The organism is Ferrovibrio sp. (assembly GCF_046297895.1).
In the GTDB taxonomy this organism is placed as follows: Bacteria; Pseudomonadota; Alphaproteobacteria; order Ferrovibrionales; family Ferrovibrionaceae; genus Ferrovibrio.
In genome coordinates, this window is sequence record NZ_JBKBHC010000013.1 from 1 (window position 1) to 49,132 (window position 49,132).

The window sequence follows — 49,132 nt, forward strand, 5'->3', positions numbered from 1 at the left end:
CCAGCGCAATGCCGCGCTGGTGGAGGAGACCACGGCGGCGGCGCAGTCGCTCAACCAGCAGGCCCAGCAGCTCGCCGAGCTGGTCGGCTTCTTCAAGCTCGGCAGCGAGGCCCGCATGGCCCAGCCGGCCCCGCAGCCGGCGGCCGCGACCAGGCCTGGCGCAGCCGCGCCAAAACCAGCCGCGTCCAAACCCGCCGCCAGGGCCGAGCCGGCCAGGCCGGCCGCGACTCCTGCGCCGGCGCCCGCCGCGGCCGCCAGGGGCGGGGACGACGAGGAATGGCAGGAATTCTAGAGTTAAAACCCGGCTTTCCGCCGGGTTTTACGGTTGACTCCGTCCGGGGCCGCCGGTAAGGTCCGGCCACTTTTCGCCGGGCGTGCCACGCTGCGCCCGGTTTTGTTTTGCATCGCTAGACGGTTTCTGAGGTCAGGTATCATGAAGGTCGTGAATTCGCTGAAGTCGGCCAAGACCCGCCACCGGGATTGCCGCGTGATCCGCCGCAAGGGCCGGGTCTACGTGATCAACAAGACCAACCCGCGCTTCAAGGCGCGCCAGGGTTAATATCATCGGGCTGCGGCTCGATCCGGTTCAAAAGCCGGATCGCCTGGCCCTTTGACGGGTTTGACGGCCCGGCTGCCACAGCAGCCGGGCCGTTTCCTATTCCGGGGTTTTCGACAGGCTTGACTCCGGGGCGGTTTCCGGCAATTTGTCAGACAACCTGACAAATCACCTATGCCCAACGCCACACAACGCTCCGATTATGATTCCGTCCTGCCGCGCGCGACGGGTCTGAGCGACATGCTGGCCGGCCGACTGGCAGCCGCGATTCGGGCCGGCGAGTTCCGCCCGGGCGCCCGCTTGCCGACCGAGAAACGGCTGGTCGAGCAATATGGCGTCAGCCGCGCAGTCGTGCGCGAAGCCTTCGCGCGCTTGAAGGCCGATGGCTTCATCGATACCCGCCAGGGGGCGGGAGCCTTCGTGGCGGCAAAGCCGGGCCTGGCCAACTTCCGCATCGCGCGGCCGGAAAGCGATGGCCGCATTGCGCCTGCCGATCTGGCCCACATCTTCGAGCTTCGTGCCGTGATCGAGGCCGGCATGGCCGAACTGGCGGCCAGACGCCGCAACCCGGCCGACCTGACCGCCTTGAAAACCGCCTTCGCCGAGATGCAGCAGGCGCTGCAGGCGGGCCGCGACGGACATGGTGCCGCCGCCGACGACACCTTTCACGCCGCCATCGCCACGGCGGCGCATAATCCCTATCTGGCGCAGTTCGCCGCTTTCCTGGCGCAGCATTTCTCCGCCACCCGCGCGCTCACCTGGGCCGCCCGCGATGACGGCAGCGCGGCCGCCGCGCAGGCCGAACATGCCCGTCTGCTGGCCGCCATCGAGGCCGGCGATGCAGCCGGGGCAGCGCGCGCCGCGCGCGATCACATCTTTGCCGCCGCCGCCCGCCATGGCGCCGCGGCGCAAGAGACTACAGTGAAGGACTGAGCCATGCTGATGCCCGCGCCCGAACCCGAGATCATCGCCCAGCGGCTGGAGCTGATCGCCGAGTTGCGGCGCATCGTGCCGGGCGAGGGCGTGATCGCTGACGAAACATCCCTGCGTGCCTTCGAATGTGACGGGCTCACCGCCTATCGCCAACTTCCCCTCGTGGCCGTGCTGCCCGGCAACACGCAGCAGGTCTCCGAAGTGCTGAAACTGTGCAACGCGCGCAACGTGAAGGTGGTGCCGCGCGGCGCCGGCACCTCGCTGTCGGGCGGCGCGCTGCCCCTGGCCGATGGCGTGCTGCTTGGCCTTGGCAAGTTCAATCGGGTGCTCGATATCGATTGGGACAACCGCTGCGCCGTGGTGCAACCCGGTGTCACCAATCTGGGCATTACCCGCGCGGTGGAGCATCGCGGCTTCTACTATGCGCCGGATCCCTCCAGTCAGATCGCCTGCACCATCGGCGGCAACGTGGCGGAGAATTCCGGCGGCGTGCATTGCCTGAAATACGGCCTCACCACCAACAACATCCTGGGCGTCGAGATGGTGCTGATGAACGGCGACATCGTGCGCCTGGGCGGCAAGCATCTGGATGCGGAAGGCTACGATCTGATGGGCATCGTCTGCGGCTCGGAGGGCCTGCTTGGCGTGATCACCGAGGTCACCGTGCGCATCCTGCCCAAGCCCGCCACGCAACGTGCGCTGCTGGCCGGTTTCCCGTCATCGGAATCCGCCGGCGACTGCGTGGCCAAGGTGATCGCCAGCGGCATCATTCCCGGTGGCATGGAGATGATGGACCGGCCCGCCATCCACGCAGCCGAGGATTTCGTGCAGGCCGGCTATCCGCGCGACGTGGAGGCCCTGCTGATCATCGAGCTCGACGGCCCGCCGGCCGAGGTTGACGACCTGCTGGCCCGCGTGAAGGCCATCGCGGAAAGCTGCGGCTCGGTCTATCTCCGGGTGTCGCAGAACGAGGACGAACGGCTGAATTTCTGGGCCGGCCGCAAGGCGGCCTTCCCGGCTGTGGGCCGCATCTCGCCCGATTACCTCTGCATGGACGGCACCATCCCGCGCAAGAAGCTGCCCGAGGTGCTCACCCGCATGCAGGGGCTGTCGGAGAAGCACAGGCTGCGCGTCGCCAACGTGTTCCATGCCGGCGACGGCAATCTGCATCCGCTGATCCTCTACGATGCCAACAATCCGGGCGAACTGGAACGCGCCGAGGAATTCGGCGCCGATATCCTGCGACTCTGCGTCGAGGTCGGCGGCGTCCTGACCGGCGAGCATGGCGTCGGCATCGAGAAGCGCGACCTGATGCCGGCGATGTTCTCCGAGGACGACCTTGCCCAGCAGATGCGGGTGAAATGCGCCTTCGACCCTAATCATCGCCTCAATCCGGGCAAGGTGTTCCCCGTGCTGCATCGCTGCGCCGAACTGGGCCGCATGCATGTGCACAAGGGCCAGCTTGCCTTCCCCGACCTGCCGCGGTTCTGAACGCCATGCCCGAGACCTTCATCCCCGCCGGCATCACCGATGTGGCCGATGCCATCCGCTGGGCCGCCGCCGAGGGCAGGCCGCTGATCCTGCATGGCCATCGCAGCAAGGCCGGCCTCGGCCGTGCGGCCCATCTCGATAACAGGCAGGCCGAATATGCGCTGGATCTCAGCCGCCTCAGCGGCGTGCTGGATTACGAGCCAGCCGAACTGGTGCTCACCCTGCGCCCTGGTTCACTGGTGAGCGATGTCGAAAAGCTGCTGGCCGCCTCGAACCAGATGCTGGCCTTCGAGCCGCCCGATTATGGCCCGCTCTGGGGCCATCCTGCCGGACGCGGCACCATCGGCGGTGCCATCGGCTGCAATCTGGCCGGCCCGCGCCGCTTCAAGGCCGGCGCCATCCGCGACCACCTGCTCGGATTCACGGCGGTATCGGGCCGCGGCGAAATCTTCAAGGCCGGCGCGAAAGTCGTGAAGAACGTCACCGGCTACGACCTGCCGAAGCTGCTCTGCGGGTCCTACGGCACGCTGGCCGCGCTCGCGGAAGTCACGCTGAAGGTGCTGCCCGCACCCGAAAAGACCCGTACAGTGCTGGTTTTCGGCCTCGACGACGCGAAGGCCGCGCAGGCGATGGCCGCCGCCGCCTGTTCGCCGCACGAGGTGGCCGGCCTGGCCCATTTGCCGCCAGACATCGCCGCATTGTCCGGCGTCGCCTATGTGGCGAAAGCCGGCATGGCGGTGACGGCCATCCGCGTCGAGGGGACCGACATCTCGGTGAAGGCGCGCTGCGAGGCTCTGCGCGCGCTGCTGCAATCCTTCGGCCCGCTGGAAGAATTGCATTCGATGAATTCGGCCTGGCTGTGGCGCGAGATCCGCGATGCCGCCGCCTTCATCCTGCCGCAGGAGCGCGTGCTGTGGCGGCTCTCGGTGGCGCCGATGGATGGCGCAAAGGTGACGGCGGCAATCCGTGCGGCCCAGCCCGATGCGGCCTTCTTCTACGACTGGGCCGGTGGGCTGGTCTGGCTCAGCCTGCCGCCGGCGCCGGATGCCCATGTGAAACTGGTGCGCGCGGCGGTCGCTGCCCATGGCGGCGGCCATGCCACGCTGATCCGCGCCGAGCAGAGTGTGCGCGCGTCCGTCGACGTGTTCCAGCCGCAGCCTGAGGCGCTGGCCGCGCTCAGCCGCCGTGTGAAGGAGAGCTTCGATCCGGCAAACATCCTCAATCCGGGCCGCATGGTGGTGGGGGCGTGAGATGATGGAAAAGCTAGGTGGATATTTCAAATGGGGTGTCGGTATTTCTCTTGGCTGGTTGATTATTGCCCTCACATTTGGGGCGTGGCGAAAATTTTGGTGCCTGCCGCCTAATGAAATGGGTGACTTCTTTGCAGGCATTTTTGCCCCATTGGCTTTTCTTTGGTTGGTCCTCGGCTATATGCAACAAGGGGATGAGTTGCGGCGAACGCAGAAGGATGTTGAACGGCAAGCGATATATATGGGGCGATCCGCGTTCATCGATTTCATGCATCTCGTGCAGGCAGATATTCAATTTTCGGTTTTAAGGTTATTGGAAAAGGCTCGCGACAACCTGCTGGATGATCAGCGAAAGAAGGTTGAAAAAAGTCGTACGGCATATCTTGAGGGAGGAGACAGAGAAGCTCCGGTAAGGAGGGCGATTAAATTACTCAGTGAAGATTCTGAGATGATGAAGTTTGCAATAGAGCGTGATGATCAAAAGTATGTCCTTGTGAATAAAATTATCGAGAGCTTTCAAAAATTACTCAAAGAGGCGAGCTTGGTTGATGATGATAACCGAGCAATGCGAATATATGTAGAGCAGTCAATCTATGGGGAGCTGTATAACGGGCTTTGCTTGATTGTTGACAAAAAGCCGGGGTTCGAGACGCGACAGAGTGTTGATAAATTTCAGGACCTAGCAGTTTAGCATCATGCAAACCTCCTTCACCCTCGCGCAGCTCGCCGATCCGGGCATCGCCGCCGCCAACGACATCCTGCGCAAATGCGTGCATTGTGGCTTCTGCACCGCCACCTGTCCGACCTATGTGCTGCTGGGCGATGAGCGCGACAGCCCGCGCGGCCGCATCTATCTGATCAAGCAGATGCTGGAAGGCGATCAGGCCGCCACGGAAGAGACCGTGCGCCATGTCGACCGCTGCCTGTCATGCCTCTCGTGCATGACCACCTGCCCGAGCAGCGTGCATTACATGCATCTGGTCGACCATGCCCGCGCCCATATCGAAAAAACCTATAAACGCCCGTTGGCGGATCGCGTTCTGCGCGGATTGCTGGCTTGGCTGCTGCCCAGTCCGAAACTGTTCCGCCTCAGTCTGCTGGGGGCAAGGCTGGCACGGCCGTTCCGCTTCCTGCTGCCCGGGCGGCTGAAGGCCATGGTGGCGCTGGCGCCGAAATCCCTGCCGGCGATGGATGCCGCCATCGAGCGGCCGCAGGTATTCCCCGCCCAGGGCGAACGCAGGATGCGGGTCGCGCTGATGACGGGCTGCGCCCAGAAGGTGCTCGACCCCGAGATCAATGCCGCCACCATACGGCTGCTGAACCGGCATGGCTGCGACGTGGTGATCGCCGATGGTGCGGGCTGCTGCGGCGCGCTGACCCATCACATGGGCAGGGAACACGACGCGCTGGAGAAGGCGAAGGCCAACATCGCCGCCTGGCATCGCGAATACCAAGGCGAAGGGCTGGATGCCGTGGTGATCAACGCCTCAGGCTGCGGCACCACGGTGAAAGATTACGGCTTCATGCTGCGCACCGACCCGGACTGGGCCGACCGCGCCGCCACCATCGCGGCATTGGCAAAGGACGTGACCGAAGTGCTGGCGAAGCTGGACCTGAAGCCGCAGGGCGAGGAGCGCGGCTTGAGCGTGGCCTATCATTCCGCCTGTTCGCTGCAGCACGGCCAGAAGATCACCGCGCTGCCGAAGCAGCTATTGGCAAAGGCCGGCTTCGATGTGCGCGACGTGCCCGAGGCGCATCTGTGCTGCGGCTCGGCCGGCACCTATAACCTGCTGCAGCCCGAACTGGCGCTGCAGCTGCGTGCGCGCAAGGCGAGAAACATCGCCGGCACCGGCGCGCAGGCCGTGGCGGCGGGCAATATCGGCTGTCTTGTGCAGATCGCCGGCGGACTGGAAGCCGAGGCCGGCCGCGCCATGCCGGTGCTGCACACCGTGCAGCTGCTCGACTGGGCCACAGGCGGACCGAAACCCTCAGCCCTTCAGGGCTAGCTGTTCTTCTGAACCGTTTCGCTTTCGGCGCGGGCGCGGCATTGCGCTTCCGCCGTCATGCGCTGCTGCGGGGTCATCTTGCGACCGGCGGTATGGCCGCGCTCCACCTGCTGCATGCAGGCTTCGATCAGCTCGCCAATGGTTTTTTGTTTTTTCGCGGCATCGCTGGCCAGCGCCGGCCCGCCGAGGGCGCAGAGCAGAAGGGCGACACCAACGGCGGCAGAAGGATTCATAACGTCGATCCTTAAATCTCGCGCATCAGGGACGCGGGACTATAGGCGACCGACCGACGGCTTGCACCAGACGTTTTCAAAGAAACTGGCCGGGCCTGCTCTCGCCCGGGTAGTGGTTCAAGCGGCAGTCCTCAGCAGGCAGATTATGTGCTTACTTCTTGGTTCCCGCGGCGCTGTGTTCGGCCGCTTCGGCGCGGGCCCGACATTGTTCTTCCGCCGTCCGCCGCTGCATCGGCGTCATGGTGTTTTTCTGGCCCGGCCTGTTGGAGGCCTGGGCCTCCTTCATGCAGGCCTCGATCACCTCGGCCCGGCTGGGCTGCTCTTTGGTCGTCTGCGCGCCGGCTATCGGTGCAGCCAGGGCAAGCATCAGGGCCAGGATGGGAATGAAAAAGCGCATCGTGATCGGGTCCGTGTCGTGACAATGACCACTCAGCGATACGCTGCGGCGGTTGAATGCGAAAGTTACTATTCAGAAACGTAACTGCCAAAACAATATTCGCCCAGTAGGTGTTTTTAATTGCTCCGTCTACGGCGGAATGTGCTGGGGCTGCTGCCGAATTGCCGCCGGAAGCGGTGGTTGAAGGTGGAGAGGTCGCCGAAACCACATTCATAGGCCACGCTGGCCACCGGATCGGCCGTGGCCGCCAGCCGGATGGCCGCCCGGCGCAGGCGCAGGCCCAGCAGATACTGATACGGCGTGCTGCCCACCACGCGGCGGAAGCTGCGCAGGAAATGATATTTGCTCATGCAGGCGATGCCGGCCAGTTCAGCCAGGTCGAGCGCGCGCTCGGCCTGCATTTCGATATGGCGCAGTGCGTTGCCGATCCGGCGCCGCTCGGACGCGGAGGGGGCGCCGCTGCGGCCCGGCCCGTCGGCAGTCGTGGCCAGCACGGTCTCCGCCAGCCGCAGGCACAGATCCTCCGCCGCCATGTTCCTGTCCGCGTCGGCCAGGGTTTCGATATCCACCAGCAGCGCGGTCAGCGCGGGCTGCGCCGGCAGCATCGGCGCCGCGAAGCGATAGCGGTACGAGCCCGCCGCGCCAGCGGCGATTTCCTCGAACAATGGGGCCGATAAATGGAAGGCCATGCAGCGGTCGCCGGTGCTGTGGTCGTGGCCGCATTCAAAGCATGTGCCGGCATTGCCGAGCAGGAATGCACCCGGATGCAGCAGCGCCTGGCCTGAACCGCAGCGATAATGGAACGAACCGGCCAGCACCGCCGAGATGGCGAAATCGGCGTGCTGTTCCTCGAAGCTTTTGTCCTGCGGTCCGAAGCGGCAGACGAATTCGCTCACCTGCCAGCCCTCGCCGCGCGCGATCTCGCGGGCAGACATCTTGTCGCTCGCCTGCGATCCGGATGGGGAGTCGATAACCGGCATGCCGGTAGAATAGCAATTTTCCCCAAGCGCCGGAATGGCCGATCACGGCAGGATCGCCGCCTGCCGCCACCACCCCGGCAACAGGCGGCAGCAACAGGAGACGAGTGATGATCAACCATGTATCAATCGGCGTGCGCAACCTGACGAAAACCAAGGCCTTCTACGACGCCGTCCTGAAACCGCTCGGTTATGCCTGCCTCAGCGAGGGCGAAACCTCGCTCGGTTATGGCAAGGGCGCCGTGGCGTTTTGGATCAGCCCCAGCGACAGCCCGGTGCCGGCCGACATGAAATCGGGCCTGCATTTCTGCTTCGATGCCCCCAGCCGCCAGAGCGTCGATGCCTTTCATGCCGCCGCACTCAAACAGGGCGGGCGCGACAACGGCAAGCCCGGCCTGCGTGTCGATTACGACCCGAACTACTACGCCGCCTTCGTGATCGACCCGGACGGCTACCGCATCGAAGCCTATTGCGGCAAGGCAGGCTGAAAACAGGGGGCTGAAACCGGGGCTGAGCGCGCTCAGCTGGCGATGCGGCGGCGGATTTCGTCCACCAGGGCGGCGCTGACCGCATCGCACATGCGCCACACGGTCTCGAAGCCGTCCTCGTTGCCGTAATAGGGGTCTGGCACCTCGCGGCCGAATTGCGGCGCGTAGTCGAGATAAAGCTTCACCTTGCCGCGATGCGGCGGCGGGCAGCGTTGCAGCAGAATGTCGTGGTGGCCCTGGTCCATGGCCAGGATCAGGTCGAAACGCCGGAAATCCGTGGCTTCCACCTGCCGGGCCCGCAACATGCCGATCTCCACGCCATAGGATCGCGCCTTGGCGGCGCTGCGCCGGTCCGGCGGTTCGCCCACGTGATAGCCATGGGTGCCGGCGGAATCCACCAGCACGCGCTCGTGCAGGCCGGCCTCACGCAGCCGGTGGCGCAGCAATCCATCGGCTGTGGGCGAACGGCAGATATTGCCGGTACAGACCATCAGGACGGAAAAGGCGGGGCCAGGGGACGGATCGGCAGCGGGCGTGGCGGGCATGGCGCAGGTAAAGCATTCCGCCGCGATAACGGCAAGAGGCTACACAGAATGCCCGGCCGGCCCTAGAGTGACGGCATGCCAAGCCTGCCGCCCGACGACGAAACCGCCCTGCTGGATGCCAACGCCGCCTTCTATCGCGCCTTCGCCAGCCGCGATATCGACGCCATGTCGGCGATCTGGGCGAAGTCGGCGCCGGTTTGCTGCATCCATCCCGGCTGGCCGCCGCTGATGGGGCGTGAGGCCGTGCTGGAAGGCTGGCGCCGCATTCTGGCCAATCCGTCGCAGCCGGCTTTGCAGATGACTGGCCCGCGCGTCACGCTATGGGGCGATGTGGCCCTGGTGATGTGTTTCGAGCGCGTCGAGGATCAGTACCTGATCGCCTCCAACATCTTCGTGCGCGAGGGCAGGGGCTGGAAACTCAGTCATCATCAGGCCGGCCCGGTCGCCACACCGCCGCAGGGGCAGGCCAGCAACGACGATCCCGAGCCCGAGGACGATCTCGAGGACGAGGACGATTTCGAGGACGATGACGACGATCTGCCGCCCTCGGGCACGATCCACTGACCCCGGTCAGGCCGCCTTCACCAGAGTCTGAATCCGCGCACCGCCGCCCGGTTCGCGCACCAGACGGCCTTTCAGGAAATCCAGCATCGGCTGCAGCGTCTGTTCGATCTGCCAGGGCGGATTGATCAGCAGCAGGCCGCTGCCATTCATCTGCCTGGCATTTTTCGCGGCGCGGATGGTCAGTTCCACGGCGATGGTTTCCGTCTGCGCCTGCCTTGCCAGCTCGGTCTTCCAGGCATCCACCGTCTTCTGCTCCTTGATCGGATACCAGATGGCGAACTGCCCGACCGGCCAGCGCTGCAGCCCGGCCAGCACGGCCTTGGTCAGGACCACGAATTCGTCCTTCGCCTCATAGGCCGGATCGATCAGTGCCAGACCGCGGCGCGGGGTGGGCGGCAGCAGGGCCTTCAGGGCGGCAAAGCCGTCGCGGTGATGGACCGCGACGCGCGGATCGCGGCCGATATTTGCCTTGAGCGTCTCGGCGTCCTGCGGATGCAGTTCGCACAGCGTCAGCCGATCCTGCTCGCGCAGGCCCTGCTTCAGCAGCCAGGGCGAGCCGGGGTAGCGCCGCAGGCCCGCGCCGCCCGGCGCCAGATCGGGATTCAGCGCCCGCAACGCCGCCACATAGCGCGCCAGCACGCGCTGGGCCGCCGGATCGGCCAGCACCGCGCCGATGCCAAAACGGTATTCCCCGCCGCGCTGCGCCTCGTCGGATGCCAGGTCATAGACGCCGATGCCGGCATGGGTATCCAGCAGATGCACCGGACTGGGCTTGCGGTGCAGCGCATGCAGCAGTTCCAGCAGCACGACATGCTTCAGCACGTCGCCGACATTGCCGGCATGGAAGGCGTGGCGGTAGTTCAAGGCGGCAGACTCAAAGCGTGACCACGATCGGGCCGCGCTTGGTCACCACCAGCGTATGCTCGTACTGCGCCGTCAAAATGCCGGGCTCGGTGATCAGCGTCCAGCCGTCGTCATGGTCGTCGGCATGCTCAGCGCCGGTGGACAGGAACGGTTCGATGGTGAAGACCATGCCTTCCTGCATCACGCGCTTGTCGCGCGGATCGTAGAAGCCGGGGATGAAGCCCGGCTCCTCGTGCAGGGAATGGCCCACGCCGTGGCTGCCCAGGTTGCGGATCACGGTATAGCCGTGATGGCTTGCCGTCTGCTCGATGGCGCGGCCGATGGCATTCAGCTTCTGCCCGGTGCGCACCGCCTGCACGGCGCGGTTCAGCGCCTTGCGCGTGGTCTGGCACAGATGCTCCTGCTCGGGCCGCACCGGCGGCACGATGAAGCTGGCGCCGGTATCGGCGAACACGCCCTCGCGCTCGGCCGAAACGTCGATATTCACCATGTCGCCGGGCTGGATGCGGGTGTCGTCGGGGATGCCATGGGCCACAGCGTGGTTGATGCTGATGCAGGTGGCGCCGGGAAAGTCGTACATGAGCTGCGGCGCCGAGCGGCAACCTTCAAGCTCCAGCGCGGCGCGGCCGATCTCGTCGAGTTCCCTGGTGGTCATGCCCGGTTCCAGCCTGCTGCCCATCAGGCGGCAGACCGCGGCCACCACGCCGCCCACGCGGATCAGGCGTTCGAGCTGCTCCTGGCTGTCAATCGTCATGGTCGACTCCTCGCATGGCGCGGGACTATATCATGGGCCATGCTCGATCCCTACCTTCGGCCGCTGATCGATCCGCCGCTGCAGGGCCTGGCGCGCCGCCTGCGCTGGCATCCCGATGCCGTCACGCTGGGCGGCTTTGGCTTGGGCCTGGCGGCGGCGCTGGCGCTGGCGCTGGATCATGCCGTGCCGGCGCTGGGCCTGTTCCTGCTCAACCGCTTGGCCGATGGCCTGGACGGCGCGTTGGCGCGGCTGAACGGCGCCACGGATCGCGGTGGCCTGCTTGATATCGTGCTGGATTTTTCCGTCTATGCTCTGCTGGCCTTCGCCTTCGCCTGGCGCGATCCGGCCAGCGCCGCGTTGCCGGCCGCCTTCCTGCTGGCCGCCTTCATGGCCACGGCGTCCAGCTTCCTCGCCTATGCCATCATCGCCGCCAAGCGCGGGCAGGTGACGGAAAAGCGCGGCCGAAAGAGTTTCTACCATCTCGGCGGGCTCACCGAGGGCAGCGAGACGATCCTGTTCTTTGCGCTGTGCCTGGCGCAGCCCGGCTGGTTTCCGGTTCTGGCCTGGATTTTCGGCGCGCTATGCTGGCTGACGGCGGCGGGCCGCGTGCTCAGCGGCTGGCGCGATTTCGCTTAAGGTCGTCCGCTAGGTGCGCGGCGCTTTCAGCGCCGTCTCGATGGCGCTCACCACCTCTGGCGCGGTCGGCCGCACCCGGGTGGGGAACACGGCAACCACCGCGCCATCCGGCCCGATCAGGATCTTGTGGAAATTCCACTTCGGCAGGGCGTCCTCGCCCTTGTGGCCGGCGATCCAGCGATACAGCGGATGGGCATCGGCACCGGTCACCTTGGCCTTGTCGGTGAGCGGGAAATCGACCTCGAAATTCACCTCGCAGAATTCCTTGATCTCCCTGGCCGAGCCGCGCTCCTGGTTGAAGTCGTTGGACGGTACGCCCAGCACCACCAGTCCGCGCTCGCGATAGCCGGCCCACAGTTTCTGCAGGTCGGCATATTGCGGGGTGTAGCCGCATTGCGAGGCGGTGTTGACCACCAGCACGGCCTTGCCCCTGAACTGGCTCATCGGCAGCGGTTGGCCGTCGATGGAGGTGAAGCTGAAATCATGCGCGGTCATGGTCTTTCCAGTCTGTCCGAAGGCGAGGCGGGGGCTCAGGGCGGCCAGCGCCAGGCCGCCGCCCAGCAGGGCCAGCAGGGCGCGGCGGGCAATAGCGCTTTGATCGGGCAGGGCTTTTATGTGGGCAGCCATGGATTCACCCTCCGTTAAGGCGGCATTTGCTTAACTATAGCGTTGCCATGCGTCCCGACCAGAGCCTAGCCGCGCGGGACGCCGATGGAGGCCGCCTGCATGCCCACCCTGCCCGGATTGCTCACCTTCGCCGCCCTGTCCCTGGTCGCGCTGGTCGCTGGCGTCAGCCTGACCCGCCTGCTGCCTCCGCTGGCCGGCCAGCATCCTGGCCTGATCGCGCTGGCGCTGCTGCTGCTGTTCTGGGCGATCCGCGAACGCTGGGCCCGCCGCCGCCTGCAGACCCGGCTGATCGCCGAGATCGACGGCCTGACCGACGAACTGATGCTGATGCGTGGCGAGATTCCGCCGCCGGCCCTGGCGATGCCGTCCGCCGCCGCCAATGAACCCATGCGCGAGCCCCGCCTGGTCCCGCGCGACGCGCCCGAGCCGGTCGACGACGGCAGTCTGCTGGAAGCGGTGCGCGACGCACTCAACAACAATCGCGTCGAACTGCATATCCAGCCCATCGTCAGCCTGCCGCAGCGCCGCATCCGCTTCTTCGAGCTGCTGGCCCGCCCGCGTGGTTCGGAAGGCCAGACCTACCAGGCCGCCGAATGCCTCGATGCGCTCGACGCGGCGGGCCTGCGTGCCGAATTCGATGCCCTGATGCTGCTGCGCAGCGTGCAACTCGTGCGCAAGCTCGAACAGCGCGCGAAGGATGCCGGCTTTTTCCTCAATCTTTCGCCCGCCATGCTGGCCAAGATCGAAACCTTCAACCCGCTCTACGATTTCCTGCAGCGCGAACGCGAGCATGCCGCCAATATCGTGCTGGAATTCGGCCATGCGGGCATCGCCAGGCTGGATCGCGCCGGCATGTACCGGCTCAGTCGCCTCGCCGCGCTGGGCTTCGCCCTTTCGGTGGATGGCATCGACCGCTTCGATGTCGATTTCGCCCTGCTGGCCCGCAGCGGCGTGCGCTTCGTGAAATTCGATGCCGCCGTGTTCTCCGATGCGGCGGCAATCGCCAAGTCGCCCATCGACCTGGCCGACCTTCCCGAAATCTGCAAGCGCCACAACCTGGTGCCGGTGCTGGGCAAGGTGGAAAGCGAGCAGGAGCTGCTCAAGCTGGCCGATCTCGATTTTCCGCTCGGCCAGGGCATGCTGTTCGGCGTGCCCAAATTGGCCAAGGCGGCCTGAGTCGCCCATGCGCTGGGTAGCGATCTTTACCGACGGGCCGGAGATGCTCGCAGTGCGGCGCGAGCGCGAGCCCGCGCATCTGGCTTACCTGCAGCAGCACCACGAGCGGATTCGCATCGGCGGCGGTCTGCGCGAACAGCCGGGCGGACCCTTCGTCGGCGGCCTGTGGGTGATCGACGCCGACACGCGCGATCAGGCCGTAGCACTGATTGAGAACGATCCGTATTACGTGCCGGCCTGCCGCAGCTATCGCCTGCTGGTCTGGGGCAAGGCGCTACCCGGCGACGTTATCCTTTAGCTTGGATCAGCGCGTCGGCCAGTTCCACGAAACCCTGTCCGCCCTCGGCCGCCGTGACGTAACTGGGCTTGGCCGCGATGCGGTCGAGGAACGGCACCACGTTGGCGACGCCGACGCTGCACGGGAAATAGCCGAACATCGGAGCATCGTTCGGACTATCGCCGGCGAACACCACCTGATCGCGGATCGTCTCCAGATCCTCGCCGAAGATGTCGCGGAAGAACACCCGCGTCATGCTCAGCTTGTCCCAGTCGCCGAACCAGCCATTCACATGGATCGAACTGACCTTGGCGGTGGCGCCGGCTTGCTCGAACAATGCCACGATCCTGTCGACGGCCTCGCGCGGCAGGGGCGGCACGTCCTCGCAGAAATCGATGGCAAGGTCGCATTCGCGGTATTGCTGGTCGGAGGCCAGCGCGCAGCCCGGCACCGCGCGCAGGATCGTCTGGGAAAGCGCGGCCAGCTTCGTCCGCGCCGCCTGGCGTTCGGCATTGGTCTGGAAGAAGCGCCGGCGCATCACTTTCGCGTCGCGGTCGTAGCGCATGTAGAGCGCGCCGTTCTCGCCCACGATGCCGTCCACCGGCCAGAAGCGCGCGATCAGGTCGCACCAGCCGGCCGGGCGCCCGGTGATCGGTATCACCCGGAAGCCCGCCGCCTGCAGGCGTTCCAGCGCGGCATAGGCATCCGCCGTCAGCCGGCCATGGCTGGTCAGGGTGTCGTCGATGTCGGTCAGCACGTAGCGGATGGCGCGGCGCTGACCTTCGTTAAAGGCGGATAACGGCTGGATGGCGGGCATAACGTCCGGACGGAAGTCGAAAGGGCGGGGTGTTGCCCGGCGATGGCAGGGCCGCGTATAGTCGCCGCGCCCGCAAACCCCGTCAACCGCTCGCCAAATCAAGGGACCCGACCAGCATGACCTATCAGGCTCTGCACGGCTATTACCTGGAAGACCTGTCGGTCGACATGTCGGAAACCTACACCAAGACGGTGAGCGAGGCCGACATCGTGGCCTTCGCCGATCTGTCGGGCGACACCAATCCGGTGCATCTGAACGAGGAATTCGCCGCCGCCACGCCGTTCAAGGGCCGCATCGCCCATGGCATGCTCGGCGCGGCTTTGCTCAGCACCGTGTTCGGCACCAAGCTGCCGGGCCCGGGCTGCATCTACATCTCGCAGGATCTGCGCTTCAAGGCGCCGGTGCGCATCGGCGATACCGTGGTCGCGAAAGTCACCATCACCGAAATCGTGCCGGAAAAGCGCCGGGTGAAATTTGCCTGCGAATGCCGCGTCGGCGACACCGTCGTGATCGAGGGCGAGGCCGCTCTGATGGTCAGCCGTCGCCCGAAGTAAGCCGGACAAGCCAATCATGCGGCTGCTGCGGTCCAGCGCCAGTTTCCCGCCCGCCCTGCGCGGCGCCGTTGCCGCCATCGGCAATTTCGATGGCGTGCATCTGGGCCATCGCGCCCTGATCGCGGCGGCACGCGCGCAGGCGGAGAATGCTGGCGGGAGGCCCGTGGCGGTGATGACCTTCGAGCCGCATCCGCGCCGCTTCTTCGTGCCATCCGCCCCGCCCTTCCGGCTGGATGCACTGGAAACCAAGGTGCGCATCCTGGAAGGCCTGGGCGTGAATGCCACACTGGCCCTGCCATTCGACGTGCAGTTGGCGGGGCAGTCGCCACAGGATTTCGTCGATCACATGCTTGCCCGCGACTTGGGGCTGAGCCATGTGGTGGTGGGCTACGATTTCACTTTCGGCAAGGCGCGGTCGGGCAATACCGATCTGCTGCGCGAGCTGGGTGCGGGGCACGGCATCGGTGTTACCGTGGTGGCGCCGCAGGGTGACTCCGAGGCCTATTCCTCCTCCCGCGTGCGCAAGCTGCTGGAGGCCGGCGACCTGGCCGAAGCCAACCGCCTGCTGGCGCGGCCATGGGAAATCATCGGCACTGTCGAGCATGGCGACAAGCGCGGCCGCGAACTGGGTTATCCCACCGCCAATGTCGCGCTGACCGATTTCCAGGTGCCGAAATTCGGCATCTATGCCGTGCGCTGCGAGGTCGATGGCCGGCGGCATGACGGCGTCGCCAGCCTCGGCATCCGGCCGACCTTCGACCAGACCGACGTGAAGCTGGAAGTCTATCTGTTCGACTTCTCGGGCGATCTCTATGGCCGTTCCATGCGGGTCGAATTCCACGCCTTCCTGCGGCCGGAGCTGAAATACGAAGGCCCCGAGGCGCTGAAGCGCCAGATCGCCCTCGATGTGGCCGAGGCCGAGCGCGCCTTGGCGCAGCCCTGAGCCATCGCCATGCTCGACCACGTTTCCATCACAGTGCCCGATATATCCGTCGTACGTGGCTTCTATGATGCAGTGATGCAGGCGCTGGGCTATCCCTGCGTCTATGCCAAAGACGATGCCCTGGGCTATGGCCTGCGTGCGGGGCCCGATGCACCCGGACGCAGCTATATCTCGATCCTGCAGTCGCCAGACATGCAGCCCGACCCGCGTCGCCACTGGTGCTTCAAGGCCGCGCGCCGCGAGCAGGTGCAGGCCTTCCATGCAGCCGCGTTGCAGGCGGGCGGGCGCGACGATGGGTTGCCCGGTCCGCGGCCGCATTACCACGAGCGGTATTATGCCGCCTTCGTGATCGACCCGGCCGGCAACCGCATTGAGGCCGTCTGCCACGTCTGACGGCCGGGTCTGTCTCGCAGGCCCCGCCTCGACAGTCTTTGGCGGGAATGCTAAATCATCGCCATGCTTGGGCAATTCGCCATATTCCGGGGCAATCCCACGGCCCGAATTAGCGGCCCGGTCCTTTTCTAAGGCCCGGGATTTCCTCGACTTTTCCTGACATGCCGCGCCGCCCGCCCTGCCAGAGCAGGTCCGGCCGCATTCCCCGAGTAGACCAATGACCAAAGACTATCGCCCGACCGTTTTCCTGCCCACCACCGACTTCCCGATGAAGGCCGGCCTGCCGGCCAAGGAGCCGGAGATCCTGGCCCGCTGGGAGAAGATCGGCCTGTATGAAAAGCTGCGTGCCGATTCAAAGGGCCGCGAGAAATTCGTGCTGCACGATGGCCCCCCCTATGCCAACGGCAACCTGCATCTGGGCCATGCGCTGAACAAGATCCTGAAGGATACCATCAACCGCTCGCGGCAGATGATGGGCTATGACGCCAATTACGTGCCGGGCTGGGACTGCCACGGCCTCCCCATCGAGTGGAAGATCGAGGAGAAGTATCGCGCCGCCGGCAAGAACAAGGACGACGTGCCAATCGACGAGTTCCGCAAGGAATGTCGCGACTTCGCCGACCACTGGATCAACGTGCAGCGCGAGGAATTCAAGCGGCTGGGCGTGATCGGCGACTGGAAGAATCCCTACACCACGATGAGCTTCGGCGCCGAAGCCCAGATCGTGCGCGAGATCCACAAGTTCCTGATGAATGGCGGCCTGTTCAAGGGCTCCAAGCCGGTAATGTGGTCCATCGTCGAGCGCACCGCCCTGGCCGAAGCGGAAGTGGAGTATCACGAACACACCTCGCATACCGTCTTCGTGAAGTTCCCGGTGGTGAAAGCATCGGTGAAGGCTCTGGACGGCGCCAGCATCGTGATCTGGACCACCACGCCCTGGACCCTGCCGGGCAACCGCGCCATCGCGCTCTCGAAAGATGCCGAATATGTGCGCCTGCGCGTGGACGCGGTGGGCGAGAAGTCGCAGGCGAAGGTGGGCGACGAGATCGTGGTGGCGAAGGACCTGGCCGAAACCGTGGCCAAGGCCTGCACGCTTGAAACCGTCGCCACAGTGGCGACGCTGAAGGGCGCCGATATCGTGGGCACCGTCTGCGCCCATCCGCTGCGCGCACAGGGCTTCGCCTTCGACGTGCCGGTGCTGCATGGTGATTTCGTCACCATGGATGCCGGCACCGGCTTTGTGCATATCGCGCCCGGCCATGGCGCCGACGACTACAATCTCGGCATGGCCAACGGCATCGAGGTGCCGCATACGGTGGATGCGGATGGGCGCTATTTCCGCCATGTGCCGGTTTTCGGCGGCGACAATCCGGCCCGCGTGCTGGACGATGCCGGCAAGGAAGGCGATGCCAATGCCCGCGTGATCGCGGCGATGACGGAGGCCGGCGCGCTGGTCGGCCGTGGCCGCCTGCGCCACCAGTATCCGCATTCCTGGCGCTCGAAAGCGCCGCTGATCTTCCGCAACACGCCGCAGTGGTTCATCTCGATGACCACCAACGACCTGCGCAAGAAGGCGCTGGCGGCCATCGACGCCACCGCCTTCTATCCGCCGCAGGGCCGCAACCGGCTGTATTCCATGATCGAGCAGCGGCCCGACTGGGTGATCAGCCGCCAGCGCGCCTGGGGCGTGCCGATCGCCGTGTTCGAGAACAAGGAAACCGGCGAACTGCTGCGCGATCCGGAAGTGAACGAACGCATCGTGCAGGCCTGCCTGAAGGGCGGCGCGGATGCCTGGTTCACGGCCAAGCCCGAGGATTTCCTGGGCGGCAAATACAAGGCTGAGGACTGGAAGATGGTGACCGACATCCTCGATGTCTGGTTCGATTCCGGCTCGACCCATGCCTTCGTGCTGGAACAGCGGCCCGACCTGAAATGGCCGGCCTCGCTGTATCTGGAAGGGTCCGACCAGCATCGCGGCTGGTTCCATTCCTCGCTGCTGGAAAGCTGCGGCACGCGCGGCCGCGCGCCCTACGATGCCGTGCTGACCCACGGCTTCCTGCTCGACGAGAAGGGCCGGAAGATGTCCAAGTCGCTCGGCAATTCGGTCGAGCCGCAGGACGTGATCAAGCAGTCGGGCGCCGATATCCTGCGCCTGTGGGTGGCCTCGGCCAACTACAACGACGATCTCAGCGTCGGCCCGAAGATCATCCAGGCCCAGGTGGATGCCTATCGCCGCCTGCGCAACACCCTGCGCTACCTGCTGGGCAATCTGGCCGGCTTCGAGGAATCCGAGCGCCTGCCGCATGCCGAGATGCCCGAACTGGAGCGCTGGGTGCTGCATCGCCTGGCCGAACTGGGCCAGGTGGTGCGCGAAAGCTGCGAGGAATACGATTTCCATCGCATGTATGTGGCGCTCTATAACTTCTGCGCCGTCGACCTGTCGGGCTTCTATTTCGATATCCGCAAGGACGCGCTCTATTGCGACGCGCCGGCCAGCATCCGCCGCCGCGCTGCCCGCACTGTGCTGGATCACCTGTTCGACTGCCTGGTGAAATGGCTGGCGCCGATCATCTGCTACACGGCGGAAGAGGCCTGGCTGACGCGCTATCCCTCTGAGGATGGCAGCGTGCACCGCGAGGTCTGGCCCACGCTGCCCCAGGAATGGCTCGATCCGGCGCTCGGCGCCAAGTGGGAGCGCGTGCGCCGCGTGCGCCGTGCCGTCACCGGCGCGCTAGAGATCGAGCGCGCCGAAAAGCGCATCGGCGCCAGCCTGCAGGCCCATCCGGTGGTGTATGTGGGCGGCGAGGATCTGTCGGCCCTGGCCGATCTGGATTTCGCCGAGATCTGCATCACCTCCGGCATCACGTTGCGCGAAGGCGAGGGCCCGGCCGAAGCCTATCGCAGCGACGATGCCAAGGGCGTTGCCGTGGTGCCGCAACTGGCCGAGGGCCGCAAATGCGAACGCTGCTGGCAGGTGCTGCCCGATGTCGGGCATGTGCATGGTCATGACGATCTCTGCCGCCGCTGCGCCACGGCGGTCGATGCCATGGGTGGCGTTGCTGCATGATGCTGCGCCTGGGTCTTGCCGTTGCCCTGCTGATCCTGATCGCCGATCAGGTCAGCAAGTATTTCCTGCTTGATCTGATGCAGCAGAATCCGCAGGGCATCGTGATCACGCCGTTTTTCAACCTGGTTCTGGTCTGGAATACCGGCGTGAGCTTCGGCCTGTTCCAGGAAGACAGCACGACGCGCAGCTGGACGCTGATCGGCTTGGCCGTTGCCGTGCTGGTCTGGCTGCTGGTCTGGCTGTGGCGCGCCCAGGGCCGGCTGGTCGCTGCGGCGCTGGGCCTGATCATTGGCGGGGCCATCGGCAACATCATCGACCGCTACCGCTTCGGCGCCGTCTTCGACTTCCTCGATTTCCATGTCTTCGGCTGGCACTGGCCGGCCTTCAATGTGGCCGACAGCGCCATCGTGGTCGGTGTCTGCCTGCTGCTGCTGGACGGCTTCCGGCCACGCTCCCAGGGCAATGGCTGAACGGCGGGAACCGCTACTTCCGGTCGTATAAATCCACGCTCATTCGTTGCATCCACCGGGGAATGATGGCAGCATCCCCGGGCAAGGGCGGACGAGAGGCGGGATGCTTCCATCGGACAAAGACCCGGGCCGGCAGGATCGGCGGGGGAGCACTGGACGGGGGATGCTGCAAGAGGGGGGCTGCGGTATGCGGCGCCCCGATGGCTTGGGCATGGCAAGGGTCTGCGCATGATGCAGACGCCGGTCCGCCGCAGGTTCTCCCGGCACCAGCTTTCGGCCAAGCAGGTCAAGGTCACGGTGATCGCCGCCCTGCTGCTCGGCTTTTTCTCCAGCCTGTTCCAGCTTGCCTTCGACATCCGTAACGAACTCAACCAGCGCCAGACCACTGTGGTGCAGGTGATGGACATGCTGAATGACGCGGCCTCGCAGGCGGCCTACGCGCTGGATGAACAGCTCGCCGCCCGCGTGGTCAGCGGCCTTCTGCTCTACCAGCCGATCTGGCGTGCCGAAATCTACGACAATTACGGCCGCCGCATGGCCATGCAGGAACGCGAGAAGCAGCGGGCCGAACCCGGCGGGCTGCTGCGTTTGTTGCCCACCGGCGACGAGATGCTGACGCGTCCCCTGTACGGCCCGCGCGACCGCGACCTGGTCGGCGAGATGCGGGTAGCGGTGGATGGCACGCTGCTGGCCCAGAGCATCCTCAACCGCACCTGGCTTGTGATCGGCACCGGCTTCGTGCGCAACCTGGTGCTCGCGCTGATCCTGGCGGTGCTGTTCTACTACACCCTGACCCGTCCGCTGCTGTCGCTGGCCTCGCAGATCGAGCGGATCGACCCGCGTCGGCCCAGCGAAACCCGCATCGAGCCGCCCCCAAGCCATGCCGACGACGAATTCGGCCTTTTGACCAACCGCATCAATGTGATCCTTACCGCCGCCGGCGACTATCTGGCCGAACGCAACAGCCAGGTGCTGCAGCGCGAGAGCTCGGAGGCGCGCTTCCGCGATTTCGCCAATGCCGCATCCGACTGGTTCTGGGAACGCGACGCCGCGCATAACCTGGTCTATTCGTCGCATCCCGAGATGCTGCTGCCTGACCAGGAATATGAAAAACGCTTCGCCGCCGCCGGCGGCGACGGTCTGTGGTCGGCCCATCGCGAGCAGGTCGGTCGCCGCGCCCCGTTCCGCGACTTCCGCTTCCGACTGGCGATGCCCGACGGCAGCCTGCGGCATTACAGCATCAGCGGCGTGCCTTTCTTCGACGAGGCCGGACAATTCCGGGGCTATCGCGGCGCCGGCACCGACATCACCGCCGCCACCGACATGGCCTTGGCTGCGGAGCAGAGCCGCGACCTGCTGCGCACCGTGATCGACGCGCTGCCGGCACCGATCAGCGTGAAGGATCCGCAGGGGCGCTACATCCTGGCCAACCGAACGGTGCTGGAGGTGCTGGGCGTGGATGCCGAAAACCTGATCGGGCATCGCCTCGAGGAACTGCCGCTCAAGGGGCTTGCGGACGGATCCCGCAACCCCTTCGTGGCCAGCATGGCCGAGCTGGAGCGCGAATTGCTGAGCGGCGGCCAGCCGGTGCTGAACCGCGAACAGGTGTACTTCCTTTCCGGTGGCCGCCTGCGCGCCGAACTGAAAAGCAAGGTGCCGCTGCGCGACTCCGCCGGCAACATCACCGGCATCCTGTCGGTGGCGCTCGACATCACCGAGCGCAAGCGCGCCGAACAGGAACTGGACGAAGCCAACGCGCGACTCCGGCGTCAGGCCGAGGACCTGGAGCGGCTGGCGTCGTCTTATGCCCGCGAGCGCGAGCATGCCATCGCCGCCAACCGCGCCAAGTCGGAATTCCTGGCCAATATGAGCCACGAGCTGCGCACGCCGCTGAATGCCATCATCGGCTTTGCTGAGGTGATCACGCTGCGCATGTGGGGCGCCAATTCCGACCGCTATTTCGACTATGCCGAGGATATCGTGATGAGCGCACGGCACCTGCTGCACGTCATCAACGACATCCTCGACATGTCGAAGATCGAGGCGGGCCGCTACGAACTCAGTCTTGACGAGCAGTCCCTGCCGACCGTGATCGGCGACTGCCTCACCATCGTGCGCGGCCGCGCCCAGGATGCCGATATCGGCCTGCATAACGATTTCCCCGAGCAGATGCCGCCGCTGCACATCGATGCCCGCGCCATCAAGCAGGTGCTGCTCAACCTGCTGTCCAACGCGATCAAGTTCACCCCGCCCGGCGGCGAGGTGACAGTGGCGGGCGGGATCGAACCGAACGGCGACATCATTGTCACCGTCAGCGACACAGGCTGCGGCATCCGGCCGGAAAACCTGGAGCGCATCTTCGAGCCTTTTTGGCAGGGTGATCCCAATATCCGCCGCCGCAGCGAGGGCACCGGCCTGGGACTGGCGATCAGCCGGAAGTTCGTCGAGCTGCATGGCGGCACGCTGGTCCTGGCCAACGGGCCCGAACGCGGCGCCATTGCCACGATTCGCCTGCCGGGCCGGCTGGTGGCCCGCAACTGAATTCGCGGTTCTTCGCGATAATGCGCCGTTCCGCCGCCCTTGTGCGCGGGGGGTGCGGGGGGCTAAAATCCGGCCGCCTTAAGCAACAGGGGAAAGTCTCGCCATGAGTCGACCGAAGATGCACGGCCGACGCCTGTGGATGGCCTGCGCCGTCCTCGCCCTGCCCGCCGCCCTCGGCGGCTGCGATTCCACGCGCGAAGCGCTCGGCCTGAACAAGAAGGCGCCCGACGAATTCGCCGTCGTCACCAAGGCGCCGCTGGTGTTGCCGCCGGAATTCGGCCTGCGCCCGCCCGAGCCCGGCGCGCCGCGTCCGCAGGAGGTGCCGGCGCGCGACCGCGCCGCCGCCGCGCTCGCCGGCCGCACCGACAGCGCCGCCGGGCAGCTCACGCCGCTCAGCCGCGATCCCAGCGCCGTCGCCGCGCAGCGCTCCGCCGGCGAGATGGCCCTGCTGCAGCAGGCGCGCGCGGCCAATGCCGATCCCGATATCCGCCGCAAGGTGAACGACGATTTCACCCAGCTAGCCGAGCGCGACCGCCGCTTCGTTGACCGCCTGATCTTCTGGCAGAAACCCGAGGATCCGGGCCTGGCCGTCGATCCGGCCCGGGAGGCCCAGCGCCTGCGCGAGAATGCCGCCACCGGCAAGCCGCCGACGGCGGGCGATGTGCCCACCATCAAGCGCCGTGAGCGCGGCCCGTTGGAAGGCATATTCTGATCCTGACGGAGGCAAGCCTGTGCAGCGTCTGATCGTCGCCGTCCTGCTCGCCGCCGCGGCATGTCTGGCAGGACCGGCCGGCGACGGCCATGCCCAGGTGTTCCGCCCGGCGCAGTTCGTGCTGGATAACGGCATGCAGGTGGTGTTGATCGAGGATCACCGCGCCCCGGTCGTGCATCACATGGTGTGGTACAAGGTGGGCGCCGCTGACGAGCAGCCCGGCGTCACCGGCGTCGCGCATTATCTCGAACACTTGATGTTCAAGGGCACGTCCAGCCTGGGGCCCGGCGAATTCTCGCGCAACGTCGCGCGCGAGGGCGGCCGCGACAACGCCTTCACCTCGTCCGACTATACCGGTTATTTCCAGACCATCGCGCGCGACCGGCTGGAACTGGTGATGCGCATGGAGGCCGAGCGCATGACCCAGTTGCGGCCCCGGCCCGAGGATGCCGCGCCCGAATTGCAGGTGGTGCTGCAGGAGCGCCTTAGCCGCGTGGAGAACAATCCCGCCGCCCTGTTCGGCGAGCAGTTCGATGCCGCGCAGTATCTGTCGCATCCCTATGGCCGGCCGGTGATCGGCTGGCCGCAGGAAGTGGCGAAGCTCACGCTGGACGATGCGATGGGGTTCTACCGCACCCATTATGCGCCGAACAATGCCATCCTGGTCGTGGCCGGCGACGTCACGCCCGCCGACCTCAGGCGTCTGGCCGAGAAGCATTACGGCATGGTGCCGATGCGTCCCGTGCCACCGCGCATCCGCCCGCAGGAACCGCCGCAACTGGCGGCCCGCCGCCTCAGCATGGCCGATCCGCGCGTCGCCCAGCCCAGCCTGCGGCGCAGCTATCTGGCGCCCAGCCGCTCTGCCGGCGAGACGCAGCATTCGGTGCCGCTGTCGGTCTTGAGCGAAATCCTCAACGCGCCGACCGGCCGGCTGCATGCAGCGCTGGTGAAGGATGACGGCCCGGCCGTTTCGGCCGGCGCGTGGTATCAGTCGCTGTCGCTCGACGCCACCACCTTCGCCTTCGGCGCCTCGCCCAAGCCGGGCCGCAGCCTGGACGAGGTGGAGGCCGGGCTCGACCGCGTGATCGCCGCCATCCTGGCCGATGGCGTGAGCGAGCAGGAACTGCGCCAGGCCAAGACGGTGATGCAGGCCGAAACCGTCTATGCCCGCGACAGCCTCTCCAATGCCGCCCGCATCTTCGGCTCGGCGCTCACCACCGGCCTGACGGTGGAGGATGTCGAGGCCTGGCCGCGGCTGGTGGATGCCGTCACCGCCGAGCAGGTCATGGCCGCCGCCCGCCATGTCTTCGACCTGCGCCGTTCGGTGACCGGCCACCTCCTGCCCAAGCAACAGAGCTGAAAGGAACCGAGCCGATGCGCCGGCGCGACGTCCTGACCTCTGCCCTTGCGCTGTTCTGCGGCGCCGTCCTGCTGCCGCTGCCGGCGCTGGCCGGTCCGAGGATCGAGCGCATCGTCACGCCGCTCGGCATCGAGGTCTGGCTGGTGCGCGAACCCGCGATCCCAATGCTGGCGCTGCAGGCCGCCTGGCGCGGCGGCACCTCCAGCGATCCGGCCGGACTGGAAGGCCGCGCCGGCCTGGCCATGGGCCTGCTCACCGAGGGGGCCGGCAGCCTGGGCCCCGATGATTTCCAGAACGCCCTGCGCGAGGCGGCGATCTCGCTCGATTTCTCGGCCGAGCGCGACTACTGCTCGGTCGGCCTGCGCACGCTCAGCCAGCATCGCGCCCGCGCGTTCGAACTGCTGAAACTGGCCATGACCGCGCCGCGCTTCGACGACGAGCCGATGGCGCGCGCCCGCGCGCAGGCCCGCGTGGCCTACGAGCGCGGCCGCACCAACCCCAACACCCTGGCCGGCGAACGCTTCGCGGAACTGGCCTATGGCGATCATCCCTATGGCCGGCGCTCGACCCCCAATATCGAAAGCCTGGAGCGCATCGGCCGTGCCGAGCTGGCGGAATTCCCCCGCGCCGTGCTGGCGCGGCGCAATCTGGCGCTGGCCGTGGTGGGCGATATCGCGCCCGACGACCTGTCTCGCCTGGTGGACCAGAGCTTCGGCGCGCTGCCCGAGGAGCCGGCGGTGACGCTGCCGCCGCCAGTGCAGGTGCGCACCGTCGCCCAGCCGGTGGTGATCCCGTTCCCCAATCCGCAAAGCGTGGTGCTGTTCGGTGGGCCCGGCATCGCCCGCGAAGACCCCGACTGGTACGCCGCCACGGTGCTGAACCAGATTCTCGGTGGCGGCGGCATGACGTCGCGCCTGTTCGAGGAGGTGCGCGAGAAGCGCGGTCTGGTCTATTCGGTCGGCACCCAGCTCTCGCCCTCCAAGGCCTCGGCCCTGTTCGCCGGTTCGCTCGCCACCTCCAATGCCCAGGTAGCCGAGGCGCTGAAGCTGGTGCGTGGCGAACTGGCCCGCGTGGCGCGCGAGGGCGTGAGCGACGACGAACTGGCGGGGGCGAAAGCCTATATGACCGGCTCCTTCCCGCTGCGGCTCACCTCCAACGCCGCCATTGCCGGCATGCTGGTGGCGATGCGCAACAGCGACCTGTCGCCCGATTACATCGATGCCTATCCCGGCCTGATCAATGCCGTGGGGCAGGCCGATATCCGCCGGGTAGCGCAGCGCCTGTTCGGGCGCGACGAGTATCTGGTGGTGGTGGCCGGCCAGCCCGTCGGCCTCGGCGGCTGAACGGGCGGACTGCATCATGGCCATCCGCCGCCTGCCCGAAACGCTGGTCAACCGCATCGCCGCCGGCGAGGTGGTGGAACGTCCGGCCTCGGCGGTCAAGGAACTGGTGGAGAATGCCATCGATGCCGGCGCGCGCCGCATCGACGTGGCGATCGCCAATGGCGGCCGCAGCCTGATCAGCGTCAGCGACGACGGCAACGGCATAGCCCGCGATGAGTTGCCGGTCGCGGTCGAACGCCACGCCACATCCAAGCTGCCCTCCGACGACCTGCTCGATATCCGCTGGCTCGGCTTCCGCGGCGAGGCCCTGCCATCCATCGGCGCGGTCAGCCGCATGACCATAGTCAGCCGGCAGGAGAATGACGAGTCCGCCTGGGCCATCGAGGTGGAAGGCGGCAGGGTGGGCAGCGTGAAGCCCGCGGCGGCGGGCAGGGGCACCCGCATCGAGGTGCGCGACCTGTTCTATGCCGTGCCGGCGCGGCTGAAATTCCTCAAGTCCGACCGCGCCGAAGACCTAGCGGTACAGGAGATCATGCGCCGCCTGGCCATGGCGCATCCCGGCATCGCCTTCACGCTGCAGCAGGATGGCCGCAGCAGTTTCCGCGCCGATGCCGTTCCGCCCAGCCTGATGGAGGATGGACAGGATCTGCAGCAACTCGGCCGGCTGGAACAGATCCTGGGCCGCGACTTCGCCGACAATGCCGTGCCGATCAGGGCCGAGCGCGAGGGCATCCGCCTCACCGGGCATGCCGGCCTGCCGACCTACAATCGCGGCAATGCCCAGCACCAGTATCTGTTCGTCAACGGCCGCCCGGTGCGCGACAAACTCTTTGTCGGTGCGCTGCGCGGCGCCTATGCCGATTTCCTTGGCCATGACCGCCATCCGGTGGTGGCTCTTTTCCTCGACCTGCCGGCCGAACAGGTGGACGTCAACGTGCATCCTGCCAAGGCCGAGGTACGCTTCCGCGATCCTGGCTTGGTGCGCGGCCTGATCGTCGGGGCCCTGCGCCATGCGCTCGCCGAGGCCGGCCATCGCGCCTCCACCACCGTAGCGCAGTCGGCGCTCGGCGCATTGAAGCCGCAGGCCGCGCCCACCATGCCCTTGCCCTTCCAGTCCACCTTCGGCGGGCCGTCGCGCTGGCGCGGCTACGACAACCTGCGGCCCAGCTCGGTGCCCGGCCTGGCCGAGGCGGCCGCTTTGTACAACGCACCCCAGGGTGATTTCTCGCGCGATGTTTTCGGCGATGGCACGGGCGAGGTGCCGATTGGCGACGGCCTTGCGCCGGCGGCGCGCAACGAGGATGTGGGCGCGGCTCCCATCCCGCTGCAGAACTATCCGCTGGGCGCGGCGCGCGGGCAGTTGCACGAAACCTACATCGTGGCCCAGACCGCCGATGGCATCGTGATCGTCGACCAGCATGCCGCCCATGAGCGCCTGGTCTACGAACGCATGAAGGTGAAACTGGAAGCCGGACGGGTGCCGCGCCAGGTGCTGCTGCTGCCCGAGGTGGTGGAACTCAGCGACGCCGAGGCCACGCGGTTATCGGCGCGCGCCGACGAACTGGCCGAACTCGGCCTGGTGCTGGAAGCCTTCGGCGCCGGCGCCGTGGTGGTGCGCGAGGTGCCGGCCCTGCTGGGCGATGTGGCGGTGCAGGCCCTGGTGCGCGATCTGGCCGACGCCATCGCCGAATACGATTCCGTGCTGCCGCTGAAGGAAAAACTGGAAGAGGTCTGTGGTACCATGGCCTGCCATGGCAGCGTGCGCGCCGGCCGCCGCCTCACGCTGGACGAGATGAACGCGCTGCTGCGCCAGATGGAGGCCACGCCGCATTCTGGCCAGTGCAACCACGGCCGCCCGACCTATGTGGAACTCAAGCTGGCCGATATCGAAAAGCTGTTCGGCCGGCGGTAATGCCTGACTTGTCATGGCCGGGGCAAGCCCGGCCATGACGCAATCGCTCGGTCCTGCTCACTCCTGCGGCGGAAAGATCACCGTCACTGTGGTGCCCTGGCCCGGCTTGCTGTTGATGCGCAGCTTGGCGCCATGCAGCTCGGCGATCCGGCGGGCGATGAACAGGCCCAGCCCGGTGCCCTTCTGCGCCACGTAGGGGTCCACCTGAACATAAGGCTTGCCCAGCCGCTTGAGCTGGTCGGCCGGAATGCCGGGGCCGGTATCGCTCACCTGCAGCAGCACGGCGCCATCGGGCCGCTTCGACCAGGCCACGCCGACGCGGCCTTGGTCGGGCGTGAATTTCACCGCGTTCGACACCAGGTTGTTCAGCAACTGCACCATGGCGCGTTCGTCCGCCGAGACCCGGTCAAGCGTTGCATCGCAGGTCACGCTCACATCCATTTCCTTGGCCGCGATGGCGGGCGCGAGACTGCGCACCACTTCCTCGGCCAGCGCGCGCGGATCCAGGTCCTGCCGGTTCAGTTCGTACTGGCCGCTTTCCAGTTTGGATAGGTCGAGGATGTCGTTCACCAGGCCCAGCAGATGCGTGCCACTGGCATGGATATTGGCGACGTAGTCGCCGTACTTGGCATGGCCCAGCGGACCGAACATCTGGCTGCGCATCATGTCGGAAAAACCGAGGATGGAATTGAGCGGCGTGCGCAGGTCGTGGCTCATCGAGGCGAGGAAATCATCCTTCGCTCTGTTGCTGGCATCCAGCGCCTGATAGGGCCGGATCAGGCTGGCCACCGCCACGGCCTGGAAGATGGCCCAGAAGGAAAACAGCTTGAGGATATGGCCCACCAGATTGGAAAAGCCGTAAACGTCGATATAGAACGTGAAGGCCAGCTCGGTGCCGATGGCAAACACGATGGCGACCAGCAGGAAAGGCAGGGCATCGGGCGCGATGGCGGCGCGCTGCTTCCATATCAGGGCCAGCGCGCCGGCCAGGATCGCCATGATGACGTATTCGCTGTAGATCTTCAGCGCCGTCAGGCCCTGGCCCTCGATGAAGGCGTCGGGGAAATGGCCGCTGGCCACCCACAGCATGGTCAGCGCGGCGATCAGGCCGAAGGCCAGGAACAGCACCATCTTGTCGGTGTTGCGGCTGGCCATCAGCGGCGCGGTGAGCAGCAGCAGCGCCTGCAGACAGCGCGTCGCCACCCAGACCTGCGTTGCGGTGTTGGCCTCGTTCACCGGCAGCAGGCCCATGCCCTTGTAGCTGAGCGTGTGGGCCAGATCGAGCGCGCCGATCCAGAACATGCCGCAGGCCAGGTACAGCAGGAAATGATCGCGCGAGAAGCGATGGGTATGCCAGGCCAGCGCGAACAGGATGAAGCACACGATGATGGAGAAAAGTTCCGCCAACGTGTGGAAGACCAGGAAATTGAACTGCGCCACCGCGACCAGAAAGACTGACAGCGCGGCCGGGAAATACCAGATGTGCAGGGCGGTGACGCGCAGGTTGGCCGGAACGCGGCGAGCTGCCGGGGCGGTCTGGACGGCTTCGGTCATGCGGCGCAGGTCCGTACCTGGCTGTACGGACGATGCTGGATTCTGCGCTCCATGCTGCGTGTCACGATCTGGCCTCCCGCATGACTCTTGATAGATTGGGAGAATGTTAGGTCACGGAATGGTTTTGACGAAAGGGGATTGTTATTTGAAGGTTAAACGATTCGGCTCTGTATAAAACAGCGAGTCGCTATTTCATGCGGTATTGACGGGCGGCAAAATGTTCCTATATTGTTCGATACAACCGTCAGGTTGTATTTTGGGTTAACGCGAACCGGAACGAACCCGAATGGACCGTCACGAACCTGAACGGACCGAAACGGACACCGATGGACCGGAACGAACCGCAACGGACCGGAACGGGCTGAAACGAGCCCGAACGGGCTGCAAGGATAGCGGGCGGGGATTCAGCGCTGGTGCAGCAGGAAGGTCAGCCGGGCCGGGCCCTGCTGGCGTTCCTCCAGCAGGATGAAGCCGGGCGGGATGGCAAAGCTGCCCTTGGCGTCGGTCTCCACCATCACCAGGGCATCGGGTTTCAGCCAGCCCTCCCGATCCAGCGCCGTCAGGGCCTGGGTGCCGAGGCCGGAGCGGTAGGGCGGGTCCATCAGCACCAGGTCGGCCGGCCCAGGAGAGGTGAATGGCGCAGGGCCGGGTTTGGTGCAGTCGGCGCCGCGCAGGGTGATGCGCTCGGCCATGTCGAGCTCGCGGGCATTCTGCAGGATCACCCGGCGCGCGGCGGGGTCGATCTCGAACAGATAGGCATGGTGGGCGCCGCGGGACAGCGCCTCGAAGCTCAGAGCGCCGCTGCCGGCGAAGGGATCCAGCACCACGCCGCCCTCCAGCCGGCTTTTGCCTTCGTCGGTCATCAGGCTGGGCGAATGCAGCAGCATGTTGAAGAGCGACTCGCGCACCCGGTCGATGGTCGGCCGGGTGGTGCGGTCGGACGGCGCGATGATCGGCCGGCCGCGATGGCTGCCGCCGACGATGCGCATTACGGCGTCTTCGGCCGCAGCACCGGCCGCTTTTTCGCCGGGCTGTTCTTCGGGGGCCTGGCTGGCGCGGGCTTTGGATTGCGCTCACCGAGCTCTTTGGTCTTTACGCCCAGTTGCTCGGCCAGCACCTTGCCCGGCACTTCCCGGGTCTTGCCGGGTTCCAGGCTGCCGAGCTGGAAGGGGCCATAGGCCACGCGGATCAGGCGGCTCACCTGGTGGCCCAGATGCTCCATCACGCGGCGCACCTCGCGGTTCTTGCCCTCGCGCAGGCTCACCACCAGCCAGGTGTTGTCGCCCTGGCTACGCTCCACGCTGGCGCTGATCGGACCATAGGCGACACCCTCGATGGAGATGCCTTTCTCCAGTTCGGCCAGGTGCTGCTTGTGCGGCAGGCCGTTGACGCGCACGCGATACCGCCGCAGCCAGCCGGTGGCCGGCAGTTCCAGCTTGCGTGCCAGCTCGCCGTCGTTGGTCAGCAGCAGCAGGCCCTCGGAGTTGAAATCCAGCCGCCCCACCGAGATCACGCGCGGCATGTCCTTGGGCAGCTTCTCGAATACGGTCGGGCGACCCTGCGGGTCCTTGTGCGTGGTCATCACGCCGCGCGGCTTGTGATACAGCCACAGCCGCGTCTTTTCCGGCCCGGCGATCGGCTTGCCGTCCACCACGATGCGGTCGTCGGGTCCGACCAGGAAAGCCGGGGTATCGAGCCGCTTGCCGTTCACCACGACGCGGCCCTCGGCGATCCAGCGTTCGGCATCGCGCCGCGAACAGATGCCGGCGCGGGCCAGCCGTTTGGCGATGCGTTCGCCTTTATCTTCCGCTTCGCTCATTTCTGGCACGCCGCGATGAAGGCCGAAAACAGCTTGCGGTCGCCTTCGCTGATGAAGAATTCCGGATGCCACTGCACGCCGATGCAGAAGCGATAGCCCGGATGCTCGATGCCCTCGATCACGCCATCGGGTGCCACCGCATCGCAGACCGCGCCGGGTGCCACGGTTTCGACGGCCTGGTGATGCGCCGAATTCACCGGCAGTTCGGTGGCGCCGACAATCCTGTGCAGCAGGCTGCCGCCGGTGATCTGCACCGGGTGGCCGGGCTCGTTGCGCGGGTTGGGCTGTTCATGCGCCAGCGCATCCTGCACCGCATCGGGGATATGCTGGATCAGCGTGCCGCCCAGCACCACGTTCAGAAGCTGCTGCCCGCCGCAGATGCCCAGCACCGGCTTGTCGCGTTCCAGCATGCCGCGGGTGATCGCCCATTCAAATTCCGTGCGGGCGGCCTTCACCTTCACGGTGTCGTGCTTTTCGGCAGCGCCGAACAGGGCGGGGTCGACGTCGAAATTGCCGCCCGTCACCACCAGGCCATCCAGCAGGTCGAGATAGGCCGGCACGGCGGCGGGCTCATGCGGCAGCACCAGCGGCACGCCGCCGCTGGCTGTCACCGCGCTGCAGTAATTCTGCCGCAGGGCATACCAGGGGAATTTCGAATAACCGCCTGGTTCCTCCGAATCGAGGGTGATGCCGATGAGGGGGGCAGGGTTGCTGGTCATGGCGATCTTATAGGCTTTCATGGCCGGCTTGACGAGAGGGGGAGGCTCCCGCAGGCTCCGCGCCATGACCGCCGCCAGTCCCATGGACGTCGCCCTGGAGGAAGCCCGAGCCGCCCAAGCGCGCGGCGAGGTGCCGATCGGCGCGGTGATCGTCGATGGTTCCAATGGTTCGATCGTGGCCCGGGCGGGCAACGAGACCCGGGCGCTGAACGATCCCACCGCCCATGCCGAGATCCTGGCGATCCGCCGGGCGGCCGAGGCGCTGGGGGCGGAGCGGTTAAGCGGCTGCGACCTCTACGTCACCCTCGAACCCTGCACGATGTGCGCCGCAGCGATCAGCTTCGCGCGCCTGCGGCGGCTGTATTACGGCGCCGAGGACCCGAAGGGCGGCGGCGTTGCCCATGGTGCCCGGTTTTTCGCCCAGCCGACCTGCCATCACCGGCCAGAGGTCTATGGCGGAATCCACGAAACCGCTGCCGCCACTTTGTTGCGCGATTTTTTTGCTGCCAAACGCTGACATCCGTCCCTAGCCGAGCCGGGCTGGCAGTTCTACACTCCCGCCCGTACCGCTATCGGTTAACTTGCAATAAGGGACGGAAACCATGGATTTCGAATTTTCTGACCGCGTCAAGGAGCTGCAGGAAAAACTCAGCCGCTTCATGGATGAGCATGTCTATCCCAACGAGCATCGCTTCCATGAAGAAGTGGCAACCGGAGATCGCTGGCAGCCCACCGCGATCATCGAGGAACTGAAGGTGAAGGCGAAGGCGCAGGGGCTGTGGAACCTGTTCCTGCCGGAAAGCCATCGCGGCGCCGGGCTCAAGAATCACGAATATGCCACGCTGTGCGAGATCATGGGCCGCGTGCACTGGGCACCCGAAGTGTTCAACTGCTCGGCGCCCGATACCGGCAACATGGAAGTGCTGGAGCGCTACGGCGCCGAGGAGCACAAGAAGCAGTGGCTGGAACCTTTGCTGGAAGGCAAGATCCGGTCTGCCTTTGCCATGACCGAACCGGCCGTGGCTTCCTCGGACGCAACCAACATCGAGGCCGAGATCAAGCGTGACGGCGATTCCTACGTCATCAATGGCCGCAAATGGTGGACCTCGGGAATCGGCGACCCGCGCTGCAAGATCATCATCTTCATGGGCAAGACGGACCCGAAGAATCCCGACAAGTACAAGCAGCAGTCGATGATCCTGGTGCCGCGCGATGCGCCGGGCGTGAAGGTGCTGCGCATGCTTCCGGTCTTCGGTTACGACGATGCTCCTCATGGCCATGGCGAAGTGGCATTCGAGAATGTTCGCGTGCCGGCCAGCAACATGCTGCTGGGCGAGGGCCGCGGTTTCGAAATCGCCCAGGGCCGCCTCGGCCCGGGTCGCATCCATCACTGCATGCGCCTGATCGGCCAGGCCGAACGCGCGCTGGAAAAGATGTGCAAGCGTGCCAAGAGCCGCGTCGCCTTCGGCAAGCCGGTCTCGGAGCAGACCGTCACGCTGGAGCGCATCGCCGAGGCCCGCTGCATGATCGACCAGGCCCGCCTGCTCACCCTGCATGCCGCCTGGAAGATGGACACCGTGGGCAACAAGGCGGCACGCAAGGAAATCGCCATGATCAAGGTAGTGGCGCCGACCATGGCCTGCCAGGTGATTGACTGGGCCATGCAGGTGCATGGTGGCGGTGGCGTAACCTCCGATTTCGGCTTGGCCGAGGCTTATGCCCAGGCCCGCACGCTGCGTTTCGCCGACGGTCCGGACGAGGTGCATCGCAACCAGATCGGCCGGCTTGAACTGGGCCGCTGGAACTAGACTTCGTAAAACAAAGAAAAGAACAGAGTCTCCCCATGACTGTCGAATCGTATTTTTCCGCAACCTATTCGGAAGCCCGCCAGAAATTCGCGGCGGCGGCAGAGGCGGCGAAAGCCGCCTTCACCGTTTACGAAAACCCCAATGCCAGGGGGCCGAATGGCGAAGTGCTGACCACCGATGTCGCCTGCATCGGTCCTGATAATGCCGAGCGGATCTATCTCACCATCTCCGGCACCCATGGCGCCGAGGGCTTCTGCGGCTCGGGCGCGCAGATCGGTCATTTCAAGGACCGCCTGTTCGACGCCATGCCGGCCAACACCAAGGCGATCATGATCCATGCGATCAATCCCTATGGCTTTGCCTGGCTGCGCCGCGTGACCGAGGACAATGTCGACCTCAATCGCAACTTCCAGGATTTCTCCAAGCCGCTGCCGCAGAACAAGGCCTATGAGGAAGTGCATGACTGGCTGATTCCAAGTCACTGGGAAGGGCTGGGCCGCGCCGCTGCCGACCAGGCCATCATGGATTACCAGCAGAAACACGGCGTCTTTGCCTTCCAGGCTGCCATGTCGGGCGGCCAGTATTCGCGGCCCGATGGCCTGTTTTTCGGCGGGCAGAAACCGACCTGGTCGAACGACACCTTCCGCCGCATCCTGCGCGAACATGTGCCGAGCACGGCGCGCAAGCTGGTCAGCATCGATTTCCATACCGGTCTGGGACCGATGGGGTATGGCGAGCCGATCTATGTCGGCTCGGAAGACAAGGCCCATTACGAACGTGCGAAGAGGATTTTCGGGCCGGAGGTGACAAACCCCAATGACGGCAGCTCCAGCTCGGCCCGCGTCACCGGCACCGTGCCGGAGGCGTTTCTCGACCTGCCGAAATCCGTCGAGGTGACGGCGATCGCGCTGGAATACGGTACCCAGCCCTGGCAGCAGGTGACCGAGGCGCTGCGCGGCGATCACTGGCTGCATGCCAGGGGCGATCTGAATTCGCCCCTGGGCAAGCAGCTCAAGCAGAAGATCCGCGATGCCTTCTACACCGATACGCCGGCCTGGAAGGCGGCGATCCACGGCCGGGCGGCGGATTTCGCCCTGCGCGCCTTCCGCGGGTTGGCGGGCTGATCAGTGGCGCAGTTCGGCCAGCCGCTCTGACTTCGGCGCAGTCGGCTGGCCGCCTGTCATCTCGCCCAGCATCATGCGTTCCAGTTCATGGCGTGCACGCGCCAGGCGGCTGCGGATCGTGCCGATCGGGCAGCCGCAGACCTTGGCGGCCTCTTCGTAGGACAGCCCGTTCCCGACCACCAGAACCAGCACCTCGCGCTGCGCCGGGTTCAGGCGATTGATCGCCTTCAGCAGTTCATCCAGCATCAGTTTGTCTTCCTGCGGTGCTTTTACCGCCATTAGATTTTCGAAGGCGTCCATATCGCCGAAGGTGGTCGCCTCGCGCCGCTGCCGGCGCGACTGGTCGATGTGCTGGTTGCGCATGATCGTGAAAGCCCATGCCTTGAAATTGGTACCGGGTTGAAACTGATCGGCCTTGGCCAGCACGCGCAGAACGGTTTCCTGGGTCAGGTCCTCCGCCCAATGGCGGTTGCGGGTGAGCATGATGGAGAAGGCTTTCAGCGAGGGCAGCGTCTCCATCAAAAGGCCATGAATGCTATCGGTCATGGGTATTGTCCTCTTCATCAATGGAACGGGAATGGATGGGAGAAAAATTTGAAGCAACGTCTCGTCGTCAGTGGCCCAAGCATGGCCACGGGGCCCTGGGCCAGCCAGCGACAAAGTGGGGACGGGCTGTGATAAAGCTGCGACCGGATGGCGCGGCGTTTGGATAAATTATCCAGTTATATCAGTTGGTTGTTTTATCGCTCGGCGCTGTGACATCGCCGTTTGCGGCTTCGGCCAGACGCTTCTGCAGCTCCGGCACGGCGCGGTCCAGCCATGCGGCAAATGTCTCGGATTGACCTTTCGCATTTGCCGTTTTGCCGGATCGCCCGGAAGCCGGCTTTCCTGCATTCCGCCGTCTGTCAGGCTTTGTCGTCATCGAACCCCGGGCCGTGTTTCCACATGGACCTGACTGCAATGGCGCCAAGCCCCAAAGGTTCCCTGCATGCGGCGAACCGCCTCAGTCGTCGCCGCCATCCACCAGATTCCAGGCCTGGTTCGCCACCGAACGCATCACGGCGCTGTAGGCCTTCAGCGTGGGTGAGGCGTGACCATTCGTCAGGCCGCGTTTGACGATGCCCTGCGCCATCACCGCCACGCGGAACAGAGCGAAGGCCAGATAGAAATTCCAGTGTGCGATGCCTGCATCGCGGATTGCCGGCCAGGAACTGTGGCGGCAATAGCTGGCAATGTAATCGGGCTCGCCGGGAATGCCGGTTTCGATGAAATCCGTGCCCTGCAGGCTGCCCATGCCGGGAATGGTGACGCGATAGGGCATGCAGTTGATGGCAAGGTCGGCGAGCGGATGGCCGATCACCGCAAGATCCCAGTCCAGGATGGCGACGATGCGCGGCTCGCTCGGGTGGAAGACCAGGTTCTCCAGACGCAGGTTGCCGTGCATCAGCGCGGTGAGGTTGTCGGCCGGCACATGGGCGGGCAGCCATTCCAGCAGCCGCTCCATCGCGCCGATCTCCTCGGTGCGGTTGGTGCGGTACTGTTCGCACAAGGTGGCGATCTGACGGTTCAGGTAGTCCAGCCCGCCACCATTCACAGGCAGGCCGGTATCCGATACCGGCAGGGCGTGGATGGCGGCCATGGCGGCGGCCATCGCCTCATAATGCGCCTGGCGCTGTTTGGCATCCATGCCGGGCAGGTTAGGATCGCGGAACTGCCGGCCAGGCACGAAGTCGAGCAGGTAGAAGGGTGCGCCAGTCACCTTGTCGTCGGTACAGGCCAGTTGCGGCACGCCGACCGGCAACCCGGCGTCATGCAGGGCGCGCAGCAGGTTGAAATCGCGCTCGATCGATTCCGCCATGGTGCAGCCCTTTTTGGGCTGGCTGCGTTTTCGCAGCACCATGTTGCGGCCCGGCATATGCAGCAGGAAGGCCGGACTGGCGGCCGGCCCCTTGAATTGCTGAATGGTCAGCGGCGTTTTGAAATCGGGCAGGTGGCGCTGCAGGTATGCCGTCAACCTGGACTCGTCGAACCGGTGCTGCGGTTGTACGGGGGTCAGATCGACGGCCGTCATGCCGCTCAGCCCCCCGTCAGTTTCTCGACCACCGCCCAGGCCTGCTCGGCGATCGGTCGGGCGCGTTTGCCCGACTCAATCGCATGCTGGCTGGCGGCGGTGCCGTCCTTGACCCGTCCCATGATGCCCTGCAGGATGCCGGCAATGCGGAACATGTTGTAGGCCATGTAAAATTCGAGGTGCGGAATGCCGTCGCGGCCGGTGCGCCTGCAGTAGGTCGCGATGTAGTCCTGTTCGGTCGGAATGCCCAGGCCGGCGAAATCGACGCCCGCCAGGCCGCGGAAGGTTTCCGGCGCCAGACGCCACGACATCAGGTGATAGGTGAAGTCGCCCAGCGGGTGGCCCAGCGTCGAGAGTTCCCAATCCAGCACCGCGATCACGCGCGGCTCGGTCGGATGGAAGATCATGTTGTCCATCCGGTAATCGCCGTGCACGATGCTGGTCTCGTCGCCCGGCGGGATATTGGCGGGCAGCCACTCGATCAGCTTGTCCATGGCCGGAATTTCTTCCGTCTCGGAGGCTTTATACTGTTTGCTCCAGCGGCTGATCTGCCGGGCGAAATAATCGCCTGGCTTGCCGTAATCGCCCAGACCAATGGCGTTGTAGTCCACCTTGTGCAGGGCGGCGATGGTGCGGTTCATGGCATCGAAGATCCCGGCGCGCTCGTCGCGGTTCATGCCGGGCAGACGCTGATCCCAGAAGATGCGGCCCTCCACGCAGTCCATCACATAGAAGGCCGTGCCGATGACGCTGTCGTCCTCGCACAGGCCATAGGTGCGTGCAACCGGCACGTCGGTCTGGCCGAGGGCGGTGATGACCCGGTATTCGCGATCGACGGCATGGGCGGATGGCAGCAGCTTGCCCGGCGGCTTGCGGCGCAGCACATATTTCTTGGCCGGGGTCACCAACATGAAGGTTGGGTTCGACTGCCCGCCCTTGAACTGCTGCACGCTGAGCGGACCGCGGTAGTCGGGCACATTGTCTTTCAGCCAGCGTTCCAGCGCGGCTTCGTCGAACTTGTGGCGCTCCTGCACCGGCATGGTGCCCGCGAAGCGGTCCTGGTCGCTCATGCTTTCGTTTCCTCTGTCTTGGAACGCCGGATACGGCGGCGCTCAGGGATACGATAGCCAAGCGACGCAGGGCGGCGCAACCACCCGCGCGAGGGGACAGGATGCCGGAAATCGCCTGTGTGCGATTGTTATTTTTGTTCGCGCGCCATCTGCTCAATTTGGCGGCGCGCCAGCCCCGGATTACTGCTGCTCGCGCGCCATGGCGCGCCAGCCGATATCGCGGCGGCAGAAGCCCCCGGGCCAGCGGATTTTATCCACAGCGGCATAGGCGCGCTGCTGAGCCGCCCTGACGCTGGGGCCAAAAGCGCAGACGCCCAGCACGCGGCCGCCATTGGCGACGATGGCACCGTCGGCACGCTGCGCCGTGCCGGCGTGGAAGACCTGGACATCGGGCTCGGCCGCAGCGGCATCAAGGCCTTCGATCACAGTACCCTTGCGCGGCTCGCCCGGATAGCCCTCAGCGGCCATCACCACGCAGAGCGCGGTATCGTCGCGCCAGCGCAGGTCAAAATCCTTCAGCACGCCGTCGCGCGCCGCCATCAGGGCGGGCAGCAGATCCGATTTCAGGCGCAGCATCAGAGTCTGGCATTCCGGATCGCCGAAGCGAGTATTGTATTCCAGCAGTTTCGGCCCGTCCTTGGTCAGCATCAGGCCGGCGAACAGCACGCCCTTGAAAGGCGCGCCTTCGGCGATCATGCCATTCACTGTCGGCAGGATGATGCGGTCCATCACCTCTTGCCGCAGGGCTGCCGTCAGCGCCGGGGCGGGGGAATAGGCGCCCATGCCGCCGGTATTCGGCCCGGTATCGCCGTCGCCCACGCGTTTGTGGTCCTGCGCCGAAGCCAGCGCCAGGGCGTTCCGGCCATCGACCAGGGCGAAGAAGCTGACTTCCTCGCCGTCGAGGAATTCCTCGATCACCACTTCCGCGCCGGGTTCGGAAAAAAGCGCCGCATTGGCGGCCAGTGCCTCTTCCAGCGTCATAGCCACCGTCACGCCCTTGCCGGCGGCTAGGCCATCGGCCTTCACCACGATGGGCGCACCATGCTTGCGGATAAAAGCCTCGGCCGAGGCCGCATCCCGGAAGCGGCCATAAGCGGCGGTCGGGATGCCGTATTTGGCGCAGAGGTCCTTCATGAAGCCCTTCGAGCCCTCCAGCCGGGCGGCGGATTTGGTCGGGCCGAAACAGGCGAAGCCGGCGGCTTCCAGATGGTCGACCAGGCCGGCCACCAGCGGCGCTTCCGGACCGACCACCACGAAGTCGATATGCTCGTCGCGGCAGAGCTGCAGCACGGCGTCGAGATCGGTCGGGTTGACCGGGGCCAGTTTCGCCACCTGGCCGATGCCGGGATTGCCCGGGGCGCAGACCAGCTTGGTCACCAGCGGCGAGGCGGACAGCGCCCAGCACAGGGCATGTTCGCGGCCGCCCGATCCGATCACGAGAAGGTTCATGTGTTTACCCGGGAAATGGCAGGAAATCGTCGGTTCCGCGCCCTGGGCCGGCCGGAGGGGCGGCTGGAGCGGCGGCGGCAATCTTTGTATCATGCCGGCCATGGATTCAAGGTTCCCGGAATGAGCGATTCGAGCCCGAATCAGGCCGGCCCGCCTGCGACAGCCAGCCAGCCGGCCGCAAGCAATGTGCCGGAATACAGCGTTACCGAGCTCTCCCTGCGGCTGAAGCGCAGCATCGAGGAGACTTTCGGCTGGGTGCGCGTGCGCGGCGAAATCTCCGGTTTCAAGCGGGCCGCCTCGGGCCATCTCTATTTCTCGCTCAAAGATGCCGACTCCGTGCTGGACGCCGTGTGCTGGAAGGGCAGCGCGGCGCGGCTGGGCGTGAAGCCGGAAGACGGCATGGAGGTGGTCTGCGCGGGCAAGCTGACCAGCTACCCCGGCCGCTCGAAATACCAGATGGTGGTCGAGCGCATGGAACTGGCCGGCCTCGGCGCGCTGATGGCCCTGCTGGAGCAGCGCAAGCAGAAGCTGGCCGCCGAGGGCCTGTTCGCGGCCGAACGCAAGCGACCGTTGCCCTATCTGCCGCGCGTGATCGGCGTGGTGACATCGCCCACGGGCGCCGTGATCCGCGACATCCTGCACCGTCTGGCCGACCGGTTCCCGACCCATGTGCTGGTCTGGCCGGTGCTGGTGCAGGGTGAGGGTGCGGCCGAGCAGGTGGCTAGGGCAATCCGCGGCTTCAATGCCCTGCCTGCCGGTGGCGCCGTGCCGCGGCCCGACCTGCTGATCGTGGCGCGCGGCGGCGGCAGCCTGGAAGACCTGATGGCCTTCAACGAGGAAGTGGTGGTGCGGGCCGCGGCCGCCTCGGAAATCCCGCTGATCTCGGCGGTGGGCCATGAAACCGACACCACGCTGATCGACCATGCGGCCGACCGCCGCGCACCCACGCCCACGGCGGCAGCCGAGATGGCGGTGCCGGTGCGTATCGAACTGGTGGGCAGCGTTGCTGGCTATCACGAGCGCCTGCGCAGCGGGATCACGCGGCTGGCGCGGGAAAAGCGCCAGCATCTCGAGGGCTTGGGTCGCGGCCTGCGCGGCCCGCGCGAGCAGCTTGAGATGGCGCGGCAGAAATTCGACGACCTGTCCGAGCGGCTGCGCACGGGACTGAAGGTCGGATTGCAGGTGCAGCGCGGCCGTCTGGCGGCCGAAATCGCCAAGCTGCGGCCCGCGCTGTTGCGCCGCGAAGCGACGGATTACCGCCGGCGGCTGGAGGACAGCGCCGCGCGGCTGCAGCGCGCCATCCGCCAGCGGCAGGCAGACGCCACGCAGCGGCTGCTGCAGCCGGCCAAGCTGCTGGAAAGCCTGTCGTACAAGAACGTGCTCTCGCGCGGTTACGCCGTGGTCTATGGCGCCGATGGCCATGCGCTCAAATCGGTCGCTGGCATGGCGGCAGGCGCGGCCGTCACCATCGAGATGCAGGATGGCCGCCGCCAGGCCCGCGTTGAGGGCGTAGGCCCAGCGCCGGCCCGTCGCGCCGCCGCAGCCAAGCCGCCGGGCCAGGAGGAACTGTTCTGATGCAGACGCCGCCGCTGCCGCGCGAGACCGAGGCCAGACTGCACTACCGACATGGCGCCTTCGACATCGTTCTGCCGGGCTCCTACGTGCTTTGTGCGGTGACGCAGGTACGCATTCCGCTGAACAGCCTGCGCTACTGGAGCGTCGACCGCCAGGAGGCCTATGCCGATGCCGCAGTCGCTCTCCAGGGCCTGCTGCGCGATCCGGTGCGGCGCGGATGAAGCGTTGGCTTGCCGCCTGCCTGCTGGCCCTCGCCGGTGTGTTGCCGGGAGCGGTTCGCGCCAATGACGCGCCACCCGGCCTGACCTGGCAGGGCGATTTCAGCCAGGGCGGACTGGTGATCGGCCAAGCCGAACCGGGCTTGCAGATCAGGCTGGGCGAACGGCCTGTGCCGGTGGCCGGCGATGGGCGTTTCGTATTCGGCTTCGGCCGTGACGAGCCGGCGTCTGTGCCGCTGTACCTGACGCGCAACGGTCATAGCGAGCAGGTGACCTTGCGTGTGGCGGTGCGGAGTTACGACATCCAGCGCATCGACGGCCTGCCGCCGGCCCAGGTGACGCCGCCGCCCGCCATGCTGGAGCGCATCCGGCGCGAAAATGCGAAAATCGCCGAGGTGCGTCAGCGCAACACGCCGCGGCAGGATTTCATGCAGGGCTGGATCTGGCCGGTGAAGGGCATCGTCAGCGGCGTCTATGGCAGCCAGCGCATTCTCAATGGCGAGCCGCGCCAGCCGCATTTCGGCATCGACATCGCGGCCCCCACGGGCACGCCGGTGGTGGCCAGCACCGATGGCGAGGTGGTGCTGGCCGAGCAGGATTTCTATTACACCGGCGGCACGGTGATCATCGACCACGGCATGGGCATCAACGCGGCCTATTCGCATCTGCAGAACGTGGCGGTGAAGGTGGGGCAGCGCGTGCGGCAGGGCGAGCGGATCGGCACGGTGGGCGCCACCGGGCGCGCGACCGGCGCGCATCTGGACTGGCGCGTGAACTGGTTTGACGTAAGGCTCGACCCGCAGCGGCTGCTGCCGAAGGAGTAAAGCTATTCCTTCGGCCAGCGCTTGTGCACCCAGAACCAGTGGTCGGGGCGTTCGCGGATCCAGGCCTCGATCCGCTGGTTGACGCGCAACATGCCGGCATGGACATCGCGGTCGCGATCGCCGGTATCCTCCAGCATGAAGGGCGGTTCCACCGTCAGCCGGAAATGCGTGCCATGCAGGCGCTCGACGCGGGCGCCCACCACAGGACATTTCAGGCGCAGGGCGAATTCGGCAATCGCCGGCGCAGTCATGGCATCGCGCCCGAAGAAGGGCACGGGAATGCCGGTATTGAGTTTCTGGTCGACCAGCATGGCGACGAATTCGTTGTTTTTCAGCGTGCGCAGGATCTCTCGCGCCGCCTGCACGCCCTTTGGTACATGGCGGCCGCCCAGCGGCGCACGCAGGCCTTGCAGCAATTCCTCGGTCAGCGGATTGTTCGCGGCACGATAGACCTGCAGCATGGGCAGGCCGTAATGCGCCGATACCAGGCTGGTCAGTTCCCAGTTGCCGTAATGCGCGGAAAAGAACAGGGCCGGCCGGCCGCTGTCCCGGATTGCCAGTATATGTTCGATGCCCGCCACCTCGACATGGCCGGGCTGTTCCAACGTGCCGATCTTGAGTTCACGCAGATGCGCATATTCGGCCAGCACGCGGCCCAGATTGTCCCACATGCCATCCAGCACGGCATTACGCTGGGTTTCCGTCAGTTCAGGCATGGCGCGGGCCAGATTCCGCACGGCATGCCTGGTGACGGCAAAATGCGGACCTAGCCTGCGCGCCAGCCAGCCGCCGAAGGCCGAAGCGGCATCCAGCGGCAGCAGGCCGAACAGCCATAACGCAAAGCGCGCCGCCCAGGCGGCGACATATTCATGAGGTTCTGCGCGGCTGAACACGACTGAGCCTGTCTTTCAGGAATCGTTCGACGGCAGATAGGTCGTCGAAGGCGAGGGTCACGCGCAGCACATCCACCATCGGGCGGGCTGGCTTGGGCAGGCGCATCTGATCCTTTGCGGTCGTCACGGGAATGGCATGCAGGGCATGCGCCTGTTCGACCAGGCGCATCACAGTGTCTTCGCTGTAAGGCGCATGGTCCGGAAAGCCTACGGTCTTGACGATTATGGCACCCAGATTTTGCAGGCTGGTGAAAAACTTTTCCGGCCGTCCGATGCCGGCGAATGCAAGGACATGACGGCCGCGCAGCCGCACGGCATCGGCAGCATTCGGCTCCAGTGCGGCGCTGAAAACCGGCCGCGATCCGAAGGACGGCAGTGGCACGGTGGGTTTGCCGACCAGCACTATGGCATCGCAGCGCGTCAGGCCTTCCGCCACCGGTTCGCGCAGCGGCCCCGCGGGCAGCAAACGGCCATTCCCGAACCCGAACCCGCCATCGACGACCAATATGCTGATCTGGCGTTCGAGCGCATATGTCTGGTGCGCGTCGTCGGCGATGATGCAGCCGGCGCCTGCCGCGATGGCGGCGCGGGCGGCCGCAGGGCGGTCGCGGCCGATCCAGGTCGGCGCGGCCGCATCCAGCAGCAGCGCCTCGTCGCCGACATCGGCGGCGGTGTGGCGCGCGTGATCGACGCGCGCCGGGCCGGTCAGCCGGCCGCCATAACCACGGCAGACGATATGCGGGTTCAGGCCAAGGCGGTTGAGGATCTCGGCCAATGCGATGGCCGTTGGGGTTTTTCCGGCGCCGCCGGCCACCAGGTTGCCGATGGATATCACCGGCCGGGCGACCGGCTGCGGCCTGGCCATCTGCCGGTTCAGGCGGTTGCCCAGTTCATACAGGGCGGCGAGGGGTTGCAGCAGGCGAGGCCAGGGCGTGTCCGCGTCGTAGCGCCAGAAATCCGGCGTTCGCCTAGGCATTGCGGTTCTCCTGCGCCGCCGGAGCGGGCTCCACCGGAATCTGGCCGCAATGGCGGTCGGCGCTCTCGCACAGGGCATTCAGGGCGGCTTCCACCCGCAAGGCAGCCTGCTCAAGGCTTTCATTCTCGTCGCTGGAGACGTCGATGGGCTCGCCCCAGATATAGACCCCGCGATTGAAGGGCCAGGGAATCATGAACCGGTCCCAGGATGCGGCCAGCCTGCGTCTGGCCACGCCATAGGTGGCGGGAAGGATCGGCACCCTGGCCAGTCTTGCCGCTGCGACGATGCCCGTGCTGACGCGCATGCGCGGTCCACGTGGCCCATCCGGCGTGACGGCGACATATTCGCCGCGCTTCAGCACCTGCAGGATGCTGCGCAGGGCGGCGGAACCGCCTTTTTCCCTGCCGCTCTTGGCTGTGGAGCCGCGTACGGTACCGATGCCGAACGGGTCCATGGCGCGGGCGATCAGTTCGCCATCGCGATGCTGGGAAATTAGCATGTGCATCGTATGCGATGTGGTCCATGCCAGAGGCATCATCAGCAGCCGGCCATGCCAGAAGGCGCCGATGAAGGGCCGGCTGTCGCGCCAGAATGCCATGGGGTGTTCGACGCCGATGGTTTCCCAGCGCGAGGTTGCATGCACAAGGCGCACATAGAAGGCGATTGCATCGGCGGCCAGCCGGACCACAGGAGCGCTTCGCAGGATGCGCTTGAACAGGCCGGCCATCGGTTTAAGCCGTGGCCTCGATGGCAAACTGCGTAGCGTAAAGCCGGGCATAGGCACCGTTGCGCGCCAGCAGTTCGACATGATTGCCCTGTTCCACCAGGCGGCCGTGATCCAGCACGAAGATCATATCGGCATCGATCACGGTGGACAGGCGATGGGCGATCACCAGTGTGGTGCGGCCGCGCATCAGTTCGCTCAGCGCGGTCTGGATCAGGCGTTCGGATTCAGTGTCCAGGGCACTGGTGGCCTCGTCCAACAGCAGGATCGGCGCATCGCGCAGCATGGCGCGGGCGATGGCGATGCGCTGGCGTTGTCCGCCCGATAGGCGCACGCCGTTCTCGCCCACCAGTGTGTCATAGCCCTGCGGCAGAGCCATGATGAAGTCATGGGCTGCGGCATGGCGGGCAGCGGCCTCGATCTCGTCCTGGCCCGCTTCCGGACGGCCATAGGCGATGTTGGCGCGGATGGTGTCATCGAACAGTGTCAATTCCTGGCTGACCAGGGCGACGCTCCGGCGCAGCGAGTCCAGTGTCACCGTGCGCACATCCTGTCCGTCGATCAGAACGCGGCCTGCCGAGGCGTCGTAGAAGCGCGGCACCAGGTTGAGCAGGGTGGATTTCCCAGCGCCCGAGGCGCCGACCAGCGCGGCCTTCCTGCCGCGCGGCACCACCAGCGAGATATCCTGCAGCGCCGTTTTGTCGGCGTTATAGCGGAAACTCACCTGCTCCAGCCGGATTTCGCCGCCGGCGATGGCCAGCGGCTTGGCATCCGCAGCCTCGGTGATCTTCGGCTTGATGTCGAGCAGTCCGAAGATCCGTTCGGCGGCGGCCAGGCCTTCCTGCAGGGCGGTGTTCAGGTTGGCCAGGGCCTTGAGCGGCTGGTAAGCCGAAAGGGCGGCATAGATGAAGGCGGTGAGCGTGCCCAGGGTGAGGGTTTCGCTGATGCCGCCGATATAGATCACCACCGCCACTGCGATGCCGCCCAGGGCTTCGGTGGCCGGACTGGCGGCGGCGCGGGCGCGAACCACCTTCATGATATGGCCCAGCCGGGCTTCCACCGACTGGCGGGCGCGCTCGACTTCGCGCTGCTCCATGCCATAGGCCTTCACCATGCGCGCGCCTTCGAAGGTTTCGCTCAAGATCGTGGTCAGTTTGCCGGTTTCCTGCTGGCTGCGCGCCGACCCCTTGCGGGCCTTCTTACCCAGCCGCCGCGTGGTGAGGCCGACGAAGGGGAAGATCACGCAGACGATCAGGGCGAGCTGCCAGTTCATGGCAAACATCACCCCGGTCAGGAAAATCAGGCTGAGCGTGTCCTTGACGATGCCGGTCAGGGCTTTCGATACCGCCTCGCGCAGCAGGCCGGCATCGTAGAGAAAGCTGGCGATGAGCTTGCCGGAATGCATCTCGTGCAGCCAGGCCAGATCGGCGCGGATCATGTGTCCATACATGCGGATCTGCGTGTCGGCGATGATGCGTTCGCCAAACTGGGTCATCAGCGTGCCTTCGAAATAGGCAGCCACGGCCTTGATCACCACGACAGCAACCACCAGCAGCGGCACCATCATGGTCCAGTAGGGATCACGTTCGGTGAACACCTGGTCGATGGCGGGTTTCAGCAGCCACGCGGTTGCTGCCGTCATCGCAGCCACCACCATCATGCTGACCAGGGCCAGAAACAGCGAGCCGATATGGGGGCGGACCTGTTCGAGCAGCAGGCGGCGGATCAGGCCCATGCTGCTGGCCGGCGCGCTGCTGGCTGGCGTGTCCGAGGGCATCGGGGAAGTCACAGGAAATCCGTCACGGTCAAAGAGTCAATCTCGGCAAAGAGTTATCGCCGATTGCTATAGCATGGGGCGCCCGGCGGGGCCAGCTTGGCCCCGTATCGCGCAGCGCACCCGCCCGGCCTATGGGCGGGCCACAGCGGCAGAATAAAGGCTTATATCGCAGGCAGTTACCGGCCCACGCGCCTCACAGCCTCTGCTTGGCCGCCTGAGCCACGGCTTCCGGCGTGATGCCGAAATGCTTGTAAAGCTGCTCGTAGGGGCCGGAGGCGCCGAAGCCGCTCATGCCGACGAAGCCGCCCTTGATGCCGAGATACCTGTCCCAGCCCTGGCGCACGCCGGCCTCGATGGCCACGCGCACGGTGCCCGGTCCAAGAACCTTTTCCTGGTAGGTGACATCCTGAGCGTCGAACAGCTCGAAGCTCGGCATCGACACCACGCGGGTCGGGATGCCGTCCTTCTGCAGCATGTCGCGGGCCGTCATCGCGATGGCGATTTCCGAGCCGCTGGCCAGCAGGGTCACCTTGGCGGCGCCGTCGGCCGCGATCAGTTCGTAACCGCCCTTGGCCACCAGGTTCTCCTTGCGGTGGCTGGTGCGCACGGCCGGCAGGTCCTGGCGGGTGAGGGCTAGAACGCTGGGGCGATGCGTCTGTTCCAGCGCCACCTGCCAGGCCTCGGCAGTTTCCACCGCATCGGCCGGGCGCAGAACGAGCAGGTTCGGGATTGCGCGCAGCGCGGCCAGGTGCTCGACCGGCTGATGGGTCGGGCCATCCTCACCCAGACCGATGGAGTCATGGGTCATCACGTAGACGACGCGCTGTTCCATCAGGGCCGAGAGGCGGATCGAGGGGCGGCAATAGTCGGTAAAGACCAGGAAGGTGCCGCCATAGGGAATCAGTCCGCCATGCAGGGCGATGCCGTTCATCGCCGCCGCCATGCCATGCTCTCGCACGCCGTAATAGACATAGCGGCCGCTGAAGTCGCCGGGCTTTATGGGATTGAGCCCGGCGGTCTTGGTGTTGTTCGATCCGGTCAGGTCGGCCGAGCCGCCGATGGTTTCGGGCACGGCCGGGTTGATGACTTCCAGAGCCATCTGGGATGCCTTGCGGGTCGCCCATTTCGGCTTCTCGGTGGCCAGCCTGGCCTTGTAGTCGTCCATCACCTTGGCGAAATCGGCCGGCAGCTCGCCCTTGATGCGGCGATCCCACTCGGCGCGCTGCGGCGCGGGCAGGGCGGCCAGCGCCTTGTCCCAGGCCTGCTTCTTCGCCGCGCCCTGGATGCCGACATCGCGCCAGGCTTTCAGCACCGTCTCGGGAATTTCGAATGGGGCATGCGGCCAGCCCAGCTTTTCGCGTGCGCCCTTGATCTCGTCGGGGCCGAGCGGCGAACCATGGGTGGCCGCCGTGCCCGCCTTGGTCGGCGCGCCATAGCCGATCACGGTGCGGCAGGCGATCAGGCTGGGCCTGTCGCTCTTCTGCGCGGCGGCGATGGCTGCGGCCACGGCTTCCGGATCATGGCCGTCGACGCGGATGGTGGCCCAGCCGCTGGCCTGGAAGCGGGCGATCTGATCGTCGGAAACCGACAGGCTGGTGGGGCCATCGATGGAAATCTGATTGTCATCGAACAGCACGATCAGCTTGTTGAGCTTGAGGTGGCCCGCCATTGAAACGGCTTCGTGGCTGATGCCTTCCATCAGGCAGCCATCGCCCGCGATCACGTAGGTGTAGTGATCCACCACATTCTTGCCGAACTGCGCAGCCAGCAGGCGCTCGGCCATCGCCATGCCCACCGCAGTGGCGATGCCCTGGCCCAGCGGGCCGGTGGTCGTCTCGATCCCGCCGGCATGGCCGAATTCGGGGTGGCCGGCGGTGCGCGAACCGATCTGGCGGAAGTTCTTCAGCTCGTCCAGCGTCATGTCCGGATAACCGGTCAGATAGAGCAGGGCGTAGAGCAGCATCGAGCCGTGGCCGGCCGACAGCACGAAACGATCGCGGTCAGGCCAGGCGGCGGTCTTGGGATCGAATTTCAGGAAGCGGCTGAACAGCACCGTGGCGACGTCGGCCATGCCCATCGGCATGCCCGGATGGCCGGAATTGGCCTTTTGCACGGCATCCATGGCAAGCGCCCGGATGGCATTGGCCATGTCGGCGTGGCTGACCGGGGCGTCGTGACGGGGGAAGGCTGTGGCGGCCTGCAGCATATCGGTGGAATCCCGCTTCTGGAGTCGAAAGCGGGCGGACCATGCCGGTCTATGCGGTCCCCGTCAACCCATGCCCGTAGGCATGGGAAACCCCTTGAAACACGGTCAGAATTCCTGCCAGTCGTCGTCATCCGCCGCGGCCGGCTTCGGCGCTGCCGCCGCGGGCTTGGGCGCCGGCGCAGGAGTCGCGGCCGGCCTGGCCGGCTCGGCCTTGGCGGCGGCGGGTTTGGCCGGAGCCGGTTTTGCCGCGGGTGCGGGCTGCCGGGCGGCGGGCGCCGATTGCGGCGCATGGTGCGGGGCGGAGTGCGGGGCTGGCGCGGCCATGCGGGCCTCGCTGCCGAGCTTGAAGAAGCCGACCAGCTCGGCGAGCTGCTGGGCCTGCTGGTTGAGCGACTGCGCCGCCGCCGTGGTCTCCTCCACCAGCGCGGCATTGCGCTGG

General features: G+C 66.0%; 48 protein-coding genes and 2 pseudogenes. 28 read left to right on the plus strand and 22 right to left on the minus strand.

Going from position 1 to position 49,132, the window contains the following annotated elements; genetic code table 11:
* The 7 genes and pseudogenes from ACK4FK_RS18425 to glcF all read left to right on the plus strand — a co-directional run.
* Positions 1-292 (plus strand): annotated as a pseudogene (locus tag ACK4FK_RS18425) (methyl-accepting chemotaxis protein); the annotation flags it as partial.
* 141 nt (positions 293-433) lie between these two features.
* Positions 434-559 carry a type B 50S ribosomal protein L36 gene (ykgO, locus tag ACK4FK_RS18430; RefSeq protein ID WP_324220155.1) on the plus strand — a complete coding sequence of 42 codons (126 nt, stop codon included), beginning with the start codon at positions 434-436 and terminating at the stop codon, positions 557-559.
* Between the two features lie 171 nt (positions 560-730).
* Complete coding sequence (locus tag ACK4FK_RS18435) at positions 731-1,489, plus strand: FadR/GntR family transcriptional regulator (protein WP_409747046.1); 759 nt, start codon at positions 731-733, stop codon at positions 1,487-1,489.
* Positions 1,490-1,492: 3 nt separating this feature from the next.
* The gene (locus tag ACK4FK_RS18440) at positions 1,493-2,980 is read left to right on the plus strand and encodes an FAD-linked oxidase C-terminal domain-containing protein (RefSeq protein ID WP_409747049.1); all 1,488 of its coding nucleotides are present in this window, start codon (positions 1,493-1,495) and stop codon (positions 2,978-2,980) included.
* Positions 2,981-2,985: 5 nt separating this feature from the next.
* The gene (gene glcE, locus ACK4FK_RS18445; protein WP_409747052.1) at positions 2,986-4,230 is read left to right on the plus strand and encodes a glycolate oxidase subunit GlcE; all 1,245 of its coding nucleotides are present in this window, start codon (positions 2,986-2,988) and stop codon (positions 4,228-4,230) included.
* Between the two features lies 1 nt (position 4,231).
* Positions 4,232-4,921 (plus strand): hypothetical protein, encoded by a 690-nt coding sequence (locus ACK4FK_RS18450; RefSeq protein WP_409747055.1) that lies wholly within the window; start codon positions 4,232-4,234, stop codon positions 4,919-4,921.
* A 4-nt stretch (positions 4,922-4,925) separates the two neighbouring features.
* Positions 4,926-6,236, plus strand: coding sequence for a glycolate oxidase subunit GlcF (glcF, locus tag ACK4FK_RS18455; RefSeq protein WP_409747058.1), 1,311 nt, complete (start codon positions 4,926-4,928; stop codon positions 6,234-6,236).
* On the opposite strand, the gene ACK4FK_RS18460 is transcribed toward glcF, so the two are convergent.
* The 3 genes from ACK4FK_RS18460 to ACK4FK_RS18470 all read right to left on the minus strand — a co-directional run bounded on the left by ACK4FK_RS18460 (position 6,233) and on the right by ACK4FK_RS18470 (position 7,801).
* A complete protein-coding gene (locus ACK4FK_RS18460; RefSeq protein WP_409747061.1) occupies positions 6,233-6,469 on the minus strand; it encodes a hypothetical protein in 237 nt (78 codons plus the stop codon). The genes glcF and ACK4FK_RS18460 overlap by 4 nt on opposite strands.
* Before the next feature lie 151 nt (positions 6,470-6,620).
* A complete protein-coding gene (locus ACK4FK_RS18465; protein ID WP_409747064.1) occupies positions 6,621-6,866 on the minus strand; it encodes a hypothetical protein in 246 nt (81 codons plus the stop codon).
* Between the two features lie 116 nt (positions 6,867-6,982).
* Complete coding sequence (locus tag ACK4FK_RS18470; RefSeq protein WP_409747067.1) at positions 6,983-7,801, minus strand: helix-turn-helix domain-containing protein; 819 nt, start codon at positions 7,799-7,801, stop codon at positions 6,983-6,985.
* 152 nt (positions 7,802-7,953) lie between these two features.
* Here ACK4FK_RS18470 and ACK4FK_RS18475 point away from each other — a divergent pair, with 152 nt between their 5' ends.
* Positions 7,954-8,331 carry a VOC family protein gene (locus ACK4FK_RS18475; RefSeq protein ID WP_409747070.1) on the plus strand — a complete coding sequence of 126 codons (378 nt, stop codon included), beginning with the start codon at positions 7,954-7,956 and terminating at the stop codon, positions 8,329-8,331.
* A gap of 32 nt (positions 8,332-8,363) precedes the next feature.
* Here the strand turns inward: ACK4FK_RS18475 and ACK4FK_RS18480 are convergent, their stop codons facing one another.
* The gene (locus ACK4FK_RS18480) at positions 8,364-8,876 is read right to left on the minus strand and encodes a low molecular weight protein-tyrosine-phosphatase (RefSeq protein WP_409747073.1); all 513 of its coding nucleotides are present in this window, start codon (positions 8,874-8,876) and stop codon (positions 8,364-8,366) included.
* Positions 8,877-8,951: 75 nt separating this feature from the next.
* Here ACK4FK_RS18480 and ACK4FK_RS18485 point away from each other — a divergent pair, with 75 nt between their 5' ends.
* Entirely contained in the window at positions 8,952-9,440 is a 489-nt protein-coding gene (locus ACK4FK_RS18485) for a nuclear transport factor 2 family protein (protein WP_409747076.1), read from the plus strand.
* Positions 9,441-9,446: 6 nt separating this feature from the next.
* Here the strand turns inward: ACK4FK_RS18485 and ACK4FK_RS18490 are convergent, their stop codons facing one another.
* Positions 9,447-10,304, minus strand: a complete 858-nt coding sequence (locus ACK4FK_RS18490; RefSeq protein ID WP_409747079.1) for a 23S rRNA (adenine(2030)-N(6))-methyltransferase RlmJ — start codon at positions 10,302-10,304, stop codon at positions 9,447-9,449.
* A gap of 10 nt (positions 10,305-10,314) precedes the next feature.
* Positions 10,315-11,058: a type I methionyl aminopeptidase gene (map, locus tag ACK4FK_RS18495; protein ID WP_409747082.1), complete on the minus strand. Its 744-nt coding sequence runs from the start codon at positions 11,056-11,058 to the stop codon at positions 10,315-10,317.
* A 39-nt stretch (positions 11,059-11,097) separates the two neighbouring features.
* On the opposite strand from map, the gene ACK4FK_RS18500 reads away from it, so the two are divergent.
* Positions 11,098-11,694, plus strand: a complete 597-nt coding sequence (locus ACK4FK_RS18500) for a CDP-alcohol phosphatidyltransferase family protein (RefSeq protein WP_409747085.1) — start codon at positions 11,098-11,100, stop codon at positions 11,692-11,694.
* 9 nt (positions 11,695-11,703) lie between these two features.
* Here ACK4FK_RS18500 and ACK4FK_RS18505 read toward each other — a convergent pair whose 3' ends face one another.
* A complete protein-coding gene (locus ACK4FK_RS18505) occupies positions 11,704-12,321 on the minus strand; it encodes a glutathione peroxidase (RefSeq protein WP_409747087.1) in 618 nt (205 codons plus the stop codon).
* 99 nt (positions 12,322-12,420) lie between these two features.
* On the opposite strand from ACK4FK_RS18505, the gene ACK4FK_RS18510 reads away from it, so the two are divergent.
* Both ACK4FK_RS18510 and ACK4FK_RS18515 read left to right on the plus strand, forming a co-directional pair.
* Positions 12,421-13,497, plus strand: a complete 1,077-nt coding sequence (locus ACK4FK_RS18510; RefSeq protein WP_409747090.1) for an EAL domain-containing protein — start codon at positions 12,421-12,423, stop codon at positions 13,495-13,497.
* Positions 13,498-13,504: 7 nt separating this feature from the next.
* Positions 13,505-13,795 carry a YciI family protein gene (locus ACK4FK_RS18515; RefSeq protein ID WP_409747093.1) on the plus strand — a complete coding sequence of 97 codons (291 nt, stop codon included), beginning with the start codon at positions 13,505-13,507 and terminating at the stop codon, positions 13,793-13,795.
* Here the strand turns inward: ACK4FK_RS18515 and ACK4FK_RS18520 are convergent.
* A complete protein-coding gene (locus ACK4FK_RS18520; protein WP_409747095.1) occupies positions 13,785-14,591 on the minus strand; it encodes an HAD-IIB family hydrolase in 807 nt (268 codons plus the stop codon). The genes ACK4FK_RS18515 and ACK4FK_RS18520 overlap by 11 nt on opposite strands.
* A 116-nt stretch (positions 14,592-14,707) precedes the next feature.
* Between ACK4FK_RS18520 and ACK4FK_RS18525 the strand changes: the two genes are divergently transcribed.
* From ACK4FK_RS18525 to mutL, 10 genes are all read left to right on the plus strand, one after another.
* The gene (locus ACK4FK_RS18525) at positions 14,708-15,145 is read left to right on the plus strand and encodes a MaoC family dehydratase (RefSeq protein ID WP_409747098.1); all 438 of its coding nucleotides are present in this window, start codon (positions 14,708-14,710) and stop codon (positions 15,143-15,145) included.
* A 16-nt stretch (positions 15,146-15,161) separates the two neighbouring features.
* Positions 15,162-16,088 carry a bifunctional riboflavin kinase/FAD synthetase gene (locus ACK4FK_RS18530; RefSeq protein ID WP_409747101.1) on the plus strand — a complete coding sequence of 309 codons (927 nt, stop codon included), beginning with the start codon at positions 15,162-15,164 and terminating at the stop codon, positions 16,086-16,088.
* A 9-nt stretch (positions 16,089-16,097) separates the two neighbouring features.
* Positions 16,098-16,481: a VOC family protein gene (locus ACK4FK_RS18535; RefSeq protein ID WP_409747104.1), complete on the plus strand. Its 384-nt coding sequence runs from the start codon at positions 16,098-16,100 to the stop codon at positions 16,479-16,481.
* A 217-nt stretch (positions 16,482-16,698) separates the two neighbouring features.
* Positions 16,699-19,548 (plus strand): isoleucine--tRNA ligase, encoded by a 2,850-nt coding sequence (gene ileS, locus ACK4FK_RS18540; protein WP_409747107.1) that lies wholly within the window; start codon positions 16,699-16,701, stop codon positions 19,546-19,548.
* Positions 19,545-20,018 carry a signal peptidase II gene (lspA, locus tag ACK4FK_RS18545; RefSeq protein WP_409747110.1) on the plus strand — a complete coding sequence of 158 codons (474 nt, stop codon included), beginning with the start codon at positions 19,545-19,547 and terminating at the stop codon, positions 20,016-20,018. Before ileS ends, lspA begins: the two co-directional genes overlap by 4 nt.
* 228 nt (positions 20,019-20,246) lie before the next feature.
* Positions 20,247-22,559: a PAS domain-containing sensor histidine kinase gene (locus ACK4FK_RS18550; protein WP_409747113.1), complete on the plus strand. Its 2,313-nt coding sequence runs from the start codon at positions 20,247-20,249 to the stop codon at positions 22,557-22,559.
* 103 nt (positions 22,560-22,662) lie between these two features.
* Entirely contained in the window at positions 22,663-23,271 is a 609-nt protein-coding gene (locus ACK4FK_RS18555) for a DUF3035 domain-containing protein (protein ID WP_409747116.1), read from the plus strand.
* Between the two features lie 19 nt (positions 23,272-23,290).
* Complete coding sequence (locus ACK4FK_RS18560) at positions 23,291-24,631, plus strand: M16 family metallopeptidase (RefSeq protein ID WP_409747119.1); 1,341 nt, start codon at positions 23,291-23,293, stop codon at positions 24,629-24,631.
* A gap of 14 nt (positions 24,632-24,645) precedes the next feature.
* On the plus strand, positions 24,646-25,974 hold the full coding sequence (locus ACK4FK_RS18565) for a M16 family metallopeptidase (protein ID WP_409747122.1): 1,329 nt from the start codon (positions 24,646-24,648) through the stop codon (positions 25,972-25,974).
* Positions 25,975-25,990: 16 nt separating this feature from the next.
* Entirely contained in the window at positions 25,991-27,886 is a 1,896-nt protein-coding gene (mutL, locus tag ACK4FK_RS18570) for a DNA mismatch repair endonuclease MutL (RefSeq protein ID WP_409747125.1), read from the plus strand.
* Between the two features lie 57 nt (positions 27,887-27,943).
* On the opposite strand, the gene ACK4FK_RS18575 is transcribed toward mutL, so the two are convergent.
* From ACK4FK_RS18575 to ACK4FK_RS18590, 4 genes are all read right to left on the minus strand, one after another.
* Positions 27,944-29,440, minus strand: coding sequence for an MASE3 domain-containing protein (locus tag ACK4FK_RS18575; RefSeq protein WP_409747128.1), 1,497 nt, complete (start codon positions 29,438-29,440; stop codon positions 27,944-27,946).
* A 404-nt stretch (positions 29,441-29,844) separates the two neighbouring features.
* The gene (gene rsmD, locus ACK4FK_RS18580; RefSeq protein ID WP_409747130.1) at positions 29,845-30,429 is read right to left on the minus strand and encodes a 16S rRNA (guanine(966)-N(2))-methyltransferase RsmD; all 585 of its coding nucleotides are present in this window, start codon (positions 30,427-30,429) and stop codon (positions 29,845-29,847) included.
* Positions 30,429-31,259 carry a pseudouridine synthase gene (locus ACK4FK_RS18585; protein WP_409747133.1) on the minus strand — a complete coding sequence of 277 codons (831 nt, stop codon included), beginning with the start codon at positions 31,257-31,259 and terminating at the stop codon, positions 30,429-30,431. Before ACK4FK_RS18585 ends, rsmD begins: the two co-directional genes overlap by 1 nt.
* Entirely contained in the window at positions 31,256-31,978 is a 723-nt protein-coding gene (locus ACK4FK_RS18590; protein ID WP_409747136.1) for a gamma-glutamyl-gamma-aminobutyrate hydrolase family protein, read from the minus strand. The genes ACK4FK_RS18585 and ACK4FK_RS18590 overlap by 4 nt, the downstream gene beginning before the upstream one ends.
* 64 nt (positions 31,979-32,042) lie before the next feature.
* On the opposite strand from ACK4FK_RS18590, the gene ACK4FK_RS18595 reads away from it, so the two are divergent.
* The 3 genes from ACK4FK_RS18595 to ACK4FK_RS18605 all read left to right on the plus strand — a co-directional run bounded on the left by ACK4FK_RS18595 (position 32,043) and on the right by ACK4FK_RS18605 (position 34,910).
* On the plus strand, positions 32,043-32,495 hold the full coding sequence (locus ACK4FK_RS18595) for a nucleoside deaminase (protein WP_409747139.1): 453 nt from the start codon (positions 32,043-32,045) through the stop codon (positions 32,493-32,495).
* 85 nt (positions 32,496-32,580) lie between these two features.
* Positions 32,581-33,786, plus strand: coding sequence for an acyl-CoA dehydrogenase family protein (locus tag ACK4FK_RS18600; protein ID WP_409747142.1), 1,206 nt, complete (start codon positions 32,581-32,583; stop codon positions 33,784-33,786).
* Positions 33,787-33,821: 35 nt separating this feature from the next.
* Positions 33,822-34,910: a M14 family metallopeptidase gene (locus ACK4FK_RS18605; RefSeq protein ID WP_409747145.1), complete on the plus strand. Its 1,089-nt coding sequence runs from the start codon at positions 33,822-33,824 to the stop codon at positions 34,908-34,910.
* Here ACK4FK_RS18605 and ACK4FK_RS18610 read toward each other — a convergent pair whose 3' ends face one another.
* The 4 genes from ACK4FK_RS18610 to purD all read right to left on the minus strand — a co-directional run bounded on the left by ACK4FK_RS18610 (position 34,911) and on the right by purD (position 39,500).
* On the minus strand, positions 34,911-35,456 hold the full coding sequence (locus tag ACK4FK_RS18610) for a sigma-70 family RNA polymerase sigma factor (protein ID WP_409747148.1): 546 nt from the start codon (positions 35,454-35,456) through the stop codon (positions 34,911-34,913). It abuts the gene before it with no gap.
* A 457-nt stretch (positions 35,457-35,913) separates the two neighbouring features.
* Positions 35,914-36,981 (minus strand): phosphotransferase, encoded by a 1,068-nt coding sequence (locus tag ACK4FK_RS18615; protein ID WP_409747151.1) that lies wholly within the window; start codon positions 36,979-36,981, stop codon positions 35,914-35,916.
* Between the two features lie 5 nt (positions 36,982-36,986).
* Positions 36,987-38,051 carry a phosphotransferase gene (locus ACK4FK_RS18620; protein WP_409747154.1) on the minus strand — a complete coding sequence of 355 codons (1,065 nt, stop codon included), beginning with the start codon at positions 38,049-38,051 and terminating at the stop codon, positions 36,987-36,989.
* Positions 38,052-38,231: 180 nt separating this feature from the next.
* The gene (gene purD, locus ACK4FK_RS18625) at positions 38,232-39,500 is read right to left on the minus strand and encodes a phosphoribosylamine--glycine ligase (RefSeq protein ID WP_409747157.1); all 1,269 of its coding nucleotides are present in this window, start codon (positions 39,498-39,500) and stop codon (positions 38,232-38,234) included.
* Between the two features lie 120 nt (positions 39,501-39,620).
* Here purD and xseA point away from each other — a divergent pair, with 120 nt between their 5' ends.
* From xseA to ACK4FK_RS18640, 3 genes are read left to right on the plus strand one after another with little or no spacing between them, the layout of a single operon-like run.
* Positions 39,621-41,075 (plus strand): exodeoxyribonuclease VII large subunit, encoded by a 1,455-nt coding sequence (xseA, locus tag ACK4FK_RS18630; RefSeq protein ID WP_409747160.1) that lies wholly within the window; start codon positions 39,621-39,623, stop codon positions 41,073-41,075.
* Positions 41,075-41,296, plus strand: coding sequence for a DUF2093 domain-containing protein (locus tag ACK4FK_RS18635; RefSeq protein WP_409747163.1), 222 nt, complete (start codon positions 41,075-41,077; stop codon positions 41,294-41,296). The genes xseA and ACK4FK_RS18635 overlap by 1 nt, the downstream gene beginning before the upstream one ends.
* Positions 41,293-42,117: a M23 family metallopeptidase gene (locus tag ACK4FK_RS18640; protein WP_409747166.1), complete on the plus strand. Its 825-nt coding sequence runs from the start codon at positions 41,293-41,295 to the stop codon at positions 42,115-42,117. The genes ACK4FK_RS18635 and ACK4FK_RS18640 overlap by 4 nt, the downstream gene beginning before the upstream one ends.
* Before the next feature lie 2 nt (positions 42,118-42,119).
* Here ACK4FK_RS18640 and ACK4FK_RS18645 read toward each other — a convergent pair whose 3' ends face one another.
* The 6 genes and pseudogenes from ACK4FK_RS18645 to ACK4FK_RS18670 form a co-directional block, all read right to left on the minus strand.
* Positions 42,120-43,010, minus strand: coding sequence for a lysophospholipid acyltransferase family protein (locus ACK4FK_RS18645; protein WP_409747169.1), 891 nt, complete (start codon positions 43,008-43,010; stop codon positions 42,120-42,122).
* Positions 42,985-43,986: a tetraacyldisaccharide 4'-kinase gene (lpxK, locus tag ACK4FK_RS18650; protein WP_409747172.1), complete on the minus strand. Its 1,002-nt coding sequence runs from the start codon at positions 43,984-43,986 to the stop codon at positions 42,985-42,987. Before lpxK ends, ACK4FK_RS18645 begins: the two co-directional genes overlap by 26 nt.
* Entirely contained in the window at positions 43,979-44,713 is a 735-nt protein-coding gene (locus tag ACK4FK_RS18655) for a lysophospholipid acyltransferase family protein (RefSeq protein WP_409747175.1), read from the minus strand. The genes lpxK and ACK4FK_RS18655 overlap by 8 nt, the downstream gene beginning before the upstream one ends.
* Before the next feature lie 4 nt (positions 44,714-44,717).
* Positions 44,718-46,499, minus strand: coding sequence for an ABC transporter ATP-binding protein (locus ACK4FK_RS18660; protein ID WP_409747177.1), 1,782 nt, complete (start codon positions 46,497-46,499; stop codon positions 44,718-44,720).
* Positions 46,500-46,680: 181 nt separating this feature from the next.
* Positions 46,681-48,693, minus strand: coding sequence for a transketolase (tkt, locus tag ACK4FK_RS18665; protein WP_409747180.1), 2,013 nt, complete (start codon positions 48,691-48,693; stop codon positions 46,681-46,683).
* Between the two features lie 105 nt (positions 48,694-48,798).
* Positions 48,799-49,132: pseudogene (locus ACK4FK_RS18670) on the minus strand (methyl-accepting chemotaxis protein); the annotation flags it as partial.

Excerpts from the sequence above, each read along its gene's own strand:
- ykgO (WP_324220155.1), top strand. The coding sequence starts at position 434 with ATGAAGGTCGTGAATTCGCTGAAGTCGGCCAAGACCCGCCACCGGGAT.
- ACK4FK_RS18435 (WP_409747046.1), top strand. The coding sequence starts at position 731 with ATGCCCAACGCCACACAACGCTCCGATTATGATTCCGTCCTGCCGCGC.
- ACK4FK_RS18440 (WP_409747049.1), top strand. The coding sequence starts at position 1,493 with ATGCTGATGCCCGCGCCCGAACCCGAGATCATCGCCCAGCGGCTGGAG.
- glcE (WP_409747052.1), top strand. The coding sequence starts at position 2,986 with ATGCCCGAGACCTTCATCCCCGCCGGCATCACCGATGTGGCCGATGCC.
- ACK4FK_RS18450 (WP_409747055.1), top strand. The coding sequence starts at position 4,232 with ATGATGGAAAAGCTAGGTGGATATTTCAAATGGGGTGTCGGTATTTCT.
- glcF (WP_409747058.1), top strand. The coding sequence starts at position 4,926 with ATGCAAACCTCCTTCACCCTCGCGCAGCTCGCCGATCCGGGCATCGCC.
- ACK4FK_RS18460 (WP_409747061.1), bottom strand. The coding sequence starts at position 6,469 with ATGAATCCTTCTGCCGCCGTTGGTGTCGCCCTTCTGCTCTGCGCCCTC.
- ACK4FK_RS18465 (WP_409747064.1), bottom strand. The coding sequence starts at position 6,866 with ATGCGCTTTTTCATTCCCATCCTGGCCCTGATGCTTGCCCTGGCTGCA.
- ACK4FK_RS18470 (WP_409747067.1), bottom strand. The coding sequence starts at position 7,801 with ATGTCTGCCCGCGAGATCGCGCGCGGCGAGGGCTGGCAGGTGAGCGAA.
- ACK4FK_RS18475 (WP_409747070.1), top strand. The coding sequence starts at position 7,954 with ATGATCAACCATGTATCAATCGGCGTGCGCAACCTGACGAAAACCAAG.
- ACK4FK_RS18480 (WP_409747073.1), bottom strand. The coding sequence starts at position 8,876 with ATGCCCGCCACGCCCGCTGCCGATCCGTCCCCTGGCCCCGCCTTTTCC.
- ACK4FK_RS18485 (WP_409747076.1), top strand. The coding sequence starts at position 8,952 with ATGCCAAGCCTGCCGCCCGACGACGAAACCGCCCTGCTGGATGCCAAC.
- map (WP_409747082.1), bottom strand. The coding sequence starts at position 11,058 with ATGACGATTGACAGCCAGGAGCAGCTCGAACGCCTGATCCGCGTGGGC.
- ACK4FK_RS18500 (WP_409747085.1), top strand. The coding sequence starts at position 11,098 with ATGCTCGATCCCTACCTTCGGCCGCTGATCGATCCGCCGCTGCAGGGC.
- ACK4FK_RS18505 (WP_409747087.1), bottom strand. The coding sequence starts at position 12,321 with ATGGCTGCCCACATAAAAGCCCTGCCCGATCAAAGCGCTATTGCCCGC.
- ACK4FK_RS18510 (WP_409747090.1), top strand. The coding sequence starts at position 12,421 with ATGCCCACCCTGCCCGGATTGCTCACCTTCGCCGCCCTGTCCCTGGTC.
- ACK4FK_RS18515 (WP_409747093.1), top strand. The coding sequence starts at position 13,505 with ATGCGCTGGGTAGCGATCTTTACCGACGGGCCGGAGATGCTCGCAGTG.
- ACK4FK_RS18520 (WP_409747095.1), bottom strand. The coding sequence starts at position 14,591 with ATGCCCGCCATCCAGCCGTTATCCGCCTTTAACGAAGGTCAGCGCCGC.
- ACK4FK_RS18525 (WP_409747098.1), top strand. The coding sequence starts at position 14,708 with ATGACCTATCAGGCTCTGCACGGCTATTACCTGGAAGACCTGTCGGTC.
- ACK4FK_RS18530 (WP_409747101.1), top strand. The coding sequence starts at position 15,162 with ATGCGGCTGCTGCGGTCCAGCGCCAGTTTCCCGCCCGCCCTGCGCGGC.
- ACK4FK_RS18535 (WP_409747104.1), top strand. The coding sequence starts at position 16,098 with ATGCTCGACCACGTTTCCATCACAGTGCCCGATATATCCGTCGTACGT.
- ileS (WP_409747107.1), top strand. The coding sequence starts at position 16,699 with ATGACCAAAGACTATCGCCCGACCGTTTTCCTGCCCACCACCGACTTC.
- lspA (WP_409747110.1), top strand. The coding sequence starts at position 19,545 with ATGATGCTGCGCCTGGGTCTTGCCGTTGCCCTGCTGATCCTGATCGCC.
- ACK4FK_RS18550 (WP_409747113.1), top strand. The coding sequence starts at position 20,247 with ATGATGCAGACGCCGGTCCGCCGCAGGTTCTCCCGGCACCAGCTTTCG.
- ACK4FK_RS18555 (WP_409747116.1), top strand. The coding sequence starts at position 22,663 with ATGAGTCGACCGAAGATGCACGGCCGACGCCTGTGGATGGCCTGCGCC.
- ACK4FK_RS18565 (WP_409747122.1), top strand. The coding sequence starts at position 24,646 with ATGCGCCGGCGCGACGTCCTGACCTCTGCCCTTGCGCTGTTCTGCGGC.
- mutL (WP_409747125.1), top strand. The coding sequence starts at position 25,991 with ATGGCCATCCGCCGCCTGCCCGAAACGCTGGTCAACCGCATCGCCGCC.
- ACK4FK_RS18575 (WP_409747128.1), bottom strand. The coding sequence starts at position 29,440 with ATGACCGAAGCCGTCCAGACCGCCCCGGCAGCTCGCCGCGTTCCGGCC.
- rsmD (WP_409747130.1), bottom strand. The coding sequence starts at position 30,429 with ATGCGCATCGTCGGCGGCAGCCATCGCGGCCGGCCGATCATCGCGCCG.
- ACK4FK_RS18585 (WP_409747133.1), bottom strand. The coding sequence starts at position 31,259 with ATGAGCGAAGCGGAAGATAAAGGCGAACGCATCGCCAAACGGCTGGCC.
- ACK4FK_RS18590 (WP_409747136.1), bottom strand. The coding sequence starts at position 31,978 with ATGACCAGCAACCCTGCCCCCCTCATCGGCATCACCCTCGATTCGGAG.
- ACK4FK_RS18595 (WP_409747139.1), top strand. The coding sequence starts at position 32,043 with ATGACCGCCGCCAGTCCCATGGACGTCGCCCTGGAGGAAGCCCGAGCC.
- ACK4FK_RS18600 (WP_409747142.1), top strand. The coding sequence starts at position 32,581 with ATGGATTTCGAATTTTCTGACCGCGTCAAGGAGCTGCAGGAAAAACTC.
- ACK4FK_RS18605 (WP_409747145.1), top strand. The coding sequence starts at position 33,822 with ATGACTGTCGAATCGTATTTTTCCGCAACCTATTCGGAAGCCCGCCAG.
- ACK4FK_RS18610 (WP_409747148.1), bottom strand. The coding sequence starts at position 35,456 with ATGACCGATAGCATTCATGGCCTTTTGATGGAGACGCTGCCCTCGCTG.
- ACK4FK_RS18615 (WP_409747151.1), bottom strand. The coding sequence starts at position 36,981 with ATGACGGCCGTCGATCTGACCCCCGTACAACCGCAGCACCGGTTCGAC.
- ACK4FK_RS18620 (WP_409747154.1), bottom strand. The coding sequence starts at position 38,051 with ATGAGCGACCAGGACCGCTTCGCGGGCACCATGCCGGTGCAGGAGCGC.
- purD (WP_409747157.1), bottom strand. The coding sequence starts at position 39,500 with ATGAACCTTCTCGTGATCGGATCGGGCGGCCGCGAACATGCCCTGTGC.
- xseA (WP_409747160.1), top strand. The coding sequence starts at position 39,621 with ATGAGCGATTCGAGCCCGAATCAGGCCGGCCCGCCTGCGACAGCCAGC.
- ACK4FK_RS18635 (WP_409747163.1), top strand. The coding sequence starts at position 41,075 with ATGCAGACGCCGCCGCTGCCGCGCGAGACCGAGGCCAGACTGCACTAC.
- ACK4FK_RS18640 (WP_409747166.1), top strand. The coding sequence starts at position 41,293 with ATGAAGCGTTGGCTTGCCGCCTGCCTGCTGGCCCTCGCCGGTGTGTTG.
- lpxK (WP_409747172.1), bottom strand. The coding sequence starts at position 43,986 with ATGCCTAGGCGAACGCCGGATTTCTGGCGCTACGACGCGGACACGCCC.
- ACK4FK_RS18655 (WP_409747175.1), bottom strand. The coding sequence starts at position 44,713 with ATGGCCGGCCTGTTCAAGCGCATCCTGCGAAGCGCTCCTGTGGTCCGG.
- tkt (WP_409747180.1), bottom strand. The coding sequence starts at position 48,693 with ATGCTGCAGGCCGCCACAGCCTTCCCCCGTCACGACGCCCCGGTCAGC.